Raw genomic sequence first — 55182 nt, forward strand, 5'->3', positions numbered from 1 at the left:
CCGGGCGACTGGCCGTTGTAGCCCCACATGTTGACCTTGAAGCCGGGTGCCATCTCGCGCACGACCGGCTCGGCGATCAGGTGGAATTCCTTGACGTTGCCGTTCATGCGCCAGGGCAGCGTCCAGCCGTTGAGCGTGACGACCGGGTTGTAGGGGCGGCCATCGGGCGGCAATAGCGGGGCGGCGGTGGCGGTCGACGATTGCGTGTGTGCGTCGGGCAAGGCTGCGAGCGCGACGCGGCTGACGCTGGCGGCGGCGACGGCCGTGGCCGCGCCAGTGAAGAAGTGGCGGCGGTCCATCAGTGGGCTCCTGCGGGGGATGTGGTGGCGCTGTCGCCTGTGGTTTGCAGGGCGCTCAGGCCCGCCGGCGAACTGCCGGTGAGCGCGAGTTGCAGGTCGGTGTCGGCCAGCCAGAAGTCGCGTTGGGCGTCCATGGCCGCGCTCACCGCAAGCATGCTGGCGCGCGTCTCGGCGAGCAGTTCCCACACGCTCGACAGCATGCCGTTGTAGCGCAGCAGCATCTCGTCGTTGACCTTCTGGCGCAGCGGCAGCACCTCGGTCTGGTAACGGTGCGCCACGGCCCACGCGCTGCGCCAGCCGCCGTAGGCTTCGCGTGCCTCGCTCGCGGCTTGCAGGCCGGTGGCGCGCACGCGGGCGGCCGATTGGCCGTAGAGCGCCTCGGCGCGGGCGTTGCGCGCCAGTCCCCAGTCGAAGAGCGGGATCGGCAGCGCGAGTTCGACACCCCGCTGCGTGCTGCGGCCACCGTCGGCGTCGTTCGAGAAGGTGGTGTTGCGCACCACGCCGATCTCCAGCGCATCGACGAAACGCGTGGCTTTCGTGAGGCCCAGCGAATCGGCGGTGGCCGAGGCCTGCGCCTGCGCGGCGCGCACGTCGAGCCGGTCGCGCAGCGCGCTGGCCTGCACGTCCGTCAGCGTGGGCATCGACACCGGCAGCGGTGGCAGGCGGTCGGGCAGGCGGTAGGTCGATTGCGCGTCGGCCAGGCCCATCAGGCGGGTGAGCTGTTCGCGGCTGGCGAGCGCGCTCTGCTCGGCGCGCGCAAGCTGGGCCGACGCATCGGCCAGCAATAGCTGTTCGCGCGTGCGTTGCAGCGCACTCCAGTTGCCGACCTGCGCCATGCGCTGCGCCAGATCGGCACCGGCTTCGGCCGCGGCCTTGGCATCGCGCAGGTAGATGACCGCCTGCTGCGCCGCCACCGCGCGCACCCAGGCACGGCGGGTGTCGGCGGCCAGTTGCAGCACGCTCTGCGCGGCCTGCAGCTTGGCGACCTCGTGGCGCTGGCCGGCCCAGCGGGCCTGCCAGGGCAGGGTGAGCAGGCCCAGCACGTTGAAGCTCAGCGCGCGCTCCAGTTCGAGTTCGCGCCCTTCGCGCAGGCGGCCGAAGGCGAACACCGGGTTGGGCAGCGACGCGGCCTGCGCGCGGTCGGCGTCGCTCAGTTGCAGCGTCGCGAAGGCCTCTTGCATGCGCGGACCATTGGCCAGTGCGATGCGCACGGCCGCCTGCGCGTCGAGCGGCTGCAGCAGCAGCGCGTCGACGGCCTGGCGGCTGGCGGCGTCGGGTGCGCGGCGCGGTGCGGCGTCGCCGACGATGGGGTTGCGCGCGACGAGCGCCTGCACGTCGCGCTCGCCGCCATCGGGCGCGACGCTGGCGCAGCCGGCCAGAAGGAGCGCGAGCGCAGCGGTCGCCGCACGCTGCGGATGAGGAAGACGAAGGCCGCCGTCAGAACGGCGCGGCCGGCCCCGGAAGGGGCGATGAACAAGGGTCACGGTGGATCTCCACGAGCGAGGAAGCGGCCGCATGCCACCCGGAAAGGGCGAACTGCGGACGGACTGCGGGCAGGGAGATCAGGAAATGGGCGGCTTGAAGCCTTGGGCGGCTTCGGCGCTGGCGAAACGCATCGCGTCGGCGATCGGCGCGTGGGCCGGCGCTGCGGCCGGCATCGGCACCTCGGGCCAGGCCGTCACCGCGACGGAATGGCAGAACTGGCAGGTGTCGCAGGTGGTGTGCGCGCCATGGCCGCTGTCGGCTGCGTCGTGCGCGGGCGCGCGGTCCATCGCCGCATGGGCGGCATGCCTGTCGTGAGCATCGTCCGACGGCGTCGCGTGCACCGTGTGCGTCGCTACGGCGTCATCGGCCATGGCATGCATCGCGTGCCCGGCCGAGGCCGACTGCACCGGCGCCAGCATCATGGCGTCGCCCAGCCAGCCGCGCGGGGGCAGCAGGACGATGGCGAGGACGAGGACCAGCAGACGCATGGCCCGGATGATAAGCGCCGCGCCGGCCGACCTCAACCGTAGCGACGACGTGCCAGGGCGGCGCCTTCTGCCAATGCCTTCAGCTTGCCAAGCGCCACCTCGCGGCTCATGGGCGCCAGGCCGCAGTTGGTGCAGGGCAGAAGCCGGTCCTTGGGCACGTACTGCAGCGCCTGCCCGATGGTGTCCGCCACCTGCTCGGGCGTCTCGATGTCGTCGCTGGCCACGTCGATCACGCCGACCATGACGTCCTTGCCGTCCAGCAGCTTCATCAGGTGCGGCGGCACATGCGAGTGGAAGCATTCCAGGCTGACCTGGTCGATGCTGCTCTTCGCGAGTGCGGGGAACACGTCCTCGTACTGGCGCCATTCCTCGCCGAGCGAGGCTTTCCAGTCGACGTTGGCCTTGATGCCGTAGCCGTAGCAGATGTGAACGGCCGTGGTGCAGGTCAGGCCCTGGGCGGCGCGCTCCAGCGCCTTCACGCCCCAGTCGGCCGCCTCCTTCATGTAGACGTTGAAGGCAGGTTCGTCGAACTGCACGATGTCCACGCCGTCGGCCTGCAGCGCCAGCGCTTCCTGGTTCAGCAGTTCGGCAAAAGCCATCGCCATCTTCACGCGGTCGCCGTAGTGCTGGTCCGCCACGGTGTCGACGATGGTCATCGGCCCGGGCAGCGTGAACTTGATCTTGCGATCGGTGTGGGCACGCAGCAGGCGCGCCTCGGTCGCGTGAACACGGCCTTTCAGGCGCAAGGGCGCGACCACCTGCGGGACCATCGCGTCATACCGGTTGTTGCGGATGCCCATCTTCACCTTGTGCTCGAAGTCGATGCCCTCGACTTGCTCGAGGAAACCGTGCACGAAGTGCTGACGTGATTGCTCGCCGTCGCCGATCACGTCCAGGCCGGCGTCCTCCTGCGCCTTGATCCACAGCAGCGTGGCGTCGGCCTTGGCCTGCGCCAGGTCGGCGCCTTCGGCCCGCCATTGCGGCCAGAGCTTCTGCGTTTCCGACAGCCAGGCCGGCTTGGGCAGGCTGCCCGCGATGGTGGAAGAGAAAAGGGGTCGTGTCATGGCGTGTCCTGGGTCGGGGAAAGAGGGGCGCTCGCGTTGGCATGCGCCGTGTCAGCGCAGCTTGTCGTAGCCGGGGTTCTGCAGGTGATGGTAATGGTGCTGACGGCGCGCTTCGTCCATGCGCAGGCCGGTACGGATCCCGGCGCGGATGGCGTTCTCCTGTTCGGTGATTTCCTCGGCGTACTGCAGCACCTGCGCCTGCATCGCCTGCGGGATGACGACCACGCCGTCCGCGTCGCCTCGCAGCAGGTCACCGGGGAGCACGTTCACGCCGCCGATCTGCACCGGCACTTGGAGGCCGGCGAGCTGGATGCGGCCCTTGCCGGTGCGCATCCAGTGGCCCCGGCTGAAGATCGGGTAGTTCAGTTCCCGGCACAGTGCGACGTCACGGTTGATGCCGTCGATCACGGTGCCGGCCATGCCGCGGTGGTGCGCCATCTCGGTGAGGATGTTGCCCCAGGTGCCCATCGTGTCCCGGCCGCGGTTGTCGATGGTGATCACGCTCCCGGGCGGCACGTCGTCGATGAAGTCGCCGACGAAGCCGTCTTCGTCGTGGCCGGCCGGCCGGTAGAGCACGGTGTAGGCATGCCCGGCCATCCGGAAGCCGGGGTCGCGCGGGCTGATCTCGTAGCACTGGCCGACGATGCCGGAGCGGTCCAGCGCATCGCTCAGGGCGGCGCAGTCCAGGCGCAGGGCGCGCGCGACGAAGTCGGCGTCGGGTGTCGGTGAGAGGGTATCGGTCATGGTGTCGGTGTCGATGAGAGGGGTGAAAGCGTGAGAAAGCCGCGCGGCGTCAGTCGGCCTTGATGTTGGCGGTCTTGATGACCTTGGACCAGTACTGGATGTCCTTGCGCACGACGGCATCGAGTTGCGCCGGCGGCATGTAGCGGATCTCGACGCCGGCGGCTTCGGCCGATTTCTTGACCTGCGGCGTCTGCAGGGCGGTCTTCGCGGCCTCGGTGAGCTTGGCGATCGCGGCCGGCGGCGTGCCCTTGGGCGCGAACAGGGCGACCCAGGCTTCGAGCTCGAACCCGGGGAAACCCGCTTCGGCCGAGGTCGGCACATCGGGCATCTGCGGCAGGCGTTGCTTGGCCGCCACGGCGAGCGCGCGCACCTTGCCGTTCTGCACGAAGCCCATCACGGAAGGCGGCGTGGCCACCGTCATCTGGACATTGCCGGCGATCACGTCCTGCATGGCGGGCCCGGCGCCCTTGTAGGGCACGTGCACGATGTCGATCTGGTTGAGCTGCTTGAACAGTTCCACGCCGACATGCGGGACCGAACCCGTGCCCGAGGTCGCGTAGTTGAGCTTGCCGGGATTGGCCTTGGCATAGTCGACCAGTTCGCGCAGGTTCTTCACCGGCGTCGACGGGTGCACCGCGACCACGTGCGGCGACACCACCAGCATGCCGACGGGCACGAAGTCGCGCAGCGGGTCCCAGGTGAGGTTCGAATACATCGACGGGTTGCCGACGTGGAACATGGAATAGCCGACCAGCAGCGTGTGGCCATCGGGCGCAGCGCGTGCGACGGCGCTCGCGGCGATGTTGCCGCCCGCACCGGCGCGGTTGTCGATCACCACCGGCTGGCCGAGGCTTTGTCCCATCGACGGCACGACCATGCGCGCCACGGTGTCGAGAATGCCACCCGGAGGGACCGGAACGATCAAGGTGACGGGGCGGTCGGGATAGGCAGGCTGCGCCGCAGCGGGTGCCGCGAGCGCAGCGAGGCACAGGGCGATGGCAGCGAGTTTCGATGGCATGGTGTTGTCTCCTTCGTATGATCGGCAGGGTCGCCGCATTTAAATATCAGTTAGAGAATCTAATATATCCTGAGAGTCGATTGATATGCAAACAGAGGAAACCAGCGCGAGTGACGCCACCAGCCAGCCGGAGCGGATCCGGTCGGCGTTGCTGCAGGCGATCGAAGCCGGCGAATTGCTGCCCGGCGATGCGGTCGACGAGAAAGCACTGGCCGACCGTTTCGGGGTGTCGCGCACGCCGGTGCGCGAGGCGCTGCTCACCCTGGCAGCGCAGCACCTCGTGCGCATCGTTCCGCGCTCGGGCATTTACGTGCACGCGCCTGCGGCTTCGGAACTCGTGAGCATGCTGGAGGCGCTGTCGGAACTCGAAGCCGTGGTGGCGCGCCTGTGCGCGCTGCGCATGGATCCCGGGCAGCGAGACCGGATGCAGCGCCTGACCGAAGCGACGCGCCAAGCCGCGGCGGCGGGCGACCGGCATGGCTACGAGACCGAGAACGGGCACTTTCACGATGCGCTCTACGAGGGCTGCGGCAACCCGGTCGTGGTGGAACAGGTGCGTCAGTTGCGGCTGCGGCTGGCGGCCTTCCGTCGCCGGGTGCGTGACCAACCGGGCCGGTTGCTGTCGGCCGCCGTGGAGCACGACGCGGTGGTGGCGGCCATCGTCGACAGCGACGCGGAGCGTGCCGCGCAGGCCATGCGCGAACACATCATCGCGAAAGGGCGCGCTTTCGCGGACCTGCTGCTGGCGCCGGCGAGCGCGCCGGCCGGGCAGGTGCGCCGCTGAATCCAGGTCGACAGCGTCAAGCGCTGCGCAGCAGCCTCAGACCATTCGCCACCACCAGCAGGCTCGCCCCCATGTCCGCGAACACCGCCATCCACATGGTCGCGTTGCCTGCCACGGCCAGTGCGAAGAACACGACCTTGATGCCCAGTGCGATCGAGATGTTCTGCCACAGCACCGTGTGCGTGCGGCGCGACAGGCGGATGGTCTCGGCAATGCGGCCGAGGTCGTCGTTCATGATGACCACGTCGGCCGCCTCCATGGCGATGTCGGTGCCCGCCGCGCCCATCGCGAAGCCGAGGTCGGCCTGCGCCAGCGCGGGGGCGTCGTTGATGCCGTCGCCGGTCATGCCGGTCATGCCGTAGCGCTGGCGCAGGGCCTGCACGGCTTTCAGCTTGTCGTCGGGCAGCAGGTCGCCGCGCGCGTCGTCGATGGCGGCGGCGTCGGCCACGGCGCGGGCGGTGAGGGCGTTGTCACCGGTCAGCATCACGGGCGTCACGCCCAGGGCCTTCAGGTCGGCCACGGCCTGGCGCGAACCGGGTTTCACGGTGTCGGCAACCGCGAAGAGGCCGAGCACGGCGTGCTCGTCGGCCAGCAGCGTCACGGTGCGGCCTTGCCGTTCGTGTTCAGCCAGGGCCTGCACCAGCGCGTCGGTGCGCAGGCCGCGTTCGTCGATGAGCCGCAGGTTGCCGAGCATCAAGGCGCGGCTGCCGATGCGGCCTTCGGTGCCGCGCCCGGCCAGGGCACGCACGTCCGCCACGTCGTCGCGTAGCAGGTCGATGCCCGCGGCGATCGCTTTCGACACCGGGTGGTCGGAGCGTGCAGCGAGGCTGCCCGCGGCGCGGCGTGCCTGCGCCTCGTCCGCATCGCCCCAGGCCTGGAAGGCGACCAGCACGGGCTTGCCTTCGGTCAGCGTGCCGGTCTTGTCGAGCGCCACCGCGCGCAGCTTGCGTGCGCCTTCGAGGTGCGTGCCGCCCTTGATCAGGATGCCGCGCCGCGCCGCGGCGGTGAGGCCGCTCACGACCGTCACCGGCGTCGAGATCACCAGCGCACACGGGCAGGCGATGACCAGCAGCACCAGCGCCTTGTAGATCGCGTCGAGCCAGGCCCAGTCGAGCAACAGCGGCGGCAGCACGGCCACGGCGATGGCCAGTCCGAACACGGTTGGCGTGTAGACCGCGGCGAAGCGCTCGACGAAGCGCTGCGTCGGCGCGCGCGAGGCCTGCGCCTGCTCGACCGATTCGATGATGCGGTCGAGCGTGGTGTGCCCGGCCGCGGCGGTCACGCGCATTTCGAGCTCGCCGGTCTGGTTGACCGTGGCGGCGAAGACCGCATCGCCGACGGCCTTGTCCACCGGGATGCTCTCGCCGGTGACGCTCGCCTGGTCGACCGCGCTGCTGCCGGCCGTCACCACGCCATCGAGCGGCACGCGCTCGCCGGGGCGGATGCGCACCACCGCGTCGACCGCGACGCTGCGTGCCGCCACGCGTTGCCAGGCGCCGTCGGCACCGCGCATCTCGGCCTCGTCCGGCGCCAGCGCCATCAGGCCGCCGATGGCGTTGCGCGCGCGGTCGGCCGCCTTGTGCTCGATGAACTCGGCCAGGGCGTAGAGCGCCATCACCATCGCCGCCTCGGGCCACTGGCCGATGATGAAGGCGCCGGTGACCGCCACCGCCATGAGCGCGTCGATGCCCAGCTTGCCGCGCAGCAGCGACCTCAGGCCGCTGCGGTAGATGCCCGTGCCGGCCAGCGCGATGGCCAGCGCGGCGAGCACCATGCCGCCGATGCGACCCGCGGTGGTCTCGGGCAGGAGCAGGTGACCCAGCTCGGCCAGCACCGCGACGACCAGCGCGGCGATGATGCGCGGCAGCGCGGGCAGCGGTCCGTGGTCGTGCCCGTCGCCGGCGGCCTCGTTGTGCGCGTGGTCGTGGTCGTGGCCTGCATCGCCATGGGCGGGCGCCACCGGTACGCTGGCCGGTCGCAGGCGCATCGGCGCCCCGCAGCAGCTCTCGCAGCCGCTCATGTCTTCGATGGGGCGCTGTGGCGCCGTCGTGGCGGCGGCGGTGTGATCCTGGGACATTCGGGGCGCGTGCTTTCTGTTTTCTTGGGATGTGCCACGATTGGAAACGTTGAAGTCACTCGAAGGTCAAGCCATGTCTGCTCCCATGCCGCGCGTCGCTCAAGGTTTCCGCATCGGCGAGGCCGCGCACGCCAGCGGCGTGAGCGCCGCCAACATCCGCTACTACGAAAAGCAAGGCCTGATGGCGCCGCAGGGCCGCGGCGACAACAGCTACCGCCTCTACAGCGATGCCGACGTGCACACGCTGCGCTTCATCCGCCTGTGCCGGGCGATGGACATGTCGCTCGACGAGGTGCGCACCCTGCTCGGGCTCGACCTGCGCAGCAAGACCGATTGCGACGCCGCCTGCGTGGCGCTCGACGCGCATCTGGGCCATGTGCGCGAACGGCTGCGCGAACTGCGCGCGCTGGAGAAAGACCTGCTCGCGCTGCGAAACAGCTGCGACGGCAGCGATGCGCAGTGCCACATCATCGAGTCGCTGCACGCACGGGCCGATGCGCAGCCGCTGCGCGGCGAGCGCGGCACGTCGGCCACGCGGCATGTTTGACCCTCTACCGGCGGGTGCGCGTCAATCGGGCGGCGACATGTCGATGACCTGACGGATGGCGGCCAGGAGCTGCCGTGCACCCTCCGTGGGCTCGCCCGCTTGCCGCATCGTCACCCCCACCGGTCCCTCCGTCGAACGGGTATCGACAGCCAGCTGAACCAGTTCGCCACGTCGCATGGCGCTGCTCGCCGCGCCGCGCGGCGCGAACCACACGGCATCCGTGCCCTGCAGGAAGCTAAGCACGAAGGTGGTGTCGGTGGCCTCGATGACCGCGCGCGGCAGGACACTCCCTCGCGCAAAAAGAAACGCGTCCGCCGTGTCCCGGACCAGCGTGCCCTGCACGGGAACGACCATCGGGAATGCCGCCATCTCGGTCAGCGTGGGGCTGCCTGCATCGGCCAACGGATGCCCGGGTCGGACGACCAGAATGAGCGGTTCGCTGAAGAGTTGAAGGAACACCAAGTCGACCATGGCGGAAGGCATTGCCAGCCGACCGACCACCATGTCGATCTCGCCCTGGCGCAACTGCGTCATGAGCTGCGCGTTGGTGCCGCTCACCACCCGAACGCGCAGGTCGTGGTTCGTGCGGCCCATCAGTGCGATCGCGGCCGGCAGCAGGCTGGCAGCCATGTTCGGTAGGGCGCCGACGGCGACACGCAGTTGTTCCGCCTCGGTCTGATCGAGCGCCAGCGACAGGCCTTCGCGCAAGCCGCGCAGCGTGGCGACCGAATGGCGCACCAGCACCTCGCCAGCGGGCGTCAGGTCCACCCCTCGGCGGCGGCGCACCAGAAGTCGGCGCCCGACGATGTCTTCCAGCTCGGCGATGGTCTTGGAGACGGCCGGCTGCGTCAGCGCCAGCGCACGGGCGGCGCGAACCAGGTTCTTTTCCTGGCCCACGATCGCGAGACATCGCAGATGACGCAGTTTCAGTCGATCAAAGTTCATGGCTGATGCCTCTTCGCAAATGAACGAGGGCGAATCAAATATAACCAGATGGAATAGCTGGCAGAACAGCTTTCATTTGTGAGTGCGAGGGGCGCGTCATAGAGTGGCCGCACAAACGGAGACAAGCCATGACTATTTCGCCTCGTGTGCGCCTTGCGGCGGCGCTTTTCGCCTTTGCGCCGTTGGTGGCCGCCATTCCGCACAACGCCTGGGCGCAGGCGGCCGACTTTCCCGACAAGCCGGTGAAGTTGCTGACCAACTTTCCCGCAGGCGGGCCGCTCGACATCCTGGGCCGGGCCTTGGCCATCCCGCTGCAGGCCGAGCTGAAGCAGCCTTTCGTGGTGGACAACCGACCCGGCGCCGGCGGCAACATCGGTGCCGATCTGGTCGCCAAGAGTCCGGCCGATGGCTACACGGTGCTCTTGACGATCGACACGACCCTCACCATCAATCCGCATCTCTACGCGTCGATGCCTTTCGAGTTGAAGGATCTCAAGCCTTTGATGATCGTCAGTTCTTCGGGCCTGACGGTCGGCGTCGTGCCGTCGGTGGCGGCCAGGACGCTGCCCGACTTCATCGCGCAGACGAAGAGGGAGAACATCACTTTCGCCTCGGCGGGCAACGGCAGCCCCGGTCACCTTGCCGCGGAGATCTTCGCGACTGCGACTGGCTCGAAGATCACGCACGTGCCCTATCGCGGCAACGCGCCGGCCGTGACTGCGCTGCTCTCGAACGAGGTGCAGGCGGGCATCCTCGCCACACCTGGTCTTCTTCCCCATCTTCAGGCGGGCAAGGTGCGGCCGCTGGCCGTCACCGGTGGCCGGCGGTCCCCACTGCTTCCCGCGGTGCCGACCGTCGGCGAACTCGGCATGAAGAATCTCCAGTTCGAAGTGCTCTACATGGCGATGGTGCCGGCCGCCACGCCCGAGCCGATCGTCGCCAAGCTGCGCGACGCGTTGCTCAAGACACTGGCCATGCCGGAGATCGAGCGCCGTCTTGCGAGTCTGGACATGGTGGGCCTCGGCGAAACGGGCAAGGTCGCGGCCGATCACCTCGATGCGAACCGTGCGCGCTACGGTGCGGTCGTGAAGTCGACGGGCATGAAAGTGGATTGACGCGCGCGAGACTTCATGAAACGACCCAACTTCATTTTCATCGTGGCCGACGATCTCGGCTATGCCGACCTGGGCTGCTACGGCGGACGCGATGCCGTCTTCGGGCCGGTGTCGCCGGTACTCGACGGCCTCGCCGCGCGCGGCGCGCGTTTCACGCAGGGCTATGCCAATTCGCCGGTGTGTTCGCCGACGCGCTTCGGCATGATCACCGGCCGCTATCAGTACAGGCTGCGCGGCGCAGCCGAAGAGCCCATCAACAGCAAGAGCCGTGGCAGCACGACGCTCGGCTTGTCGCCGTCGCATCCGACCGTTCCTTCGCTGCTGAAAGACGCGGGCTACCGCACCGCCTTGATCGGCAAGTGGCATCTGGGCTCGCTGCCCACCTTCGGCCCGTTGCGCTCGGGGTACGAGGAGTACTTCGGGCCGATGTCGGGCGGTGTCGATTACTTCAGCCACTGCGACTCGACCGGCCAGCACGACCTGTGGGCCGGCGAAGAAGACCAGCAGGCGGAGGGCTACCTGACCGATCTGCTGTCGCGACGTGCGGTCGACTATGTCGAGCGCATGGCCAAGCAGGACGCCCCGTTCTTCCTGAGCCTGCACTACACCGCGCCGCACTGGCCCTGGGAAACGCGCGACGATATCGCCCACTCACCCGCCGTGAAGAACAACCTGTTCGACCTGGCCGGCGGCAACATCCACGTGTACCGCCGCATGATTCATCACATGGACGAGGGCATCGGCTGGTTGATGGCCGCGCTCGACAAGGTCGGACTGGCCGAGAACACCTTGGTCGTCTTCACCAGCGACAACGGCGGCGAGCGCTTCTCCGACAACTGGCCCTTGGTGGGCGGAAAGATGGATCTGACCGAAGGCGGTATACGCGTGCCCTGGATCGCGCACTGGCCCGATGTCATTGCGCCCGATAGCGAAAGCGCACAGCATTGCATGACGATGGACTGGTCGGCCACCATGCTTCACGCGGCTGGTGTGGCGGCCCACCCGGACTATCCCCTCGACGGCGTCTCGCTGATGCCCGTGCTGAGCGACATGACGAAGACTTTCGATCGCCCGCTCCACTGGCGCATGAAGCATCGCGGACAGCGGGCGATGCGGCATGGCGACTGGAAATACCTTTGCGTGGACGGCAACGATTACCTCTTCAACATTCCGAGCGACGAGCGCGAACGTGCCAATCGCGCGAAGCAGGAGCCCGAGCGGCTCGCAGCGATGCGACAGGCATGGCAGGCATGGAACGACACCATGCCTGCAATTCCCGAAGAGGCAACGGTCAGCCTCGGCTATTCCGCCAAGGACATGCCGCAGCGGTGAGGCCTCGCTGCACTCGCGGCGCGCAGCGTCAGTCGACCGCTCCCGCAGGCAGCGGCACACCTTGCGAGCGCACCACGCGGCGCAGGATGTCGGGGTAGTCGGTGATGATCCCGTCGATGCCCATCCGCATCAGGTTGGTCATGTCGACCTGCTTGTTGATGGTCCAGGGAATCACCTGGAAGCCCAGCGCCTGTGCTTCCTTCACCGCCGCGGCGTTCACCGTATTGCCGGCGGGCGACCACACGACCGGGCCTGGCGTGGCGCTGGCCGCGGCCTTCACCAACTGCGGGGTCGAGCCGAAGTCTGCGGCGTTCAACCCCGCCGTCCAGCGGCTGTCCTTGAGCGTGCGTGCCGTCGTGAGGTAGGCCCGCGGCATCTGCGGCGCCAGCTGGCCGACGAGCGCGAGCGAGCGCCAGTCGAAGCTCTGGATCGTCACGCGCTGCGCCATGCCGGCCTTGTCGATCTCGGCCAGCAGCGCACGCACCATCGCTTCGGGCGGCGCGCTGTCGTCCGGCCGCATCGGGTCGAGCTTGGTTTCGATGTTGAAGCGCACCGCGTGGGCACGGCGTTCCTTCACCAGTGCGAACACCGAAGCCAGGGTCGGGATGCGCTCGCCGTCCTTCGGCGTCTGCGTCGCAAACTGCTCGGCGTACGTGCTGCCCGGTCGCAACCGACCCACGTCGTAGACCTGCAGCTGGGCCAGCGTGAGCGAACGGATCAGCGGCCCGGCGGTGGGCAGCCAGGCGCCGGTGGCGTCGCGCGTGTGGTCGGGGTTCAGCGCCATGTCGTGCGACACCACGACCACGTCGTCGGCCGTCAGCGCGATGTCGAGTTCGAGCGTGTTCACGCCGAGCGAGATGGCCTGGTCGAAGGCGTTCAGTGTGTTCTCGGGCCACAGGCCCCGGCCGCCGCGGTGGGCCTGGATGTCGAAGGCGTGGGCAGCCGTGAGCGCGAGCGCCATCAGCGCCGCGACGAAGACGGTGCGTGTGCTTTTCATTTCAACGCGACCTTGATGTCGTCCTGTTGCACTGTGATGTCACCGATCTCGTAGGTCTTGCGGCCGACCGTCAGCTCTTCGGGCTTGAAGGTGCGCAGCGGGTAGTCGCGCAGCAGCTCCTGCGCCACCAGGCCGCCGATCTGCTGCAGCCGTTCGGCATCGCGGCCGTTCAGGCCCTGCAGCTCGATGCGCTCGGCGCGCGGGTCGTGCAGGCGCAGCGTCAGGGCCGGCACGTCGTACTTCAGCGCACTGCTCACCGACACGATGCCCTCGGCGCTCGACGGCTGGATCAGCGGACTGCCGATGGTCATCAGCGCCGTGATCGCCGCTCGGTTGCCGGCCGCATCGAGCACCAGCTTCGGGTCGCGCAGGGCCACCGAGAACAGCTCGGCATAGCGCTGGCGCACTGGAAAACGCTTGGCGATTTGCGCCTGCAGCTCGTCGCGGCCGATGGTGTACTCGCTGGTAAAGAAGTTGAAGCCGGCCAGCGCGGAGAAGGGCGTACCGGCGGCAGCGATGGCGAGCGCGCGCAGCAGGCCACGGCGCGCGGACGAGACGGGAAGAGGGGGATTGCGCATACCGCTGGGAGCTTGCCACAGGCCGAACGTTCCCCGGCGTCTTCAGTCCATTCGCGCGCCGGAGGCCTTCATTGCCTTTTCCCAGCGCGGTGTTTCGGTCGCCAGGAAGCGGCCGAATTCTTCGCTGCCCAGGTAGGCCGGGTCGGCGCCCTGGCTCACCATGCGCTCCCGCACGTCGGCGCTGGTCAGCACCTGCTTGAAGGCGTCGCTCAGCTTGGCCACGACGTCCTTGGGCGTGTCCTTGGGCGCGAGGAAGCCGTAGAAGCCCACCACCTCGAAACCCGGGATGCCGGACTCGATGACCGTGGGGACGTCGGGCAGCGCGGGGTTGCGCGCGCGACTCGTCACGGCCAACGCACGCACCTTGCCCTGCTTGTGGTAGTTGGCCGCTTGCGGGATCGACTCGGCCATGAACTGCACCTGCCCGCCCATCAGATCGGTGAAGGCGGGTGCGCTGCCGCGGTAGGGGATGTGCACCATGAACAGCCCGGTGGCCGACTTGAACATCTCGGGCACCAGGTGGCTGATGCCGCCATTGCCGGCCGAGCCGTAGTTGACCTGGCCTGGCCGCGCCTTGGCGTAGTCGACGAACTGCTTCAGGTTCTGCACGGGCAACTTGGGCGTGACCAGCAGGGCCAGCGGCTGCATGGCGGTGCGTGCGATGGGCACGAAGTCGCGCTGCGTGTTGTACGGCAGCTTGCTGTAGAGCGCGCCGTTGATCACCGCCACACCCGTGTTCGCGAGCATCAGCGTGTAGCCGTCGGCCGGGCTCTTGGCCACCATGTCGGCGCCCACCGACCCGCCCGCGCCGGGCTTGTAGTCGACGATGAGCGGCTGGCCGAGCACGGCCTGCAGCTTGTCGGTCAACAGGCGCGCATGCTGGTCGAGCGGTCCGCCGGCCGGAAAGCCGATGACGACCTTGATCGGCTTGTCGGGGTAGGCCGCGAGCGCGGTCGTGGCCATGCCGAGGGAAATCGCAGCGAAGGCCGCGGCGCGCGTGAGAGGGAATCGCATGGTCTGTCTCCTGATCTTGTGGAGACGATCATAAGCAGCACGCAGGTTGCGTCGGCGTGGTCAGAGTGCCCGTCGACGGGCGTAGCGCACCACCGTCACGCCCGCGCGTGCCTGGCGGGTGGAGGGCATCACCAGCACGCAATCGTCGAAGGGCGTGGCGACCGGCTCGCCGTCGTTCCAGCCGATCACGGTGCCGGCCTGTGCGATGACTTCGAGGCCGGTGAAGGGCTGGGCGAAGCGGAAGTCCGCGCTGCGCGCGACCACCGGGCCGGTCACGTCCAACGCCCACTGGCGCGGGGCGTCCGGCTGCAGCCAGCCGCCCAACTGCTGCGCGATCGCTGCGTCGTCGAGCGTGCCGGCGGCGCGAAGGAAGCGTGCGCACTGGTCCTGCGCCACAGTGCGGCTGGCCAGGGCGCCGTGGAAGCCGCACTCGACCAGCAAGGCTAGCGCATCGCTCGTCGGATCCGCGTCAGGCGCACCGAAGCGGCCGAAATCGCGCATGCGAACCCCGTCCTTGTGGCCCGCATCGATAACGACGTGCTCGGGGCTGCGCAACTGCCGCGCCAGCGCGAGGTTGCGCGGCATGGGGCCGGTGAGCGTCAGCGGCGGGGAGGGCTCGTGCATCGAATGCAGATCGAGCAGCCAGTCGGCCTGTTCGACATGCGACTGCAACGCCGCAGCGCGGCGGCGCTCCCGCGTGCCGCCTTCGGCGATCCGATCGGCCGACCACTGGCGGTTGAGGTCTTCATCGACGAAGCGCGACGCATCGTGGTCGGCGGGGTCGAATCGGTCGAAGGCCTCGAGGTTGCAGAAGGCCAGCGTCAGGCTGCCTCGCTGCGGCCGCACGCCGGCCTCCAGCAGGCCCTTCAAGGCCCAGGCGCCGCAGACCTCGTTGCCGTGGACCAGGGCGGAGATCATCACGTGGCGGCCGGGCGCGTCCGCGTCGAAGCGCCAGACGCCTTCGGTGCCGGTGTTGCCGGCGCGCCAGGCCGTGAGGTCGGGGGCAGGGAGATCGAAGGTCGACAGGGGCACGCTCACTCCTTGATGTTCGCGAACTGGACGATCTTCTGGTACTTCGCCGTCTCCGTGACCAGGAACCGGTCGAGGTCCACCGGCACCGCCGGGACGACCGAGCTGCTGGCTTCCATCTTCTTGCGGAAGTCGGGCGATTGCAGGATCTCGGCCAGCGCCTTCTTGAGGCGGGCCTGCACCGGCTCCGGCAGCTTGGCCGGCCCCAGCAGGGCGAACCAGACGCTGATGTCCAGGCCCTTCAGGGCCGAGCTTTCGCCGAGCGCGGGCACGTCCGGCGTGATGGCCGAGCGCTTGGCCTCGGTCGTGCCCAACGCCACCATCTTGCCGTTGCGGATGTAGGGCAGGGCGCTGGAGAGCACGAACATGCCGAACTCGATGTTGCCGCCCAGCAGGTCGTTGGTGAGCGGGGCCACGCCGCGGTAGGGCACATGCGTCATGAACACGCCGCCCTGCTGCTTGACCATTTCGCCCGCCAGGTGCAGCGAGGTGCCCACGCCCGAACTGCCATAGCTGTACTTGCCCGGGTTCTTCTTGAGCAGCGCCAGCAGGTCGTTGGCGTTCTTCACGCCGGCCGCTGGCGACGCGACGAGGACCAGCGGCTGCGACGCGACCAGGCCGATGGGCGTGAAGTCCTTGAGCTCATAGCGCACGCTGGGGTTGACCAGCCTGCTGATCGCCACCTCGTTGTTGGCGCCGACCAGCAGCGTGTAGCCGTCGGGCGCGGCATTGGCCACCTTCTGCGCGCCGATGGCGCCGCCGGCACCACCCACGTTCTCGATGACGACCGGCACACCGAGCCGCTGCGACAGCTCGAGGCCCACCGCGCGTCCGGTCAGGTCGGTCGAGCCACCCGGCGGGTAACCGATCACCAGGGTGATCGGCTTGCTCGGGTACACGTCGGCCAGGGCGGCGCCGGCCGAACAGGCCAGGCCGCACACGGCCAGGGTGACGCAGGAAAAGAGGGGACGGAACAAACGCATCGCGGTGGCCTCAGGGTGGGTGGAACTGCGCGAATTCTGCGAATGCCGCCCGCCGCCCGTGGTGCTGTTGATGCACGATCTCGTGCTGATTCGGCCCTGGTCAACGTGGCGTCATCGCGTGCCAGACGGCCTCGGCCAGATCGCCCAACCGGCGCTTCGGCCGGTACAGCCGCACCTCGAAGCGGATCTCCATGCGCCGCCCACCGACGGCGATCAGGCGGCCGGCCTTGCAGTCCGCCTGCACCATCGACCACGGCAACCAGGCGACGCCCAGGCCGCGGAGCACGTACTCGTACAGCGCGTCGGCCGAGTCGCATTCGATATGGCGCTTCAGGCGCGGCGCCTGCGCGTTGTTCACGAGCAGGTCTTCCACCATGCGGCCCATCGCCAGGGTGCGCGCATACGACAGGAAGGGCACGTCGCCGAGCATGTCGAACCCGTGCAGCGCGACGCCGTTGGCATCGGTGCGGGACACTGGCACCAGCTTGTCGGAGGCCACCGTCGCATGCGAAAACTGCCGACCGTCGAGCCGGAAGGTGAGCGCGGCGTGATGGAAGATCAGCGAGAAGTCGACCTCGTTGTGTTCGAGCATGCGAACGATCTCGGCCAGCGCGTTGGTCAGCACCCGGACCTCGCCTTGCCGCAGCACGGGTTGCAGCCGCACCAGCGCGTCGGCCAGCACCGTGCGCGCCAGGGTGCGGCCGGTGGCCACCGTCACTGTGCGCGCCTGGCGGCCGGCAACGCTGCGCATTTCCTCGCGCGAGCCTTCGACGCCGCGCACCACCTGCGTGGCGTTCTCCAGAAAGCTCTCGCCCGCAGGCGTCAGCGCGACCGGAGAACTGCCGCGCTCGACCAGTGCCGTTCCGGCCCATGACTCCAGCGCGCGGATGCGGCGGCCGAAGGCCGGGTGCGTGACATGGCGCAGTTCGGCCGCGCGCGTGAAGCTGCGGGTCTGCGCCAGCACGATGAAGTCTTCCATCCACTTGAGTTGCATGGCGTGGATTCTCCGGCCCGCGGCCGGAAGGGGCGCAGCAGGGCGTCAGTCGTGCAGCGACGACAGGAACTGCTTCAACTCCGGCGTCTGCGGATTGCTGAACAGCTCGGCCGGCGGCCCCATCTCGTGGACGCGGCCCTGGTGCATGAAGATCACGCGGTCGCCGACCTTGCGGGCGAAGCTCATCTCGTGGGTGACCATCAGGAGCGTCATGCCTTCGTCGGCCAACGACTCGACCACGCGCAGCACCTCGCCCACCAGTTCGGGGTCGAGCGCGGAGGTGATCTCGTCGCACAGCAGCACGGCCGGCTCCATCGCCAGTGCGCGGGCGATGGCCACGCGCTGCTGCTGGCCGCCGGAGAGCTGGTCAGGCATGGCGTCGAACTTCTCGGCCAGCCCGACGCGCGCGAGCAGCTTGCGCGCCTGTGCCGCGGCCTCGACCTGGCCGCGCTTCTTCACCAGCGTCGGCGCGAGCATCACGTTCTTGCCCACCGTGAGGTGCGGGAAGAGGTTGAAGCCCTGGAAGATCATGCCCACGCGCTGGCGCAGCTCGCGCATGGCCATCGCGCTCTCGTGCAGCAGCGGCTTGTTGTCCACCGAGAGCGAGCCTTCCTGGAACACCTCCAGCCCGTTGATGCAGCGCAGCAGCGTGCTCTTGCCCGAGCCGCTCTTGCCGATGATGGCGATCACCTCGCCGCGCTTGACGGTCAGGTCGATGCCCTTGAGCACCTCGTTGGTTCCGTAGGACTTGCGCAGCGCCGTGATCTGAACGATGGGTGCACCGGCGGCGACGTGGGCACCGCCTGCATCGGAAGCGGCGACGGCGGTGGAAGCAGATGAGTCAAGCACGGCGGACATGGGTCTTCCTCTCGAGATGTTTGGCGAACAGACTGATGGGGAAACACAGCGCGAAGTACATCAGCGCGACGCAGCTGAAGACCACGAAGGGCTGGAAGGTGGCGTTGGAAATCATGCTGCCGGCCTTGGTCAGTTCGACGAAGCCGATCACCGAGGCCAGCGCCGTGCCCTTGACCACCTGCACCAGGAAGCCGACGGTCGGCGCGGTCGCGATCTTCACGGCCTGCGGCAGGATCACGTGGCGCATCTGCTCGCCGAAGGTCAGCGCCAGGCTGCCCGACGCTTCCCATTGCCCCTTGGGGATCGAGGCCACGCAGCCGCGCCAGATCTCGGTGAGGAAGGCGCTGGTGTAGAGCGTGAGCGCCACGGTCGCGGCGGTCCACGCCGACACCTCGACGCCCATCAGTGCGATGCCGAAGTAGGCCAGGAAGAGCTGCATCAGCAGCGGCGTGCCCTGGAACAGCTGGACGTAGGTGCCGATCGCGCGGTCGAGCCACTTGCCCGCACGCAGCCGCAGGAAGAGCAGCAGCCCGCCCACCAGCCCGCCGCCGACGAAGGCGATCAGCGAGAGCACCACCGTCCAGCGCAGGGCCATCAGCAGGTTGCGCAGGATGTCCCAGAGAGAGAAGTCGTTCATGGCGTGCGTCCCCGGGGCTCAGCGGCCGAAGAAGAGTTTTGGACCGGCCCAGTTGAGCAGGCGGCGCAGGCCGACCGACAGCGCCAGGTAGATCAGCGTGGCGATGATGAAGGCCTCGAACGCGCGGAAGTTGCGGCTCTGGATCAGGTTGGCGGCATAGCTCAGGTCTTCCACCGAGATCTGGCTGCACACCGCCGAGCCGAGCATGACGATGATGATCTGGCTCACCATGGCGGGCCAGACCTTCTTGAGCGCGGGCGGCAGCACCACGCGCAGGAACACCTGCATGCGGTTGAGCGCCAGGCTCACGGCGGCTTCGATCTGCCCCTTGGGGGTGGCCTCGATGCCGGCGCGGATGATCTCGGTCGCGTAGGCGCCGAGGTTGGCCACCATCGCGATGATCGAGGCCGTCTCCGGCGTGAGCTTGACGCCCGCAGCCGGCAGCCCGAAGAAGATGAAGAAGAGCTGGACGATGAAGGGCGTGTTGCGGATCAGCTCCACATACGTGCCCACCACCCAGCGCAGCCACGCCGGGCCGCTGGAGCGGGCCCAGGCGCAGGCCACGCCCACCACCATGCCGATGAGCGTGGCGATGGCCGTGAGGCCGATGGTCCACGCCACGCCCTTGGCGAGCAGCCGCCAGTCGATCAGGACGGCGCCAAAGTCGAATTCCATGTGAGCCTTTCAGCAGGTGTTGTGACGCGGCAGCGTTTCAAGTCCCTTCCAGGGACACCGTGGAACCGGCTCCGCCGGGCCACTGGTGTCGCCCCCTTGAGGGGGAGGCGGCTACACGAAGTGAGCCGCTTCGGGGGTGGGGCTCATACGGGCAGGTCGCCCGCGGCCTTGCCCAGCCACTTCATCGACATCTTGTCCAGCGTGCCGTCCTTCTTCGCCGCGGCGATGATCTCGTTGACCTTGGCCTTCAGCGCCGTCTCGTTCTTCGCGATGCCCACGAAGCACGGGCTGTCCTTGAGCAGCAGCTTGTACTCGGCGCTGACCTTGGGGTTCTTGGCGAGCATGTCGGCCGCCACGGCGGCGCTGGTCGCGACGGTCTGCGTCTGGCCGGCCACGAAAGCGGCGATGGTCGCGTTGTTGTCCTCGAAGCGGCGGTAGTCGACGTTCGCGGGCGCCACCTTGTTCAGCTCCTGGTCTTCCATCGCGCCGCGCGTCACGGCCACCGTCTTGCCGGCCATGTCGGCGAAGCTGGTGAGCTTCAGGCTCTTGGCGGCGTACACGGCCTGGAAGAAGGGCGCGTAGGCGGCCGAGAAGTCGATGACCTTTTCGCGCTCGGCGTTCTTGCCCAGCGTGGAGATCACGAGGTCGGCCTTTTTCGTCTGCAGGTACGGGATGCGGTTGGCGCTGGTGACCGGCACCAGTTCGACCTTCACGCCCAGCTTGGCGGCGATGAGTTGCGCCATCTCGATGTCCAACCCGATGGGCGTCATCGTCTTGTCGACCGAGCCGTAGGGCGGGTAGTCGGTGGGCACGGCGACCTTGAGGGTCTTGGACTTCAGGATGTCGTCCAGCGCAGCCTGGGCGTGCGCGCCGCCAGCAGCGAACAACGCGGACGAGGCCAGCGCCAGCAGGGCGAGATGGCGCTTGGACAGGGTCAGAACGGACTTCATAGCAGAGCTCCTAGGTAAGTCGATGAATCGTCGGAAGGGGTGGCGGGTTTGGCGGAGGTCTTGCGGGTCGCCTTGCCTTTCACGGCAATGCTTGTATGCAAGACCTGTGCCTTAGGCTTGTCGCCCGAAGGCGTGCCCTGAAGCGGGGCCAGTGCATCGCGCAGGTGCGCGAGCGGGTCGTTCTGGGTTTGTTGGCGCAGTGCCGAATGCACCGTTCCGATGTGCTCGGCCATCAAGGCTTCGGCCGTTGCGGCGTCGCCCCGGGCCAGTGCATCGACGATGCGCACATGGTCGTCGCACGATTGCGCGGCATCGTGCGTCGACTGGTAGAGCATGGCGATCAAGGTGGTGCGCGCCGTGAAGTCGCGCAGCGTGTCGGCCAGCAGGTTGTTGCCCAGGCATTCGGCCAGGCAGACGTGGAAGTCGCCCAGCAGGTAGCTGCGTGCGCCCACGTCGCTGTCCTTGATGGCGGCCTTCTCGCGCTGCAGATGCTGCTTCAGGCGGCGCAGTGCCGCCTTGTCGATGCTGCCGGCACTGCGGATCAGGCCGACCTCGATCACGCGGCGCGCCTCGAAGGCCTCGCGCGCTTCGTCCTCCGACGGCTCGATGACGAACCAGCCCCGGCGCGCCGACACCGTGACGATGCCGCGCGCCGCCAGACGGGTGAGTGCTTCGCGCACGATGGTGCGGCTGCAGTCGAACAGCATGGCGAGCTGCTGTTCGCCCAGGCGCGAGCCGGGCGCCAGCTTGCGCGCCATCACCGCTTCGACGATGCGGGCACTGATTTCGGATGCGGAGATAGACATGCTCGGGTTGCAGCAGTTTTCGTGCCACTGGTATGCAAGATCGGTGCACCAAGCCGGTGAGCAGCACTGCGGTGCGTCGGCTTCCTTTGCGTGCGCCCGGCGCACCGCGCCAGGGAATGAATCCGCCAGGGGCTCGGCACCGTGGACCGGTTTCTGAAGGGGTGTTTGCTCGGTTCTCGCGTCCACGCATGCGGCCTACCATCGTGCGCAAGGCGCCCGACGCGGTGGCCTGGAGCGATAGCGATGCAGTTCAGTTTCTTCAAGCGGCACGAGCCCGAGGCCGCCCCGGCCCCGGCCGCGTCATCGACCGCAGCGGCTGCGGATGTCCCGCCCGTGGCGACGGCACCGGAACCGGTCGAGGGCTTTCTCACCTATGCGTTGCAGCTGGATGCGCAACGGCACATCAAGGGCTACAAGTTCGAATGGCATGAGGCGTCGGGCGGCGTCAACGCGTCCGACGACTTTCGCGCGCTTCTGCGCACGGTCGCGTCGAACCTCAACAGCGGCAAGGCGGGCTGGCGGCTCGGCAAGCTGGTGGTCTACCTCGACGCGACCGCCGAGGGCCTGGCGTTCGAGGAACTGCAGGCGCTGCCGCCCAAGAGCGTCGTGCTGTGCCTGCGGCTGGACGAACTGGCGGACAAGAAGATCTGGCCCACGGTCGAAGCACTGCGCGAGCGCGGCTTCGGCATCATGCTGTGCGACGTGAAGGTCTTGCCCGAAGCCCCGCCGGTAGTGGCCGCACCCGCACCCGCGCCCGCGGCACCCGCAGCCGACGGGGCCGAGTCCGTCGAAGAAGCGGAAGCGCCGGACCCCTTCGGCGCACTCGCCCTCATCACGCATCTGGATGTGGGCGACGGGCCCAGGGACATGGTCGACCGCGCGCGGCAGCTGCGCGGGCCGGGCAAGCCGGCCATCCACCCGATCGCGACGCGCATCGGCAGCTGGGCCGAGTTCGACGCCTGCGCCGCCCGCCGGCTCGACGCTTTCGTGCGCGGCAAGGAGGCGATCATGGCCGAGACGAAGCCGGGCACGGCGCTGCAGCCCGAATCGGTACTGATCATCCGCGTGATGCAGATGATCCAGCGCAACGAGGACGTGCGCGCCATCGAGGCGGCGCTCGCGCACGACCAGGCACTCACGGCCCGCCTGCTGCACCACATCAACACGCTGACTATGGGCCACAACGTCGAGGTGCATTCGCTGCACCACGCGGTGGCGCTGCTCGGCTTCGGGCCACTGTTCCGCTGGCTGTCGCTGCTGCTGGCGACCAGCACCAAGGCCAGCGCCATGGCGTACATGACGAAGAAGGCCATCATGCGCGGCCGCTTCGTCGAGCTGATGGGACAAGGCACGCTGCCGGCGGACGAGTCCAACAACCTGTTCGTGTCGGGCATGTTCTCGCTGATCGACCGGGTGCTGGGCGTCCCCATGGAAGAGGTGCTGGCCAAGGTGCAATTGCCCGAAGCAGTGCAGGACGCCGTGCGCACCCGCGGCGGCATCTACGGCCCGTTCGTCGCGCTGGCCGAATCCTGCGAGATCGACGCCGCAGAGGCTGCCGCGCTGGCGGCATCAATCGGACTGAGCACCGAGAAGGTCAATGCATCGCACCTGGCGGCGATGGCCTGGGCGCTGGACGTGAACCCCGCCGAGGTGACGTACTGAGTCGCTTGTGCCAGACGTTCATCATCTGCGTGAGCACTGCGCCTAGGCGCGATGCGAACGCGTTCGCGGAGCAGAAACCGCCCGCTGTGCTGCACGGGCCGTGTCGAGCGCGTCGGCCAGTTTCGCCGGCACCGGCAGCGGTTCGACATGCCAGCGCGCTACCAGCAGTTCGGCGCACAGCACCGCGAAGCTGAGGCCGCGCGAGCCGAGCGCGCTGCACAGCCAGGGGCCGTGCGGCATCTGCGGATCGCAGGGGCCGACGAGCGGGCGACGGTCGTGCGATGCGCAGCGCACGCCGGCCCAGGCCTGCACTTTGCCTTGCGAGAACGCATCGCCCAGCATCGCCGCCGCGCCGGGGTGCAGCCGTGCAAGACGTCCACGGTTGGCCGCGGTGTCGACGTCGTGCGTCGATGCGTCGCAGCTGTCGCGGTCGAAGGTGGCGCCGGTCAGCCAGAAGGCGCCGTCGGCATCGGGCACATGGGCGATGAAGTGGCCGTCGCCGTTGAGCGGTGTCGGGGGCAGTTCGGGCGCCAAGTTCATGCTGCCCCACGCGACCTGGCCGCGCACGGGTTGCAGGGTCAGGTGTGGGGCCAATGCGGTGCTCTCGAAGCCCGCGGCGATCACGACGCGGTCGGCTTCGACGAGCAACCGGCCTTCAGCGTCGAAAAGCTGCAAGCCGGTTGAGTCCGTACTGGCCTCGATGCGCGCCACACGCGCGCCGCAGCGCACCGTCACACCCGGCTGCGCGAGCCAGGCCGCCACGAGACGCGCCGGCTTGGCCCAGCCGCCGCCAGCATGCCAGAGCGCTGTGGTCTCGTTGGGCAGTCCGGCCGATTGCAGTCGCCCCGCATCGGCGCGCCACGATTCGTTCGGCCCTTCCGCCGACCAACCGATCGGCAGCCGCTCATCAACCGGCGCGCGCCGCTCGATCACGCCGCTGGCGCGCCAGTCGACGCCTTCCTCGAGCCTGTCGTGCAACGCTTGCAATGTCAGCCGCAGGCCCGCGCGCGTGAGCCGCGAGAGCAGGGCGTCGTCAGGCGAGACATGCGGCGCGAACACGGCGGCCGGTACGCCGGAGGCACCGGCGGCGGGTTGCTCGGCAGCGTCGAGCACCGTCACGCGCCAACCGCGGCGGGCCAGGCTGGCCGCCACGGCCGCACCAGCCAGGCCGGCCCCGATCACGGCGCAGTGGCCGGGCGTCGCCACCTCGGCCACCGGTGCGCGCCGCCGCACGGTCCACGTCGGTGCGAACTCGGCTTCGAGGCCGTCGCGACCTGTCGACCTATGCACGGTGAAGCCGTTGTGCGCCAGCGTGTCGCGCACCTGTTGCGCGCTGCTCGACGTGGCGATGCGGGTGCCGACCCGCGCGAAGCGGGACACGGCTTTGAGCGTGTCGGGCGTCCACAAAGCCGGGTTCGACTCCAGGCTGGAGCCGTCGAGAACGATGGCGTCGGCCTCGAAGCGCTGCGCGCGCAACATCGTCGGCACGTCGCCGATGCACAGCGTGAGCAGCACATGGCCACCATCGAACGACAAGCGATGGAAGCCGCGCAGCAGCCCGTGCCATTGCGCTGCGAGCAACGTGGCGAGTTCGGAAAATTGTGGGTCGGCGCCCGCCGCGCGCAGCAACTCGTCGCTCGACACCGGATGCGCCTCGATGGCCACGACATGCAGCATGCGTGGCCGCTGCGGGTCGTCGCGCCACGCCTGCCACGTCGCCAAAAAGTTCAGACCGACCCCGAAGCCGACCTGAAGAACGCTCCACTGCGGCCGACCGGCCCATGCCCCGGCCACGCTCTCGGCGCGCCAGGCGACCGGCTCGGCCATCGTGTCAGGCCGTGGGCGGGACGTAGCCTTGCGCCACGTCGGCGCCTTCGCCGAAGAAGTGCTTCTCCATCTGGCGCTTGAGGTATTCGCGGGCGCGCTGGTCGGCCAGGTTCAGGCGGTTCTCGTTCACCAACATCGTCTGTTGCTTGAGCCAGGCGGCCCATGCTTCCTTGCTGACGTTTTCCCACAGGCGTTTGCCGAGGTCGCCAGGGTAGGGCGGAAAGTCGAGCCCCTCTGCCTCTTTGCCGAGCTTGATGCACTGGACCATGCGTGCCATTTTGTTTTGCCTTCGTGTGTGGGTTGTCGGGCGTGCCGCTGTGCGGCGCCCGCTTAGTTGATTTCGCTATTTAGAACTGAGAACTCGGTCGTTCCCTGTTCCTTATGCCGTATCCAGAATCGGCGACTTCATCGATATGCCCCTTGCGCAGAACAGAGAGCAGACCCCCATGAGCCATCGCCGCGACTTTATCAAGCTTTCCCTCGGCGCCGCCTTCGCAAGCGCCATGGCCCTTTCGGCCGTGCCCGCCTTCGCCCAGATGGTGACCCTGCTCAACGTGTCGTACGACCCGACGCGCGAGCTGTACGTCGACTACAACAAGGCCTTCGCCACCTACTGGAAGGGCAAGACCGGGCAGGACGTGGTGATCAAGCAGTCGCACGGCGGCTCGGGCAAGCAGGCGCGCTCGATCATCGACGGCATTGACGCCGACGTCGCCACGCTGGCGCTGGCCGGCGACACCGACGCGCTGGTCAAGCACGGCGGCTTGGTCAAGGCCGACTGGCAGAAGCGCCTGCCGCACAACTCGGCGCCGTACACGTCGACCATCGTGTTCCTGGTGAAGAAGGGCAACCCCAAGGGCCTGAAGGACTGGGACGACCTCATCAAGCCCGGCGTTCAGGTGATCACCCCCAACCCGAAGACCTCGGGCGGCGCCCGCTGGAACTACCTGGCCGCCTGGGAATTCGCCAAGCGCAAATACGGCGGTCCAGACGGTGGTGACAGCAAGGCCAAGGACTTCGTCGCCAAGCTCTACAAGAACGTGCCGGTGCTCGACACCGGCGCCCGCGGCTCGACCATCACCTTCGTCCAGCGTGGCGTCGGCGACGTGCTGCTGGCCTGGGAGAACGAGGCCTACCTGGCGCTCAAGGAATTCGGCCCCGACAAGTTCGACATCGTCGCGCCCTCGATCAGCATCCTGGCGGAGCCCACCGTGACGTTCGTCGACAAGGTGGTCGACAAGAAGGGCACGCGTGCCGTCGCCGAGGAATACCTGAAGTACCTCTACTCGGACGAAGGCCAGGACATCGCCGGGCGCAACTACTACCGCCCGACCTCCGACAAGGCCAAGGCGAAATACGACAAGCAGTTCCCCAAGCTGACGCTGTTCACCATCGACCAGGCCTTCGGGGGCTGGGAGAAGGCCGACAAGGCGCACTTCGCGGACAACGCGTCGTTCGACCAGATCTACACCAACAAGTGACCCCACCCGGAAGCATGGTGTGGCTGTTCTCCTGATGGCCGGCAGCCGACCATCGGCGCGTAGTGGCCTCATGGCAAGGGGTGCCGGGCGCAGCCGCCATGCCTTCTGCAGCGCTGTGCACGCGGCGCCGTCCTACCTTCGACAGGCGTGATGCACGCCGGCCATTGGCCCGGTTCATCGCTTGAATGATGGCTTGTGTAGATCGCCCGCTCTCGCTGCCGTGAGTCGGCCCTCACCGTCGAAGGAGAAACCATGTCTTACCCGCTCAAGCACGCCCGAACTGCGCGCATGGCACTTGCGTTTGTGACCGGCCTGACTGTCGCCTTGGGCGCGCAGTCGCAGTCGACTGGTAACCCCAAAGGGACCGTTTCGCCATCCGACACCACGGCACCTAAAGCTGGCGCGGCCATCCGGCCCGGTCAACCGAACATGAGCGGCGCCGATGGCGGAAAGCTGGTGGGCGACGAAGCGCAAGCGCGGGCGCGAATGCAAAGCGGCAAGACGCCGGGCAGCGGCACCGAAGGCGGCCTGTCGACGGGTCAGGGCTCGGCGACCGGTGAGCCAGCGTCTCGCTCGAACAAGGGATCGGCGCCCGCCCGCCCGGTGCCGCCAGCGCGCTGAGCTGAGGCGTTGCGTCGCGATGGCACGTCGGGCGCTTCGTGGACCCTGAAACGGTATCGCAACTTAACCTGTGTTAATGCACGCCCGGGCGTGAGGATGCACTCTCGGCGTCGGGAATGCCATGCTGACTCAAAACGTCCTTCGCAACAACGCTTCAGAAATCTCGCACGCGGAGCGCGCGCTGCTGGAAAGCGCGATCGAGCGCACGCAGACCTACGACCCAGGGCACGTGGTCGTCCGCCAAGGGGTGAAGGTTGACATCAGTCTGCTGCTCGTCGATGGGCTGATGAGCCGACATATCGACGCCCCGGATGGGCGACGGCATTTGGTGGGCTTGCACGTGCCCGGGGACTTCGTTGATCTGCACGCCTATCCCCTGGAAAAGTTGGACCATGACGTCGCGGCACTTACCCAGGTCCGGGTCGCCGTCTTCCCCCATGCGTCGCTGGAAGCGATCCAGGCCTCCGATAACCGGCTCACACGGCGGCTCTGGTTTCTGACGCTGCTCGATGCAGCCCAGCACCGCCAGTGGATCTACCGGCTGGCCAGCCTCAATGCCTCGCAACGCGTCGCGCACTTCTTGTGTGAGATGAATGCTCGTCTGTTGGCGATTGCCGCCTCGGAGGGAGACGCTTTCACACTGCCTATGACGCAAACCGATATTGGCGAGGCGTGCGGTCTCACCAACGTGCATGTCAGTCGGGTGCTGCGTCAGCTTCGGGATTCGAACATGTGCAGCGTGCGTGGGTCGCGGGTCGACATCATCGACCTCAAGGCCCTGGTTGCGCATGCCTTTTTCGACCCCGCCTTTCTTTTCCTCAACGATCGAACAGCTGCCCGAGCGATCGGCGCGAAGGAGGGTTGCAATGACTCGAAGCCACGCGGATAAGCCGCGCGAAGATGCCGGTCATGCCTCGGCCGAGGATGGTCTGGTGATTCTGGATGGACCCGACGGGGTCGCCGTCACGATGACGCCCGACGCCGCGACGCAGACGGCCCAGAGTCTCCAAGCCGCTGCGCAGCTTGCGCGCACCCAGGTGAGGAGAGACCTTTGATGGCGCCGGACACACCTCAGTGGAGAAGCAACCTTCTCCAAAAGATCGGCGGATACGGATTCTCGGATCCACTGCTTCTGGCGGTGGCTGGCGCGATTTGCGCCAAACGTGCCCTGACCGACGAACAACGGCGATATGCCGGCGAGTTCGAAGCGCGGCTTGGCCATGAGGGCCACGCCGCAGCCCTGCGGATCCAAGGATTCGACAACCCGGAGCGCAACGGCTCGATGCGGTGCCATGCTGCACCTGCTCGCGCCTGCGCAAACTGAAACGGTGGCGTGAGCAGTGAAGGTCCTGGTCGTCGACGACAACGAAGCGGCGGCGGACCTTCTCGCAGAGCTGCTGGCGGATGAGCACGCCGTGCGGGTCGTGTATTCCTCGGCACAGGCATGCAATGCGGTCCTCGAGGAGACCTTCGATGTCGCCCTGGTAGATATCAAACCGCGAAACGCGCCGGGAAACATGTTGGCGGGTCAGCTGCGTGATGCCTTGCCTGCGCTCGTCCTGGTCGCCGTCACCGCCAGCTCGGTTCAGGACATCCAGGACGACCCCGCTTTTGCGATGGCCTTTTCATGCATTCTTCAAAAGCCCATTCATTTCGAGGAATTGGCGATCTATCTGCGCACGCTCGGTGGGCGACAGGAAGCGTTCCGCTCCACGGATGCAAACGGTCTCGCTTTAACGCGCGCCTCCTGACATCGATGCCATAGAACGGGCCGCCCCGCGCATTGAATGGCGCCGGAACTGTTCGTCACTTTCGAATCATCGCGCGGGCTGGATCACACGGGCGGTGTGGGTCTGGCCAGCATGCCGGCCCTTGCTCGCAGGGGCGGGGCTCACCGCGCGATCGGGTTAGCGGGCACGTCACAAGGGCGCGCGCTGTGTATCGACGCCTTTCATCTGCTTACGCTGCTATTTAATCTGCGTTAATGCGAGTCGCTCGATTTCGTGAGAGTGGAATTGAATTAAACGGGGTGAATTGTGCCGTTCGCTTTTGAAAAGAAGCGTCGAGTCCTAAAAATACCGGCGTGGCTTATGGCGAATGGCTTACATGCTGCTCAAAATCTGCCTGCATCCTAATTGCATGGGCGCGGTTCTGCGCTCCATTCACCAATTGAAGGATTCCACCATGTTTTCTCACAACAAGCGCCTGCAATACACGCTGCGCGTCAGCGAGACCAATCCGGGCCTTGCGAATCTCATGCTCGAACAGTTCGGCGGCGCGCAAGGCGAGCTGGCGGCGGCCTGTCGTTACTTCACTCAGGCGATCGGCGAAGACGATCCGGGTCGCAAGGACATGCTGTTCGATATCGCGACCGAAGAACTCAGTCATCTCGAAGTCATCGGAACCATGGTGGCCATGCTGAACAAGGGCGCCAAGGGCAGGCTGGCGGAAGGTGTGGACACCGAGGCTGAGATGTATCGCAGCCTCACCGGCGCGGGCAATGACAGCCACGTAACCCAGGTGCTCTATGGCGGCGGTCCGGCCTTGGTGAACTCCGCTGGCGTGCCGTGGACCGCGGCGTACGTGGACAGCATCGGCGAGCCGACCGCGGATCTGCGCTCCAACATCGCGGCCGAGGCTCGCGCAAAGATCGTCTACGAACGGCTCATCAATCTGACGGACGATCCTGGTGTGAAGGACGCACTCGGCTTTCTGATGACGCGAGAGATCGCCCATCAAAAGTCTTTCGAGAAGGCGCTCTATTCGATCTCGCCCAACTTCCCGCCGGGCAAGCTGCCCGGCAAGCCCGAATTCGCCAGCGTCTACTTCGACATGTCCAAGGGCGACGACGTGCAGGGATCCTGGAACAGTGGCCCCCTCTGGGAGGTGCGGAGCGAACCGGACGAGCAGATGGCCGTCGATGGGGGCAGTGGCGAGCCGACGGTCGAACTCACGCCCGAAGAGGAGGCCGTCGTCATGCAGATGGCGCAGCGTACCGCCTCGGATCCCACCAGTGACCCGCAGACCGGCGCGGAACTGGGCATGTCCGAGGACGCGGCGTTGGACCAGCTCGACAGCCAACTGAACAAGGTCTGAAAGGGAAGGGCCTCGAGGCGTCGGCGCGAGGGACGCGCACGACGACGTCGCCGCTGCGCCAACAACTCGACTCGATCCCCGTTCCCAAATTTCCGTCAACTCGCTTCAACCTTAGGAGGTTCTATGCCTATCAAGACCGTTTCCGAACTTTTCATTCACGAGATCTCCGACACCTACAGCGCGGAGAAGCAGATGACCCGGTCTCTGCCGAAGATGGCCAAGGCTGCGACGGATCCGCAGCTGGCTGCTGCCTTCGAAACGCACCTCGAAGAAACCCGCGGCCAGGTCGAACGTATCGAACAGGTCGCCGAACTCTGCGGCTTCAAGCTCAAGCGCATCAAGTGCGATGGCATGGAAGGTTTGATCGAAGAGGCCACGTCGATGATCGACCAGGTCGAAGAGGGGCCAGTCCTCGACGCCGCGCTGATCGGGTCGGCGCAGAAGGCAGAACACTATGAGATTGCCAGCTACACATCGCTGTGCCTGATGGCCAAGAAGCTCGGCTTTGCGGACGCGGTGAAACTGCTGACGGCAACGCTCCAGGAAGAGCAGGCCACGGACCAGAAGCTGAGCGTGCTGGCACAGGCAACCCAGATCGAAGAGGCCGTGAAGAAATGACCGCGGCCACTTTCGGGTCGACCTTGGGACCCGTGCGGCCGAGGCGCATGCTGGGCCTGGCGCTGGTTTGTTCAGGCGGCGCCTTGCTGGTCGCACAGTGGCTTGGACTGATCGCCTGAGCGAGGAGCAACCATGAGCAATCCCAAAGGCAGTGGCGACGGTACCCGTCCCACCACGGATGGCGGAACCGACAACATCGGTGCCGGTGAGAAGTTCGCTGCGACGAAGAACGCCGTTGGCGAGGACGTGTCCGGTCCGGCACCGAAAGAACGCATGCTGGACAAGAAGTCGAACGCCGAGGCCGCGCGGCACGACGAGTCGGCCGCATTCGGCCTTCACGAAGATCTCACCCCCGCTTCCAGCAAGGATGACAACAGGCGTTGAAGGCCGGGGTTGTCTGGCCGTCAGGGGCCTGGATCAACTGCCCAAGCGCAGCTCTGCCGCTGCCACCAGGCGCACGCGCGGCCCGAAACTGCCGATGTTGCTCAACGTGAGGTTGTGGTGCGCGATCACCTGCGGCGCCGACAGCGCCGCATTGCCGGCCGAGGTGTGCGCGTCTTGCACCAGCGTCACGGGATAGCCCAGCGCGAGGGCACGTCGCGTCGTCGTGTCTACACAGAACTCCGTGTGCATGCCGCAGATCACCAGCTCGTCGATGCCGTGCGCCTGCAGCACGTCCTGCAGCGTTGTGCGGTGGAAGGCATCGGCGGCGGTCTTGCGCACGCGCAGGTCGGTCGGCAGCGCGTCGAGGCCGTTCGCCAGTTGCCAGTCGGCGCTGCCGTGTTCGAGGTAGCCGCCACCCGACTCGTGCTGGATAAAGATCACCGGGCGACAGGCCGCGCGGGCCGTGGCCGTCACCCGGTTGATGCGCTCGATGGTCTGCGCTGCCTGAAAGGCGGCGCCGTCGCCCTCGCACAGGCCCTGTTGGACATCGATGACGAGGACGGCGGTATTCATGCGAGCGAGTATGGCAAAGACCGGGCCGATCAGGTCTTCCAACGGCCCGGCGCGGCGCCTCGTCTCACTGCGCCGGGCAGGTGGCGCCGCTGGCGGCGATCAGCCCGCGCAACTGCTGCGTGCTGGACGAGTCGTCCGGCCCGAAGGTGTTGCGGGTGAAGGCGCAGCCATAGCTCGGCTGCGCCACAGTGGTCGGCGTCACCACGTCGTCGCCCGCCGGCTTCACGCCGTCACGCTCCCAGCGGATCATCGCGTCGAAGGCATCGGTCTGCTCGGCGACCGTGAAGTCGCAGTGCGTGGCGCCGCGGATGGCGCGCTGCACCAGCCACTGGCTGTTGCCCTTGGCGGCCACGCGCTTCTGGTAGATCTGCTCCATGCTGAAGGGCACGTAGAGGTCGCCCAGCGTGTGGAGCGTGACCACCGGGATGCGGATGTTGCCGCTCGTCACCGGAACCCAGCGCAGCCCGTCGCGCCGCAGCCGGTTCGCCTCCGGGTCGGCCGTGAGCTTCTGGGCCGTGGCGTTGAGCGTGGCAGTCGCGGCGGCGTCGTTGTCGACGATGTAGGTGAAGCGGTTGGTGTCGATCACCGGCTTGTTGAGGATGCCGTTGATCGTGCCGTCCCCGCCGAAGACGCCCCACACCGCCGAGAACGAGCCGCCGTAGGCCAGACTCAGGTCGAACAGGGGCCGCTCGCCACCGGTCAAATTCTCGAGCACCGACTTGTAGCGGTTGCCCAGCGTGGTGGTCGTCACCGGTGCGGTCGGGAACTGGGTGAACAGCGCCGCCGTCACCTGTGCCTGGATGTCGGCCCACTGCGTGAACGGATGGTTCGGCACGCCAGCCAAGGATTGCGCGGTGACCTGGGCACCGGCGAAGTAGTCGAACAGCTCCGTGTCGCCTAGCACGCCGCACATCGGCACGGCGCCGTTGTAGCGGACCTTGTTGTTCGCGGTGGCGAAGGCCTCGTCCTCGATGGCGGCCGCCGTGATGTGGCCGCCCATCGACACGCCTGTGATGTAGATGCGGCTGGGTGCCGTCAGCGGGCGGCCGTTGTCGGCCGCGATTTTGTTGAAGGCGAGCGCCAGCGCGTTGGTGTCTTCGACGCCGACGCGCACGTCATAGTAGTTCTTCGTGTAGCTCGACGCCGCCCAGGCATAGCCGTTGGCGATCAGGTGGCGACGTATCTGCGGGTTGCTCACGACCAGCGTGTTGCCGGTGCCGGCGTAGCCGTGGGCGTACATCACCAGCTTGCCGTTCCAGTTGGGCGGCACCTCGATGCGATAGGCCGCGCCGCCCAGCACGCCGGCCCAGCGGCTGGTGGAGGCGGGGGCCACTGTGTCGCCCGCCGCAGGCGCCAGCGCCGCGAACGTGGTGGCCGTCGGGTCGGCGGGGACGTAGGACTTGCGGCTGTCCTGCACGCGCGTTTCCTCGGGCGCGGGCGGCGGCACGGACGAGCCGCCGTCGCCCCCGCCGCCACAGGCAGCGAGGGCGGCGGTGGCCACGAGGGTGAGCAGGAACGAACGGGTGCGCATGGTTTCCATGGTGTCTCCGATGGGTGGGCGTCTTTTGGGGGGCGTGAGGGCGCTTCGGCACGATCGTGCTTTTGCGCGCCCAGACTAGAGGCGGACGAGCCGGGCGCCCCAAGGACTTACCCCAGCCCCGTATCGCGTGCGCGACAAGGCGGCGGTACAGTGACGCCATGTTTCGCGCCCTTTCCTTCGCCGCCTCGATGGCTGCTTCGTTCCTCCTGTTCGCATCGCCTGCCGACGCACAGGTCGTGCGTTGCGTCGACGCGGCCGGCAAGGTGCGCTACACCGACAGCGGCTGCGCGAAGGGCGAGCGCCAGTCCGAGGTGGTGCTGAACACCGAGGCGTCGCCGCCGTCGACCGTGCAGGAGAACCACCGCCGTCAGGAACAGCTCGACAGCGTCGAGCGGGCCCGGCAGCTTCAGCGCGAGTCGGTCGAGACGGTGCAGCGCCAGTCGGCGCCGACAGGTGGCAGCGGCTTGGTGGTGATCGACCCGCGTGGCGAGCAGCGCGCACAGGCCGAGCGCGACCAGGCCGAGCGCCAGCAGCGCGAAGCCCAGCTTGCCGCCGACGAGGCGTGGCGGCAGGGCTACGGCGCACCCGGCTACGGCGGCGGCTACTACCCCCGGCCCGCACCGCCGCCGCGCGACATGCGCCCGCGCCTGCGCAATTGCGACGCCTCGGGTTGCCGCGACAACATGGGCAACCACTACGACCCGAAGGGCAGGGTCGACCGCTATGTGCAGCCCGACGGCCGCACCTGTCGGCCGGTCAACAGCACCGTGGTCTGCCAGTAGCGCGCTTTTGCGCTACAACCACCCACCGTTCCCTATCGCCGTGCCTCGAGCACGGAGCCGACCATGCATTCCTTCGACGTCGACGAGATCGTCCATGCCCTGCGCGATGTGCGCAACGAATGGCGCGATTCGCAGAAGCGCTCGCGCGAGCCTGTGGGCCGCGAATTCCCGTCCCGCGAGGGGCTCGCCGAGATCGTCGAGGCGCTCAAGGGCGCGTTGTTCCCGATGCGCCTGGGCCCGCCCGACCTGCGTCACGAGAGCGAAGACTTCTATGTCGGCCACACGCTCGACGCCGCGCTGCTCGGCCTGCTGACGCAGGCCAAGCTCGAACTGCGCTACGTCGCCCGCCAGCAGATCATCGACGAAGCGGCGATCGACGCGCGCGCCACCGACGCGATGCGGGCCTTCGGCGCCTCGCTGCCGCAGATCCGCCGCATGCTCGACAGCGACGTGCTCGCCGCCTACCAGGGCGACCCGGCCGCGCGCAGCGTCGACGAGGTGCTGCTGTGCTACCCCGGCGTGCTGGCGATGATCCACCACCGCCTGGCTCATCGCCTGTACCAGCTCGACCTGCCGCTGCTGGCGCGCATCGTGGCCGAACTGGCGCACGGCCAGACCGGCATCGACATCCACCCGGGCGCGACCATCGGCGCGGGTTTCTTCATGGACCACGGGACCGGCGTGGTGATCGGCGAAACCGCGGTGATCGGCGAGCGCGTGCGGGTGTACCAAGCCGTGACCCTGGGCGCGAAGCGTTTCCCGCTCGGTGCGGACGGCCACCTGCAAAAGGGCCTGCCGCGCCATCCCATCGTGGAAGACGACGTGGTGATCTACGCCGGTGCCACCATCCTGGGCCGCGTCACGCTCGGGGCGGGCGCCACCATCGGCGGCAACGTATGGGTCACCGACGACGTGCCGCCCGGTGCCAGCGTGACGCAGGCCAGCCTGCAGAACCGGCCGTGTCCCTGACCGCGGCAGGTTTCATCTGTCACACACAGGCGATCGCGCGGTATCGCCAACGACATCGACGCAGCCCATACTGCGTGACGTCGCCTCTCGCAGGGGCTTTCAAAGGACATCGCCATGAACGCCTCCGTGAACCGTCTTCTCGTGCCGGACCCGGCCACCGACCACATCCTCGGGCCGTCCGATGCGCGCGTCACGCTCATCGAATACGGGGACTTCGAATGCCCGTCGTGCGGCCAGGCGGCGCCGGCCGTGAAGATGCTGCACGACCATTTCGGCCGGCAGTTGCGCTTCGTCTTCCGCCACTTCCCGCTGCGCGAGGTGCATCCGAACGCCGAACTGGCAGCTGAAGCCGCGGAGGCGGCGGGTGCGCAGGGCAAATTCTGGCCTTTCCACGACCTGCTCTTCGCGCACCAGCACAAGCTGGGCGAGACGCACCTGCGCGACCATGCGCAGCAGGTCGGCCTGGACATGGCGCGCTACGAAAACGAGATGCGCGACCATGTGTACCTGCAGCGCGTGCAGGAGCAGATGCAGGTCGCCGATCAATTGCGCGTGCGCGCGACGCCCAGCTTCTACCTCGAAGGCACCTTCGTCGACGTCTCCTTCGGGCTGGCGCATCTGCAGCAGGCCGTCGAACAGGCATTGGCGCGGGCCTGAGCCTTCGTTTCTTTTTTCCACCTTCCCATCGTCTGGAGATTTCATGAGCCACTACAAGATCGCCGTCGTCATCGGCAGCCTGCGCAAGGATTCCTTCAACCGCAAGCTCGCGCTCGCGCTCGCCCACCTGGCGCCGTCGGATTTCACCTTCGAACATGTCGAGATCGGCGACCTGCCGCTGTACAACCAGGACGACGACGGCAACCAGGCGCCGGCCGTCAAGCGGCTCAAGTCCGAGATCGCCGCAGCCCAGGGCCTGCTCTTCATCACGCCGGAATACAACCGCTCGTTCCCCGGCGTTCTCAAGAACGCCATCGACCATGCCTCTCGCCCCTATGGCCAGAGCGTCTGGGGCGGCAAGCCGGCGGGCGTGATCGGCGTGTCGGTCGGCGCCATCGGCACCGCCCTGGCGCAGCAGCATCTGCGCAACGTGCTGGCCTACCTCGACGTGCCGACGCTCGGCCAGCCCGAGGCCTTCATCCAGAACAAGGAAGGCCTGTTCGACGACAAGGGCCATGTGTCGGAGGCCAGCCGGCAGTTCCTGCAGAGCTGGGTCGACAAGTACGTGGCCTGGGTGAAGACGCACACCGCCGCCTGAGCATCGGGTGGCGTACCGGGCCTTCGCTGACACGCCCCTTCGCTCGATCACGACAGCCGCAGTCCGGGTGACAGCAGGACACTACGCCGTCTTTCATTCCGGAGCTGCCCGATGACCCAGGTCCAGACCGATGCGCCGTCTCTCACGCACGAGGGCGAGGTGGAGCCAGCGCTGCACCGCGTCATGGGGCCTTGGCTGCTGTTGCTCTTCATCGTCGGCGACATCCTCGGGACCGGCATTTACGCCCTGACGGGACAGGTGGCCAAGCAGGTGGGCGGCGTCGTGTGGTTGCCCTTTCTGGTGGCCTTCGCCGTCGCGCTGGTCACCGCGTTCAGCTACCTCGAGCTCGTGACCAAGTACCCACGTGCCGCTGGTGCGGCGCTGTACACGCACAAGGCCTTCGGCATCCACTTCATCACCTTCATCGTGGCCTTCGCGGTGATGTGCTCGGGCATCACCTCGGCGTCCACCGCATCGCGCGCCTTCGCCGCCAACTTCTCCGGTGCTTTCGGGCTGGACCTGGGCACCGGCGGCTGGGGCATCACCGGCATTGCCTTGCTCTTCATGGCGGTGGTCGCGCTCGTCAACTTCCGCGGTGTGGGTGAGAGCGTCAAGGCCAACGTGGTGCTGACCTGCGTGGAGTTGACCGGCCTGCTGATCATCATCTGTATCGGCGCCTGGGCCATCGGCTCGGGTCAGGGCGATGTGTCGCGCATCACGCAGTTCAAGGCGCCGACGGATGGCGGCGCTTTCTGGTCGGTCATCGCGGCGACCACGCTGGCCTTCTTCGCCATGGTCGGTTTCGAGGACTCGGTCAACATGGCCGAGGAGTGCAAGGACCCCTCGCGCATCTTCCCGAAGGTGCTGCTCGCCGGCTTGGCCATCACCGGCGTGATCTACGTGCTGGTGTCGATCTCGGCGATCACGCTGGTGTCGCCCGAGGACCTGGGCGAAGGCGAGACGCCCTTGCTGAAGGTGGTGCAGGCGGGTGCGCCGAACTTCCCCCTGTGGATCTTCGGTTTCATCACGATGTTCGCGGTGGCCAACAGCGCGCTCATCAACATGCTGATGGCGAGCCGGCTGGTTTACGGCATGAGCCGCGAGAAGGTGCTGCCCGACGCGCTGGGCAAGGTGCATGCGAAGCGGCGCACGCCCTACGTCGCGATCGGCTTCACGACCTTGCTGGCCTTTGGCCTGATCGGCTTCGTGGGCGGGGTGCCGGCGCTGGGCGGTACGACGGCATTGCTGCTGTTGTGCGTGTTCACGGTGGTGAATGTCGCGGTGCTGGTGCTGCGGCGCGATCCGGTCGACCACAAGCACTTCCGCACCCCGACCTTCCTGCCCGTGGTGGGCGCGTTGTCGTGCGCGTTCCTGGTGGGGCCGTGGACCGGCCGCGCGGTGGTGCAGTACCAGATCGCGGCCGTCCTGCTGGCCATCGGCGTCGTGCTGTGGGGGCTGACCGTGCTGGTCAACCGCCGCAGCCGACGGCCGGGCGATCAGGCCGCGAGCGTGGCGACGCCTTGATTCGCGGCCTCGGCGGTCACAGCGCGGATGTCCGCGCGGGCCGATTCGATGGCTGAGGCCTTCGCCGCATCGCCCATCGCCAGGCCCTCGGCACGCACGATGCGCACGTCGGTGATGCCGAAGAAGCCGAAGATCGCCTTCAGGTAGCTCTCCTGGTGCTCGAGGGCGCGGCCACCCTCGCTGGTCGAATACACGCCGCCGCGGGTGGACGCCACGATCACGGTCTTGCTGCCGGCCAGGCCGACCGGGCCCTTTTCGGTGTACTTGAAGGTGCGACCGACCTGGGCGAGGCGATCGATCCAGGCCTTCAGTTGGCTGGGCACCGAGAAGTTGTAGAGCGGGGCGCCGACCACGACCACGTCAGCCGCCAGGAACTGGCTCACGAGCTTCTCGGACACGGCGTTCTCGCGCTTTTGCGCCTCGGTGGGCTCGGCCACGGCGACCTTGATGCCGAGGGCGTTGGCGTCGAAGTGGTTGGGCGTGTCGACGGCGAGGTCGAGGCGCTCGACGGTGGTGTCCGGGTGCACGCGACGCCATTCGGCCACGATCTCGGTGGTCAGTTGACGGGAGACGGAGTTGGCGCCCAGCACGCTGGAGTCGACTTGCAGCAATTTCATGATCGTTCGCTCACTTTCGGTTGGAGTCGTCGGCGCGGTGGCCGGCATAAGGAAAATTCTATTTTTGAGGTGAGTCGGCGATAAGTAGCCAGTTTTGCGCTACATCGTTCTTGATTTGGGACAATCCACGCCATGCAGGATCTCAACGACATGGTGTTCTTCGCCGAAGTGGCGGAGCGGGGCGGCTTCACCGCGGCCAGTAAGGCGCTCGGCGTCCCCAAGTCGCGCTTGTCGCGACGGGTCGCCGATCTGGAATCCGTGCTCGGCGTGCAGCTGCTGCAGCGCAGCACCCGCCGGCTGTCGCTCACGCCGGCCGGCGAGGTGTACCTGCGGCATTGCGTCGAGATGCGCGACGCCGCGCAGGCCGCAGCCGAAGCGGTGTCGCACGTGCAGACCGAGCCGCGCGGCACGGTGCGCATCAGCTGCCCGGTCACCCTCGCGCAGGCCAGCGTCGGCCCGCTGTTGCCGGTCTTCATGCGGCGCTACCCGCTGGTGCGGGTCGAGATGCGGGTGATCAACCGGCCGGTCGACCCGGTGGAGGACGGCGTCGACCTCGCCCTGCGCGTGCGCACGGCGATCGAGGACAGCGCCACGCTGTCGGCGCGCCGCTTCGGCATCAGCCGCGGCCTGCTGGTGATCAGCCCGCAGCGCATGGCGCACCAGGGGCAGCTCAAGGGGCTGGAAGACCTGCTTCGTATCGACACCGTGGCCATGGCGGCCGGCGACGGGCGGGCGATGCTGCCGCTCCACGGGCCGGACGGCACGCTGCACCAGGTGCCGCACCAGCCGCGCTTCGTGGCCGACGACCTGCTGGCCTTGAAGTCGGCGATCGTCGGTGGCATCGGGGCCGGGATGCTTCCGGACTACATGTGTCGGCACGAGATCAAGAGCGGCGAGCTGGTGGAACTGCTGCCCGGTTGGACGCCCCCGGCCGGCATCGTGCACGCGATGTTCGCGCCACGCCGTGCCCAGGTCCCTGCCGTGCGTCACCTCATCGACTTCCTGGCGGATCACCTCGATGGGGACGAGCCGCACGCGCTGGCGCCCTGCAAGGAAATGAACGAGCGAGCAAGCCTTATTCCCAAACCGGGATAAACAAACAAGCAGATATTCGTTTGTTATCCGAGCGAGGCTTCCCACAATCGGGGTTCCAACCCAGGAGCATCGACCATGGCCACCCTCCGACTCGGCGACATCGCCCCCGATTTCCAGCAGGATTCCAGCGACGGCCCCATCAGCTTTCATGCGTGGGCCGGCGATTCGTGGGTGGTGCTGTTCTCGCATCCGGCGGACTTCACGCCGGTCTGCACCACCGAACTGGGCAAGACGGCCGCGCTGGCCACCGAATTCGCCAAGCGGGGCGTGAAGCCGATCGCGGTCAGTGTCGACCCGGTGGGCAAGCACAAGGAATGGATCGCCGACATCAACGAAACGCAGGCCACCACGGTCAACTTCCCGATCCTGGCCGATGCCGACCGCAAGGTCGCCGACCTGTACGACATGATCCATCCGAACGCGTCGGCCACCGCCACCGTGCGCAGCGTGTTCATCATCGACCCGAAGCACGTCATCCGCACCACGCTGACCTACCCGGCGAGCACCGGCCGCAACTTCGACGAGATCCTGCGCGTCATCGATTCGCTGCAGCTCACCGACAGCCACAAGGTCGCGACCCCTGCCAACTGGAAGGACGGCGACGACGTGGTCATCATCCCGAGCATCCAGGACCCGGCCGAACTGGCGGCGCGCTTCCCCAAGGGCTTCAAGGCCGTGCGGCCTTACCTGCGCGTCACGCCGCAACCGAACAAGTGATCTTCGTCGTCCTCATCGGTCACGTGCAGAATGCGGGCCGACGCCGGACGAGGTCACGCCCGGGAGCCTGACGCCCTTCCAGCCGCTGACCCAATGCCGACCCGCCTGCGGGTCACACCCTCTTCAGACAAACTGGCCCCCTATGACTTCCAGAATCAAGACGATCTTCACCGCCGTGGTGTTTGCCGCGGCAGCTTCCGGCGCGCTCGCGCAGACCACGACGCTGCTCAACGCGTCGTACGACGTGGCCCGCGAGTTCTACAAGGACATCAACCCGGCCTTCATCGCCAGCTACAAGAAGGCGACCGGCAAGGACGTGAAGATCGACCAGGCCCATGGCGGCTCCAGCGCACAGGCGCGCGCGGTGGCCGATGGCCTCGACGCCGACGTGGTGACGATGAACACCACCACCGACGTCGACTTCCTCGCCGGCATCGGCGTGGTCGCGAAGGACTGGCAGAAGCGCTTTCCGAACGATGCGTCGCCGACCACGTCGACCATGCTGATGCTGGTGCGCAAAGGCAACCCGAAGGGCATCAAGGACTGGGACGACCTCACCAAGCCCGGCGTGCAGGTCATCGTCGTCAACCCCAAGACCGGCGGCAACGGCCGCTACGCCTACCTGGCGGCCTGGGGCTACGTGAAGAAGAAGGGCGGCACCGACGCCCAGGCGGCGGAGTTCGTCGGCAAGCTGTTCAAGAACGTGCCGGTGCTCGGCAAGGGCGGCCGTGACGCGACCACCATCTTCCTGCAACGCAACATCGGCGACGTGCTGATCACCTTCGAATCGGAAGTGCTGTCGATCAACCGCGAATTCGGCGCCGGCAAGGTCGACACGGTGTACCCGTCGATCAGCGTGCTGGCCGAGAACCCGGTCGCCATCGTCGAGCGCACCGTCGCCAAGAAGGGCACCGCCGACGTGGCCAAGGCCTACCTCGACTTCCTGTATTCGGAAGAAGGCCAGGAAATCGCCGCCAAGCATGCGCTGCGTCCGCGCTCGCCGGCCGTGCTGAAGAAGCACGCCGCCACCTTCAAGCCGGTGCAGCTGTTCACCGTGGCCGAACTCTTCGGCAGCCTGGGCGAAGCGCAGAAGGTGCACTTCAACGACGGCGGCCAGTTCGACAAGCTCTACACACCCGGCCGATGAGGTACTCCCCCAGTCTTCGCGCACTGCGTGTCGCTTCGCCAACCCCCTCGCCGGGGGGCAACACCTGCGGCCAGGCAGAGCCGGTTCCTCGGTGTTTCACGAATGAGCCGGGCCCTGTCGTGAGTGGCGCTCCTTCTTCGGCGCTGTCGTCCGCGGCAGCGCCGGTTTCGCGTTCGGGTGGCACGCGGCGCGTGCTGCCGGGTTTCAACCTGACGCTCGGTTACACCCTGTTCTACCTCTGCCTGATCGTGCTGATCCCGCTGTCGGCGCTGGTCTTCAAGACCTTCACGCTCACCTGGGACCAGTTCTGGGTGGCCGTCACCGCGCCGCGCGTGATGGCGTCGTACCGGCTGACCTTCGGCGCTTCGTTGATCGCGGCGCTGGTCAACCTCGTCTTCGGCCTGCTGGTGGCCTGGGTGCTGGTGCGCTACAAGTTTTCGGGCAAGAAGATCGTCGACGCGCTGGTCGACCTGCCTTTCGCGCTGCCGACGGCCGTGGCCGGCATTTCGCTGACCGCGCTGCTGGCCGGCAATGGCTGGATCGGTCAGTACCTCGAGCCGCTCGGCATCAAGCTGGCCTTCACGCCGGCGGGCATCGTGATCGCGCTGATCTTCATCGGCCTGCCTTTCGTGGTGCGCACGGTGCAGCCGGTGCTCGAAGACACCGAGAAGGAACTGGAAGAAGCCGCCACCTCGCTCGGCGCGACCCGGCTGCAGACCTTCATGCGCGTGATCCTGCCTTCGATCCTTCCTGCCCTGCTCACGGGCTTCGCCATGGCCTTTGCGCGCGCGGTGGGCGAGTACGGCTCGGTCATCTTCATCGCCGGCAACATGCCGATGGTCTCGGAGATCACGCCGCTCATCATCATCGGCAAGCTGGAGCAGTACGACTACGCCGGCGCGACTGCGGTGGCGCTGGTGATGCTGGTCATCTCGTTCATGCTGCTATTGGTTATCAACGCCCTTCAAGGCTGGCAGCGCCGCCGTTCGGCAACCTGACATGAGTGCTCCCCAAAAAGTCATCCGCCGCGCACGCGCTGGCACCACCGAGGCGCCCTGGGTCCGCTGGACGCTGATCGGGCTCGCGCTGCTCTTCATGTTCCTGTTCCTCGTGCTGCCGCTCGCCGCGGTGGCGACGGAGGCGCTGCGCAAGGGCTGGGGCGCGTACGTCGACGCGCTGAAGGAGCCCGACGCCTGGAGCGCGATCCGCCTGACGCTGATCACCGCCGCCATCACCGTGCCGCTGAACCTGGTGTTCGGCGTCGCGGCCGCCTGGGCCATCGCCAAGTACGAATTTCGCGGCAAGGCCGTGCTCACCACGCTGGTCGACCTGCCGTTCGCGGTGTCGCCGGTGGTGGCCGGCCTGATCTACGTGCTGGTGTTCGGCGCGCAGGGCTGGCTGGGCCCGTGGCTCGCGGAACACGACATCAAGATCATCTTCGCGGTGCCGGGCATCGTGCTGGCCACCGTGTTCGTGACCTTCCCCTTCATCGCGCGCGAACTCATTCCGCTGATGCAGTCGCAGGGCACCGACGAGGAGCAGGCGGCCATCGTGCTCGGCGCGACCGGCTGGCAGACCTTCTGGCGCGTGACGCTGCCCAACATCAAGTGGGGCCTGCTGTACGGCGTGATCCTCTGCAACGCGCGCGCCATGGGCGAGTTCGGTGCGGTGTCCGTCGTCTCCGGCCACATCCGCGGGCAGACCAACACCATGCCGCTGCACGTCGAGGTGCTCTACAACGAATACCAGTCGGTCGCGGCCTTCGCCGTGGCGTCGCTGCTGGCCATCCTGGCGCTGGTCACGCTGGTCATCAAGACGGTGATCGAGTGGCGCCACGAGCGCGAGATGAAGGCTATCGCGGAACTGCCCCCCGAGCGCCCGCAGGCCGCCTGAAAGAGAACACCATGAGCATCGAAATCCGCAACGTCAGCAAGCAGTTCGGCGAATTCCGCGCGTTGAACGACGTCAACCTCGACATCGCCTCCGGCGAGCTGGTCGCATTGCTCGGACCCTCGGGCTGCGGCAAGACCACACTGCTGCGCATCATCGCGGGGCTGGAGACGGCCGACGCCGGCAGCATCCTGTTCTCGGGCGAGGACACGACCGACGTGCACGTGCGTGAGCGCCAGGTCGGCTTCGTGTTCCAGCACTACGCGCTGTTCCGCCACATGACCGTGTTCGAGAACGTCGCCTTCGGCCTGCGCGTGAAGCCGCGCCGCGAGCGCCCGTCGGACGCGCAGATCAAGCGGAAGGTGACCGACCTGCTCAAGCTGGTGCAGCTCGACTGGCTGGCCGACCGCTACCCGTCGCAGCTCTCCGGTGGCCAGCGCCAGCGCATCGCCCTGGCCCGTGCGCTGGCGGTCGAGCCCAAGGTGCTGCTGCTCGACGAGCCCTTCGGCGCGCTCGACGCCAAGGTGCGCAAGGAGCTGCGCCGCTGGCTGCGCCGGCTGCACGACGAACTGCACGTCACCTCGATCTTCGTCACGCACGACCAGGAAGAAGCGCTCGAGGTGGCCGACCGCGTGGTCGTCATCAACAAGGGTGAGATCGAACAGGTCGGCTCGCCGCAGGAGGTGTGGGACCACCCGGCCAGCCCCTTCGTCTACGGCTTCCTGGGCGACGTGAACCTGTTCCACGGCCGCGCGCACGAGGGCGAGGTGCAGCTCGACGGCATCCGCCTGCAGGCACCGGAACACAGCGGCGTGCAGGACAGCAAGGCGCTGGCCTATGTGCGGCCGCACGACATCGAGATCCAGCCCTATGTCGCGGGCGCCCGGACGGGCGATGCCTCGCGCGGCCTGGTCGCGAAGATTTCTCGCGCGATCGTGGTTGGGCCCATCGCGCGGCTGGAACTCGAACCCGTCGAAACGAATCCTGATAATCCTGCCTCCGGAACCATCATCGAAGCGCAACTCCCTGCGCAACAGTTCCGGGACCTGGGCCTCGCCGAGGGTGACACCGTCGTCGCCACACCGCGCAAGGCCCGTGTGTTCGTAGAAGATTGGGTGTCCCCTTGATCGACTGGTTTTTCGGCGCACCGCGCCGCGCCTTCGCGCTGATCTGCCTGGCCTGCGTGGCCATGCTGGCCTTCGGCATGTACCTTCAGCACGTGGTCGGCCTCGAGCCGTGCCCGATGTGCATCGTGCAGCGCTATGCGCTCATCCTGGTGGCGGTGATCACCGGGCTGACCGCCCTGGCGCGCGGGCGGGGCCTGCAGGCGACCGGTGCCACGCTGGCGCTGATCGTCTCGGTCGGCGGCGCCTACACCGCCGCCCGCCAAAGCTGGCTGCAGTGGTACCCGCCGGAATTCGGCTCCTGCGGGCGCGACATCTACGGGATGATCGAAACCTTCCCGCTGCAGCGCGCGATCCCGATGATCTTCCGCGGCAGCGGCGACTGCACCAAGATCGACTGGACCTTCCTGGGCCTGTCGATCGCGAACTGGTCCTTCGTGTGCTTCGTGGGGTTCGCGGTGCTGCTGCTGGTGCTGCTGGTCAAGCGCCCGCGCCGCGCCTGACATCCGGTGGCGCTCAGGCGCCGATGAATTCCGGAACCAGCGCCGCGACCGCGGCCAGCGCGGCATCCCGTTGTGCGAGCGGCGCCTTCGTCTGGGTAAGGTAGGCTGTCACCAACACGGGTGGTCGGCCCGGCGGCCAGACGATGGCGACGTCATTGTTGGTGCCGAACGCGCCGCCGCCCGTCTTGTCGCCCACGGGCCATCCGGCCGGAAGACCCGCGCGGATCTTCTGGCCTCCCGTCTTGTTGGCGATCAGCCAATCCCGCAGCTGTGCGCGCGACGCCGGTTTCAGCGCGTTGCCGAGCACCAGCGCTTGCATCGACTTCAGCATGGCCGCCGGCGTGGTCGTGTCGCGCGGATCGCCGGCGATGGCCTCGTTGAGCGATGGCTCGTTGCGGTCGAGCCGTGTCGTCGTGTCGCCCAAAGTGCGCACATAGGCGGTGAGGGCGGTCGGCCCGCCGAAGCTGGCGAGCATGAGGTTGGCGGCGGCGTTGTCGCTCTGCGTGAGGGTCGCTTCGCACAGCGCGCCCATCGTCATCGTGCCGCCGACATTCGGCTCGGTCAGCGGCGAGTGCGCGAGGATCATCGAGCGCTCGATGGCGATCGGCCGATCGAGTTGTTCCTGCCCGTCGTCGACCCGCTTGAGCACCATCGCCGCGGCCAGCAGCTTGAAGGTGCTGCACATCGGGAAGCGCTCGTCGGCGCGGTGCACCAGGCGACGCTCGGTGGCAGTGTCGAGGATGCAGACGCCCAGGCGCCCGCCGCTGTCCGCCTCGATGCGGTTGAGCTTCGCGTGCGCGATCTTCGTGCGGAAGGGTTTGGTGGCCGGATCGGGCGTGGCGAGGGCCGGGGCGCCGATGACGGCAGCGGCCGACCCCACCAAAAGCAGTGTTCGCCGCTGCATCCTCAGAGCGGCAGCGTATTGAAGGCCGCGTAGGCCGTGCCCAGCCACGTCTTCACGCGCTGGCGCTCCAGCAGACCGAGGGCGTGCGGGCCTTCGCGGTCGTTGACAGCCTTCCAGAAGCTGCTGTTCTGCGAATCGATCTTGCGCATGCTGGCGTCGTGCAGTCGTGGCAGCGCGATCACGCGCGCGCCGTGGGCGACGGCCTTCTGCAGCGACTGCGATCCGAGCAGCATGCCGAAGTCGCTGCCGCGCCCGTAGTTCTGCACCACGATGTAGTTGGGGCGGTCGCCGAAGGTGTCGATCAGCGTGCCCAGCAGGTCGGTCGAGTCCTTGCCGTCGTCGAGCACGTGCCAGAAGTTGACGGCCACGCCGAGTTCGGTGAACACGTCGAACAGGTCCGACTCCTTGATCCAGCGCGACAGCGGTGCCAGCGTCTGCGCCGCCAGGTCGACGATCACGCTCTGCTGCGGGTTGTGCTCGAAGCCGTTGACGACCTTGTCGAGGCCCTCGAAGCTGTCGACCACCACCGGCGAGGCGAAGCCTTCGTAGAAGCGCGTGAAGGAACTGTGCGAGCGGTCGGTGTCGAAGCCGGTGAAGGGCTTGCTGTGGTCGATGAAGTACTGCGCCAGCACCCGCGACGTGACCGACTTGCCGACGCCACCTTTTTCGCCGCCGATGAAATTGATCGAGCTCATGAGTTGTGCCTGGATAGAAGGGAGTGGAGGGGAAGCCGAAGGCTGCAAAGCATTTTAGGTGCCACGTCGCGGCGCACGGTGCCGCCGCTCAGGGCTTCGCCAGCGACAGGAAGGGCCCGAGGCTGCCCATGATCCAGCCCTGTGCGAAGTCGAGCGCGGCGCGGCGGTACTTCTCGTCGGCCTGCGCGGCGAGCAGGTCGAGCCGCGCCACGATCTTCGAGAGCTCGCGGTCGACCACCAGGTTGCGCCCGCGCTCGCTGATCTCGGTGGCCAGCAGCAGCGGTTGGCCGTCGGCACCGGTCTTCGAGCCGATCAGCCACAGGGAAATTTCGATGTTGCGCGCCGCCCGGTAGCTGTTCTCGGCGTTCACGCCGTCGAGCATCGACTGCTCCCAGGTGTTGCCGTTGGCCTCCTTGAGCATCGTGGCCCAACCGTAGACCAGCGCGGCGATGCGGTCGCCGGCATAGCCGGGTTCGAACGCGAGACGCACCGCATCGATGCCGCTCTTGCCGCCGAGCGCGGGCATCGGGGCGGGCTGCATCACGCCGTCCCAGGTGCGCTGGACGGCGTCGTCCGCGCTGGGCGCGCTCTTGCGCCATTCGCGCGGGTTGCGACGGTACAGCGACAGCTGCACGCGGCGGATCGACTGCAGGTTGTCGCGCAGCGCCAGGTTCGCGATGCGGTTGGCGCTGGACTGCATCCATTCGCGACTGTCGTAGTCCTCGGCACGCTGGGTGGAGCGGGTGGCGACGCAGCCAGCCAGGCCGAGCGTTGCGGCGGCCATCGAGGCCATCACCGCACGGCGACCCGTGAAAAATGAGCGGCCATCGCAGCGTGGCCAGGGTGATTCGCGCATGGCCCGCACGTTATCATCCAGGCCTCGGGCGGCAGCCGGCGGGCTGTGCAAAATTCCTTACAAATCAATACCTTGGCCTCAGCGTCAAGACGGAACGACCCCTCGTGCGTCTCAATTCCATCAAGCTTTCGGGCTTCAAGTCGTTCGCCGAACCCACCAACTTCCTGCTGCCGGGCCAGCTCGTCGGCGTGGTGGGGCCCAACGGCTGCGGCAAGTCGAACATCATGGATGCGGTGCGCTGGGTACTGGGCGAATCCCGTGCGTCGGAGCTGCGCGGCGAGTCGATGCAGGACGTGATCTTCAACGGCACGACCACGCGCAAGCAGGCCAGCCGGTCGAGCGTCGAACTGGTGTTCGACAACGCCGACCACCGCGCCGGCGGCCAATGGTCGCAGTTCACCGAGATCGCGGTGCGCCGCGTGCTCACGCGCGACGGCACCAGCAGCTACTACATCAACAACCAGCCGGTGCGCCGCCGCGACGTGCAGGACGTGTTCCTGGGCACGGGCCTCGGCCCGCGCGCCTACGCCATCATCGGCCAGGGCACGATCAGCCGGATCATCGAATCGAAGCCCGAAGAGCTGCGCCTGTTCCTCGAGGAAGCCGCCGGTGTCTCCAAGTACAAGGAGCGCCGCCGCGAAACCGAGAACCGCCTGGGCGACACGCGCGAGAACCTCACGCGTGTGGAAGACATCCTGCGCGAACTCAACGCCAACCTCGAGCGCCTGGAGAAGCAGGCCGAGGTGGCCAAGCGCTACAACACGCTCACGGCCGACGCCACGCGCAAGCAGCATCAGCTGTGGTTCTTGAAGCGCAGCGAGAGCGAGGCCGATCAGGCCAAGATCCAGGCCGACGCCGGCAAGGCGCTCAACGACCTCGAGTCGCGCACTGCCGACCTGCGCCGCATCGAATCCGAACTGGAAACGGTGCGTCAGGCGCACTACGCGGCCGGCGACCAGGTCAACCAGGCCCAGGGCAAGTTGTACGAGGCCAGCGCCGAAGTCGGCCGGCTCGAAGGTGAGATCCGCTTCGTGGTCGAAGGCCGCCAGCGCGTCGAGCAGCGCCTGATCCAGCTGCGGGAGCAGATCGGGCAGTGGAGCGGGCGCAAGGAGGATGCCGAAGCCGAGCTCGAGACGCTGGCCGGGCAGGGCGTCGATGCCGAGGAGCAAGCTGAGTTGCTGGCTGCGCAGCTGGAAGAACACGACGCACGCCTGCCCGAACTGGAAGACGCGCAGCAGCGCGCGCAGAACGAAGCCAATGCGCAGCGCGCGAGCGTGTCGCAGGTGCAGCAGCAGATCCAGGTGCTGGCCGCCGACCAGCGCAACATCGAAGAGCAGAGCCGCCAGCTGACGATGCGCAGCGAACGCCTGCGCGCCGACAAGCAGGCGCTGGCTGCACCCGATGAAGCGAAGCTGCAAGACCTTCAGTTCCAGTTCTCCGCCGCGCAGGAGGCCGCCGCCGAGGCCGACGCCCGACTGCAGGACCTGCAGGAATCCGTGCCGCAACTCGACGACGACCGCCGCGCGAAGCAGCAGGCCGTCAACACCGAGGGTGCGCGACATGCCGAGCTGTCGGCCAAGCTGGAAGCCCTGAAGGCACTGCAGGAGAAGGTCAAGACCGACGGCAAGCTCGCACCCTGGTTGGCCAAGCACGGCCTCGATGGCCTGCAAGGCCTGTGGAGCCGCATCCACATCGAGCAGGGCTGGGAGAACGCACTCGAATCGGCGCTGCGCGAACGCCTGGGCGCGCTCGAGGTGTCGCGCCTCGACATGGTCCGCGCCTTCGGCAACGACGTGCCGCCGGCCAAGCTGGCCTTCTACAACCCGCCGTCGGCCGGGGTGCCCTCGGGCAGCGCGACGCTGCCGCGCCTGTCGGACCTGCTGCGTCTGAACGACGCCGGCCTGCAGGCGCTGCTGGTCGACTGGCTGCACGGCTGCTACACCGCGTCGAGCTTCGAAGAGGCGCTGGCGCAGCGCGACAAGCTGCAGCCCGGCGAAGCCATCTTCGTGCAGAGCGGCCATGCCGTGACCACGCACAGCGTGAGCTTCTACGCGCAGGATTCGGAGCAGGCCGGTCTGCTCGCGCGCCAGCAGGAGATCGAAAACCTGGAGCGCCAGTTGCGCGCCCAGACCTTGATCGCCGACGAGGCGCGGACGGCGCTGGTGCGCGCCGAAGCGGCCTATGCCGACGCGGCGCAGCGCCTGGTCAGCGTGCGTCGCGAGGCCGCCGACACCCAGTCGCGCTCGCACGAGCTGCAAGTCGAGACGCTGCGCCTGACGCAGCTGGCCGAGCAGACGCGCGCACGCAGCGAGCAGCTGGCCGCCGACCTCGGCGAGGTCGACGCGCAGCTCGAAGACCTGCAGGAACGCCGCATCGCCGCCGAAGGCCGCTTCGAAGAACTCGACATGCAGCTGGCCGATGCGCAGGAGCGCCACGCGCAGCTGGACGAACGCGTGATCGAGGCCGGTCGCGCATTGGCCGCCAGCCGCGACCAGCACCGCAGCCTCGAACGCCAGGCGCAGGAAGCGACCTTTACCCGCCGCAGCGTCGAAGCCCGTCGCGGGGAATTGAGCCGCGCGATCGAGACGGCGGCGCAGCAGACGGTGTCGCTGGCCGACGAACAGGAGCGCGCGCAGGCCGAGCTCGGTCGCCTGTCCGACGCGGCCGCGCAGGCCGGCCTGCAGGACGCGCTGTCGCTCAAGCTCGAGCGCGAGACCGCGCTGGGCGCCGCGCGCAGCCAGTACGACGACCTCACGATGAAGCTGCGCGCGAGCGACGAGCGCCGCCTGCAGCTCGAGCGCGAGCTCGACCCACTGCGCCAGCGCATCACCGAATTCCAACTGAAGGAGCAGGCCGCGCGCCTGGGCGTGGAGCAGTACGCCACGCTGCTGGCCGACGCGCAGGCCGACCTCGAAGCGGTCGCCGCGTCGATCGAGACCGACAAAGTCCGGCTGGTCGGCTTGCAAAGCGAGATCGAGCGCATCCACCGCGAGGTCGCCGCGTTGGGCGCGGTCAACCTGGCCGCGCTGGAAGAACTGGCGACCGCCAGCGAGCGCAAGATCTTCCTCGACGCGCAGTCGGCCGATCTGAACGAAGCCATCACCACACTGGAAGACGCCATCCGCAAGATCGACGGCGAGACCCGCGAGCTGCTCGGCGGCACCTTCAAGATCGTCAACGAGCACTTCAGCCGCATGTTCCCCGAGCTGTTCGGTGGCGGCAACGCGCGCCTGGTGATGACGGGCGACGAGATCCTCGATGCCGGCGTGCAGGTGCTGGCGCAGCCGCCCGGCAAGAAGAACCAGACGATCCACCTGCTGTCGGGCGGTGAGAAGGCACTGACCGCGATCGCGCTGGTCTTCGCGATCTTCCAGCTCAACCCTGCGCCCTTCTGCCTGCTGGACGAAGTGGACGCGCCGCTGGACGACGCCAACACCGAGCGATATGCGAAGCTGGTCACCGCCATGAGCCGAAGCACGCAGTTTCTTTTCATCAGCCACAACAAGATCGCGATGGAGATGGCCGAGCAGCTCATCGGCGTGACCATGCAGGAGCAGGGCGTCTCGCGCATCGTGGCGGTGGACATGGAATCTGCCGTGTCGATGGTCGAAGCATGAGCAGCCTCACCATCGCCCTGGCCGTTCTCGGCGGCCTCTTCCTCGCCGCCGTGGTCGGCTACGACACCTGGATGTCGCGTCGCAATGCGCCGCGCCAGCCCGACGCACCGCCGCCCACCGGCTTCGACGAGCTCCCGCCGACACGGTCGGACGAAGAGCCGGTGCTGCATGTTGACCCGCACCCCACGCCCGGCAACGAGCGGCACGAGCCGCTGTTCGACCCCGACCTGCCGGCGCCCAGTGCGCTGCCGATCCCGATGGCGGACCGCCGCGGCGGGCTGGACCCGCTGATCGACGTCATCGCGCCGGTGTCGCTCGATGGGCTGGTGTCCGGCGACGCCGCCATCGCCGCCATGCCCGCCACCCGGCGCGCCGGCAGCAAGCCGGTGGCCATCGAAGGCCTGAACGAGCACAACGGCGAATGGGAGCCTCCGGTGGCGGGCCAGCGCTACGGCGCCTTCCAGGTGGGCGTGCAGTTGGCCAACCGCACCGGCGCCCTCAATGAGATCGAGTACTCGGAGTTCGTGGTGAAGGCGCAGGCCTTCGCCGATGCAGTCGGCGGCGCGCCGGAGTTTCCCGAGATGCTCGACGAGGTGGCGCGTGCGCGCGAGCTCGACCAGTTCGCGAGCGCGCACGACGCGCAGCTCGCCTTCGTGCTGCGCGCACGGCACGCGGCCTGGAGTCCCGGCTATGTGCAGCAGAACGCGGCGCGGCTGGGCTTCGTCGCCGGGATGATCCCGGGTCGGATGGTGCTGCCGGCGGCCGAAGCCGGACTGCCGCCGATCACCGGCCTGTCCTTCGACACCCAGGCGGCGCTGGCGGATGACCCGGCGCAGTCGGCCATCCGCGAGCTGACCCTGAGCCTCGACGTGCCGCAGGTCGACCGCGGCGAGCGGCCCTTCGCACGCATGCGCGACGCCGCCGCCACGCTCGCGCGCGAGATGGATGGCGTGGTGACCGACAGCGACGGCCAGCTGCTGCGCGAGGAGACGATGGACGCCATCGGCGCCGACCTGGAGCAGCTCTACGACACGCTGGATTCGCGCGATTTGGCGGCCGGGTCGCACCTGGCGCGGCGCCTTTTCAGCTGAATGATGGTGAGTGAGCCTGATCTTTTTGGCTTCGCAGATTCTTCGAATGCCGAAGCTGATGCGAAGCGCATGCAGGAGCTCAGAGAGGAGCTCCAAGCACACGCGCATAGCTACTATGTTCTCGATGCTCCGACTATTTCTGACGCCGCGTATGACGCACTCTTCAAAGAGCTGCAACGTCTAGAGAGCAAATACCCGAATCTGATTGCGCCGGACTCGCCGACGCAACGAGTCGGAGGACAAGCTCGCGCGAGAGCCATCAAGGTTCGCCATCGTGTTCCGATGCTGAGCATCAGAACGGAGACCGACAATGAGGCATCGGGGGCCATTGCTTTCGACTCCCGGGTTCGCAAGGAGCTATCCGACGCCCCTACCTTGGTTTACGTTGCTGAATTGAAGTTCGATGGTCTTGCTATCAACCTAAGGTACGAGAACGCTGTTCTCGTGCTTGCCGCCACCAGGGGTGATGGTGAGGTGGGCGAAGATGTCACGTTAAACGTCAGGACGATAAGGCAGATCCCCCTGAGTTTGCGGCCATCAACGGTCGATGGAAAACTGGTGCCAGTTCCGTCGGTATTAGAGGTCCGTGGTGAGGTCTACATGCGTCGCGATGACTTCATGAATATGAACGCGTCCCAGCAGTCGCTTATTGATCAGGGAGCAAAGAACGAGAAGCTCTTTGTTAATCCAAGAAATGCGGCGGCTGGCGCACTTAGACAACTAGATCCGAGCATCACGAGCCGGCGAGCGCTTTCGTTCTTTACGTACGGAGTCGGCGAAGTAACGCCTGCCGAGAAGGGTGGCATAACGTTCAGTAGCCAGTTCGAGGTACTGCGAACGCTCGAGGCGTTTGGATTTCCTGTTGCAAAGCAAACTCGCCTTGCTCATTGCGCTCAAGAGCTTGCCGTTTTCCACCAAACCGTTGGCGAGTCTCGTCTTAGCTTGCCTTATGACATTGATGGAGTGGTCTATAAGGTAGATAGCTTCGCACTGCAAGAACGATTGGGATTCGTGAGTCGGGAACCTCGTTGGGCTGTCGCTCACAAGTTTCCCGCTGAAGAGCGGATCACACAAGTACTTGCGATTGACGTACAGGTTGGCCGGACAGGGCGATTGACGCCAGTGGCGCGACTTGATCCGGTGTTGGTTGGGGGCGCGACGGTTTCTAACGCAACATTGAACAATCTATTTGATTTGCGTCGGCGTGGGGTACGCGTCGGGGATGCGGTGCTCGTTCGCCGCGCAGGAGATGTGATCCCTGAGGTGGTGCGTCGCGTCTCCGACGAAGTGTACGCAGCAAGTCGACTGACTGGAGATTATGGTGTAGCAGCACTCAAACAGGCCTTTGAGAATGAGGCACGTTGTAAGCCATCTCCGCGTATTCCCTACATTGCGAATTTTCGTATGCCCTCGCGCTGCCCAATTTGCGGAAGCCACGTGCTGCGCGAGAAGGGCGAGGTCAACCACTATTGCACAGGAGGACTGTTCTGCCCCGCACAGCGTAAAGAGGCCATCCTGCATTACGCGGCTAGGCGAGCGTTAGATATTGATGGTTTGGGTGGGAAGTTGGTTGACCAACTTGTCGATGCGCATTTGATCCAAACTTTGCCTGATCTCTACAAGGTTGGATTTACTACGCTTGCTGGGTTGGAGCGCATGGGGGAGAAATCGGCTGCTAAGTTGGTGGATGCGATCGAAGCTTCAAAGGCGACTACGTTGCCACGCTTTCTGTTCGGATTGGGAATTCGCAATATCGGCGAGAGCACGGCGAAGGATCTGGCGAAGCACTTCGGCAAGCTCGATGCCATCATGGATGCGAACGAGGAAGCGCTGCTCGAGGTGAACGACGTCGGGCCGGTGGTCGCGACCAGCCTGCGCACCTTCTTCGATCAGCCGCACAACCGCGAAGTGGTCGAACAACTTCGCGCCAGCGGCGTGACCTGGGAAGAGGGCGAGCCCGCCGCGCGGACACCGCGCCCGCTCGCGGGCAAGACTTTCGTCATCACCGGTACTCTGCCTACGCTGAGCAGGGACCAAGCAAAGGACAAGTTGGAGGATGCCGGTGCGAAGGTGGCAGGCTCGGTCAGCAAGAAGACCGACTGCGTGGTGGCCGGCGCCGAAGCGGGCAGCAAGCTCGAGAAGGCTCAATCGCTCGGCGTCATGGTCATTGACGAGGCCGGTCTTCTCCGGATCTTGGCCGACGGGTGGCCAACGGCGTGAAGCATTCACGCCGACGCCAGTCGTTACTGCACCGTTACCCAACTTCACCGGGGCGACGTCAACAGTGCGACATGCAGAGCGTTTACTTGGGAGCAGACAAGGAGTCAGTCATGAAGAATATTCGATGGATCCCAGTCAGCGTGGTCGCCGGTGGCGTGCTGTTGCTGAGCGGCTGTGTGGCGGTGCCCGGTTCGTATGGGTACGACGACGGCTACTACTCGCAGCCTTCTTACTACGATCCGGCGCCCGTGGTGGCGCCTTCTGTGTACATTCAGGGCGGCAACTACTATGACCGCGGTTACTACAACCGCGGCTACTACGACGGGCGGCCTCGAGGCTATGGCGGAGGACCCAGGTACGACGGCAGAGGTCCCGATCGCGGTCCACGTCCTGGCGTGGGTCCGAGGCCGGACCATGACGGGCCTGGCGCGGGACCACGCCCAGGTGGGAATCCGGGGCGGCCAGGCGTGGCGCCTCCGAGCGGCGGACGACCCCCTGTTTTAGGTCCCGCCCGGAGTCAGCCTGAGGCGGACCGTCGCGCGCGCGAGCAGCAAGAGTCTCAGCGCAACTGATGTCACCGCCTGATTCGTCGGTCACGATAATGGGCCGATGACCGTTCGCGAAATCCTCGAAATGGGCGACCCGAGGCTGCTGCGCATAGCGCAGCCGGTGGCCGCTTTCGACACCGATGAATTGCACCTGCTGGTACGCGACATGTTCGACACCATGCAGGCTGTCGACGGTGCGGGGCTTGCCGCCCCGCAGATCGGCGTCGATCTGCAGCTGGTGATCTTCGGCACCGACCGCATCAACCCACGCTACCCGGATGCGCCGCTCGTCCCGAGGATGGTGCTGCTCAATCCCGTGATCACGCCGTTGGGCGACGCCGAGGAAGAGGGTTGGGAAGGCTGTCTGTCGGTGCCCGGCCTGCGTGGCGTGGTGCCACGCTTTTCGA

57 protein-coding genes (2 of these 57 only partly in view) are annotated in these 55182 nt (G+C 67.2%); 30 read left to right on the forward strand and 27 right to left on the reverse strand.

Features of this window, described 5'->3' with window-relative positions; translation table 11 throughout:
- The 6 genes from ACSFA0_RS18290 to ACSFA0_RS18315 form a co-directional block, all read right to left on the reverse strand.
- Positions 1-299, reverse strand: partial view of a multicopper oxidase family protein gene (locus ACSFA0_RS18290; RefSeq protein WP_435451679.1) — the 5' portion only. Its footprint begins 1084 nt before the window's first position; only the first 299 of its 1383 coding nucleotides appear in the window; it begins with the start codon at positions 297-299; its stop codon lies beyond the left edge, outside the window.
- Positions 299-1783 carry a TolC family protein gene (locus ACSFA0_RS18295; RefSeq protein WP_435451680.1) on the reverse strand — a complete coding sequence of 495 codons (1485 nt, stop codon included), beginning with the start codon at positions 1781-1783 and terminating at the stop codon, positions 299-301. The genes ACSFA0_RS18290 and ACSFA0_RS18295 overlap by 1 nt, the downstream gene beginning before the upstream one ends.
- Before the next feature lie 78 nt (positions 1784-1861).
- Positions 1862-2272 carry a hypothetical protein gene (locus ACSFA0_RS18300; RefSeq protein ID WP_435451681.1) on the reverse strand — a complete coding sequence of 137 codons (411 nt, stop codon included), beginning with the start codon at positions 2270-2272 and terminating at the stop codon, positions 1862-1864.
- Between the two features lie 32 nt (positions 2273-2304).
- Entirely contained in the window at positions 2305-3336 is a 1032-nt protein-coding gene (locus ACSFA0_RS18305; RefSeq protein ID WP_435451682.1) for a methionine synthase, read from the reverse strand.
- Between the two features lie 51 nt (positions 3337-3387).
- Complete coding sequence (locus ACSFA0_RS18310; protein ID WP_435451683.1) at positions 3388-4080, reverse strand: RraA family protein; 693 nt, start codon at positions 4078-4080, stop codon at positions 3388-3390.
- 49 nt (positions 4081-4129) lie between these two features.
- Positions 4130-5098, reverse strand: a complete 969-nt coding sequence (locus ACSFA0_RS18315) for a Bug family tripartite tricarboxylate transporter substrate binding protein (protein WP_435451684.1) — start codon at positions 5096-5098, stop codon at positions 4130-4132.
- An 85-nt stretch (positions 5099-5183) separates the two neighbouring features.
- Between ACSFA0_RS18315 and ACSFA0_RS18320 the strand changes: the two genes are divergently transcribed.
- A complete protein-coding gene (locus tag ACSFA0_RS18320; protein WP_435451685.1) occupies positions 5184-5882 on the forward strand; it encodes a GntR family transcriptional regulator in 699 nt (232 codons plus the stop codon).
- Between the two features lie 16 nt (positions 5883-5898).
- Here ACSFA0_RS18320 and ACSFA0_RS18325 read toward each other — a convergent pair whose 3' ends face one another.
- Positions 5899-7959, reverse strand: a complete 2061-nt coding sequence (locus ACSFA0_RS18325) for a heavy metal translocating P-type ATPase (protein ID WP_435451686.1) — start codon at positions 7957-7959, stop codon at positions 5899-5901.
- Positions 7960-8032: 73 nt separating this feature from the next.
- Here ACSFA0_RS18325 and ACSFA0_RS18330 point away from each other — a divergent pair, with 73 nt between their 5' ends.
- Positions 8033-8506 carry a Cd(II)/Pb(II)-responsive transcriptional regulator gene (locus ACSFA0_RS18330; protein WP_435451687.1) on the forward strand — a complete coding sequence of 158 codons (474 nt, stop codon included), beginning with the start codon at positions 8033-8035 and terminating at the stop codon, positions 8504-8506.
- A 21-nt stretch (positions 8507-8527) separates the two neighbouring features.
- Here ACSFA0_RS18330 and ACSFA0_RS18335 read toward each other — a convergent pair whose 3' ends face one another.
- Positions 8528-9451 carry a LysR substrate-binding domain-containing protein gene (locus tag ACSFA0_RS18335; RefSeq protein WP_435451688.1) on the reverse strand — a complete coding sequence of 308 codons (924 nt, stop codon included), beginning with the start codon at positions 9449-9451 and terminating at the stop codon, positions 8528-8530.
- Between the two features lie 128 nt (positions 9452-9579).
- On the opposite strand from ACSFA0_RS18335, the gene ACSFA0_RS18340 reads away from it, so the two are divergent.
- Together ACSFA0_RS18340 and ACSFA0_RS18345 are read left to right on the forward strand one after the other, a co-directional pair.
- A complete protein-coding gene (locus ACSFA0_RS18340) occupies positions 9580-10566 on the forward strand; it encodes a Bug family tripartite tricarboxylate transporter substrate binding protein (RefSeq protein WP_435451689.1) in 987 nt (328 codons plus the stop codon).
- 15 nt (positions 10567-10581) lie between these two features.
- Positions 10582-11898: a sulfatase family protein gene (locus ACSFA0_RS18345; protein WP_435451690.1), complete on the forward strand. Its 1317-nt coding sequence runs from the start codon at positions 10582-10584 to the stop codon at positions 11896-11898.
- A 28-nt stretch (positions 11899-11926) separates the two neighbouring features.
- Here ACSFA0_RS18345 and ACSFA0_RS18350 read toward each other — a convergent pair whose 3' ends face one another.
- The 11 genes from ACSFA0_RS18350 to ACSFA0_RS18400 form a co-directional block, all read right to left on the reverse strand.
- Positions 11927-12895 (reverse strand): glycerophosphodiester phosphodiesterase, encoded by a 969-nt coding sequence (locus ACSFA0_RS18350; RefSeq protein WP_435451691.1) that lies wholly within the window; start codon positions 12893-12895, stop codon positions 11927-11929.
- Positions 12892-13473 carry a DUF1439 domain-containing protein gene (locus ACSFA0_RS18355; protein WP_435451692.1) on the reverse strand — a complete coding sequence of 194 codons (582 nt, stop codon included), beginning with the start codon at positions 13471-13473 and terminating at the stop codon, positions 12892-12894. The genes ACSFA0_RS18350 and ACSFA0_RS18355 overlap by 4 nt, the downstream gene beginning before the upstream one ends.
- Positions 13474-13515: 42 nt before the next feature.
- A complete protein-coding gene (locus ACSFA0_RS18360; RefSeq protein ID WP_435451693.1) occupies positions 13516-14487 on the reverse strand; it encodes a Bug family tripartite tricarboxylate transporter substrate binding protein in 972 nt (323 codons plus the stop codon).
- 60 nt (positions 14488-14547) lie between these two features.
- Positions 14548-15525, reverse strand: coding sequence for a M14 family metallopeptidase (locus ACSFA0_RS18365; protein ID WP_435451694.1), 978 nt, complete (start codon positions 15523-15525; stop codon positions 14548-14550).
- Positions 15522-16499 carry a Bug family tripartite tricarboxylate transporter substrate binding protein gene (locus tag ACSFA0_RS18370; RefSeq protein WP_435451695.1) on the reverse strand — a complete coding sequence of 326 codons (978 nt, stop codon included), beginning with the start codon at positions 16497-16499 and terminating at the stop codon, positions 15522-15524. The genes ACSFA0_RS18365 and ACSFA0_RS18370 overlap by 4 nt, the downstream gene beginning before the upstream one ends.
- A gap of 100 nt (positions 16500-16599) precedes the next feature.
- Positions 16600-17493 carry a LysR family transcriptional regulator gene (locus ACSFA0_RS18375; protein ID WP_435451696.1) on the reverse strand — a complete coding sequence of 298 codons (894 nt, stop codon included), beginning with the start codon at positions 17491-17493 and terminating at the stop codon, positions 16600-16602.
- A 45-nt stretch (positions 17494-17538) separates the two neighbouring features.
- Positions 17539-18351: an amino acid ABC transporter ATP-binding protein gene (locus ACSFA0_RS18380; protein WP_435451697.1), complete on the reverse strand. Its 813-nt coding sequence runs from the start codon at positions 18349-18351 to the stop codon at positions 17539-17541.
- A complete protein-coding gene (locus ACSFA0_RS18385; RefSeq protein ID WP_435451698.1) occupies positions 18335-18988 on the reverse strand; it encodes an amino acid ABC transporter permease in 654 nt (217 codons plus the stop codon). The genes ACSFA0_RS18380 and ACSFA0_RS18385 overlap by 17 nt, the downstream gene beginning before the upstream one ends.
- An 18-nt stretch (positions 18989-19006) precedes the next feature.
- Positions 19007-19663: an amino acid ABC transporter permease gene (locus tag ACSFA0_RS18390; RefSeq protein ID WP_435451699.1), complete on the reverse strand. Its 657-nt coding sequence runs from the start codon at positions 19661-19663 to the stop codon at positions 19007-19009.
- A gap of 143 nt (positions 19664-19806) precedes the next feature.
- The gene (locus tag ACSFA0_RS18395; RefSeq protein WP_435451700.1) at positions 19807-20613 is read right to left on the reverse strand and encodes a transporter substrate-binding domain-containing protein; all 807 of its coding nucleotides are present in this window, start codon (positions 20611-20613) and stop codon (positions 19807-19809) included.
- Positions 20610-21419 carry a GntR family transcriptional regulator gene (locus tag ACSFA0_RS18400; protein WP_435451701.1) on the reverse strand — a complete coding sequence of 270 codons (810 nt, stop codon included), beginning with the start codon at positions 21417-21419 and terminating at the stop codon, positions 20610-20612. The genes ACSFA0_RS18395 and ACSFA0_RS18400 overlap by 4 nt, the downstream gene beginning before the upstream one ends.
- Positions 21420-21662: 243 nt before the next feature.
- Between ACSFA0_RS18400 and ACSFA0_RS18405 the strand changes: the two genes are divergently transcribed.
- Positions 21663-23081: an EAL and HDOD domain-containing protein gene (locus ACSFA0_RS18405; RefSeq protein ID WP_435451702.1), complete on the forward strand. Its 1419-nt coding sequence runs from the start codon at positions 21663-21665 to the stop codon at positions 23079-23081.
- Positions 23082-23123: 42 nt separating this feature from the next.
- On the opposite strand, the gene mnmC1 is transcribed toward ACSFA0_RS18405, so the two are convergent.
- Together mnmC1 and ACSFA0_RS18415 are read right to left on the reverse strand one after the other, a co-directional pair.
- Positions 23124-24908, reverse strand: coding sequence for an FAD-dependent 5-carboxymethylaminomethyl-2-thiouridine(34) oxidoreductase MnmC1 (gene mnmC1 / locus ACSFA0_RS18410; protein ID WP_435451703.1), 1785 nt, complete (start codon positions 24906-24908; stop codon positions 23124-23126).
- A gap of 4 nt (positions 24909-24912) precedes the next feature.
- Positions 24913-25185 (reverse strand): oxidative damage protection protein, encoded by a 273-nt coding sequence (locus ACSFA0_RS18415; protein ID WP_435451704.1) that lies wholly within the window; start codon positions 25183-25185, stop codon positions 24913-24915.
- 169 nt (positions 25186-25354) lie between these two features.
- On the opposite strand from ACSFA0_RS18415, the gene ACSFA0_RS18420 reads away from it, so the two are divergent.
- From ACSFA0_RS18420 to ACSFA0_RS18460, 9 genes are all read left to right on the forward strand, one after another.
- On the forward strand, positions 25355-26389 hold the full coding sequence (locus ACSFA0_RS18420; RefSeq protein WP_435451705.1) for a sulfate ABC transporter substrate-binding protein: 1035 nt from the start codon (positions 25355-25357) through the stop codon (positions 26387-26389).
- Between the two features lie 252 nt (positions 26390-26641).
- Positions 26642-27010 (forward strand): hypothetical protein, encoded by a 369-nt coding sequence (locus tag ACSFA0_RS18425; protein WP_435451706.1) that lies wholly within the window; start codon positions 26642-26644, stop codon positions 27008-27010.
- 121 nt (positions 27011-27131) lie between these two features.
- Complete coding sequence (locus ACSFA0_RS18430; protein WP_435451707.1) at positions 27132-27899, forward strand: Crp/Fnr family transcriptional regulator; 768 nt, start codon at positions 27132-27134, stop codon at positions 27897-27899.
- Positions 27877-28065 carry a hypothetical protein gene (locus tag ACSFA0_RS18435; protein ID WP_435451708.1) on the forward strand — a complete coding sequence of 63 codons (189 nt, stop codon included), beginning with the start codon at positions 27877-27879 and terminating at the stop codon, positions 28063-28065. Before ACSFA0_RS18430 ends, ACSFA0_RS18435 begins: the two co-directional genes overlap by 23 nt.
- Positions 28065-28334: a hypothetical protein gene (locus tag ACSFA0_RS18440; RefSeq protein ID WP_435451709.1), complete on the forward strand. Its 270-nt coding sequence runs from the start codon at positions 28065-28067 to the stop codon at positions 28332-28334. Before ACSFA0_RS18435 ends, ACSFA0_RS18440 begins: the two co-directional genes overlap by 1 nt.
- Before the next feature lie 16 nt (positions 28335-28350).
- Positions 28351-28761, forward strand: a complete 411-nt coding sequence (locus tag ACSFA0_RS18445) for a response regulator (RefSeq protein WP_435451710.1) — start codon at positions 28351-28353, stop codon at positions 28759-28761.
- Between the two features lie 433 nt (positions 28762-29194).
- Positions 29195-30106 carry a manganese catalase family protein gene (locus tag ACSFA0_RS18450; protein ID WP_435451928.1) on the forward strand — a complete coding sequence of 304 codons (912 nt, stop codon included), beginning with the start codon at positions 29195-29197 and terminating at the stop codon, positions 30104-30106.
- 123 nt (positions 30107-30229) lie between these two features.
- Complete coding sequence (locus ACSFA0_RS18455; protein WP_435451711.1) at positions 30230-30724, forward strand: YciE/YciF ferroxidase family protein; 495 nt, start codon at positions 30230-30232, stop codon at positions 30722-30724.
- A 132-nt stretch (positions 30725-30856) separates the two neighbouring features.
- Positions 30857-31108 carry a hypothetical protein gene (locus tag ACSFA0_RS18460; protein WP_435451712.1) on the forward strand — a complete coding sequence of 84 codons (252 nt, stop codon included), beginning with the start codon at positions 30857-30859 and terminating at the stop codon, positions 31106-31108.
- A gap of 33 nt (positions 31109-31141) precedes the next feature.
- Here the strand turns inward: ACSFA0_RS18460 and ACSFA0_RS18465 are convergent, their stop codons facing one another.
- Together ACSFA0_RS18465 and ACSFA0_RS18470 are read right to left on the reverse strand one after the other, a co-directional pair.
- The gene (locus tag ACSFA0_RS18465) at positions 31142-31681 is read right to left on the reverse strand and encodes a cysteine hydrolase family protein (protein ID WP_435451713.1); all 540 of its coding nucleotides are present in this window, start codon (positions 31679-31681) and stop codon (positions 31142-31144) included.
- Between the two features lie 64 nt (positions 31682-31745).
- Positions 31746-33221 carry an alpha/beta hydrolase gene (locus tag ACSFA0_RS18470; protein WP_435451714.1) on the reverse strand — a complete coding sequence of 492 codons (1476 nt, stop codon included), beginning with the start codon at positions 33219-33221 and terminating at the stop codon, positions 31746-31748.
- Between the two features lie 158 nt (positions 33222-33379).
- Here ACSFA0_RS18470 and ACSFA0_RS18475 point away from each other — a divergent pair, with 158 nt between their 5' ends.
- The 5 genes from ACSFA0_RS18475 (at position 33380) to ACSFA0_RS18495 (ending at position 37751) form a co-directional block, all read left to right on the forward strand.
- Positions 33380-34003 carry a DUF4124 domain-containing protein gene (locus ACSFA0_RS18475; RefSeq protein ID WP_435451715.1) on the forward strand — a complete coding sequence of 208 codons (624 nt, stop codon included), beginning with the start codon at positions 33380-33382 and terminating at the stop codon, positions 34001-34003.
- A 63-nt stretch (positions 34004-34066) separates the two neighbouring features.
- The gene (gene epsC / locus ACSFA0_RS18480; protein WP_435451716.1) at positions 34067-34972 is read left to right on the forward strand and encodes a serine O-acetyltransferase EpsC; all 906 of its coding nucleotides are present in this window, start codon (positions 34067-34069) and stop codon (positions 34970-34972) included.
- Between the two features lie 114 nt (positions 34973-35086).
- Positions 35087-35629 carry a DsbA family protein gene (locus ACSFA0_RS18485; RefSeq protein WP_435451717.1) on the forward strand — a complete coding sequence of 181 codons (543 nt, stop codon included), beginning with the start codon at positions 35087-35089 and terminating at the stop codon, positions 35627-35629.
- Between the two features lie 43 nt (positions 35630-35672).
- The gene (locus ACSFA0_RS18490; protein ID WP_435451718.1) at positions 35673-36227 is read left to right on the forward strand and encodes an NADPH-dependent FMN reductase; all 555 of its coding nucleotides are present in this window, start codon (positions 35673-35675) and stop codon (positions 36225-36227) included.
- A gap of 111 nt (positions 36228-36338) precedes the next feature.
- On the forward strand, positions 36339-37751 hold the full coding sequence (locus ACSFA0_RS18495; RefSeq protein WP_435451719.1) for an APC family permease: 1413 nt from the start codon (positions 36339-36341) through the stop codon (positions 37749-37751).
- On the opposite strand, the gene ACSFA0_RS18500 is transcribed toward ACSFA0_RS18495, so the two are convergent.
- Complete coding sequence (locus ACSFA0_RS18500; RefSeq protein ID WP_435451720.1) at positions 37724-38368, reverse strand: FMN-dependent NADH-azoreductase; 645 nt, start codon at positions 38366-38368, stop codon at positions 37724-37726. The genes ACSFA0_RS18495 and ACSFA0_RS18500 overlap by 28 nt on opposite strands.
- Positions 38369-38500: 132 nt before the next feature.
- Here ACSFA0_RS18500 and ACSFA0_RS18505 point away from each other — a divergent pair, with 132 nt between their 5' ends.
- The 7 genes from ACSFA0_RS18505 (at position 38501) to ACSFA0_RS18535 (ending at position 44844) form a co-directional block, all read left to right on the forward strand.
- Positions 38501-39463, forward strand: a complete 963-nt coding sequence (locus tag ACSFA0_RS18505) for a LysR family transcriptional regulator (protein WP_435451721.1) — start codon at positions 38501-38503, stop codon at positions 39461-39463.
- A 75-nt stretch (positions 39464-39538) separates the two neighbouring features.
- Positions 39539-40180, forward strand: coding sequence for a peroxiredoxin (locus tag ACSFA0_RS18510; RefSeq protein WP_435451722.1), 642 nt, complete (start codon positions 39539-39541; stop codon positions 40178-40180).
- Between the two features lie 142 nt (positions 40181-40322).
- A complete protein-coding gene (locus ACSFA0_RS18515; protein ID WP_435451723.1) occupies positions 40323-41327 on the forward strand; it encodes a sulfate ABC transporter substrate-binding protein in 1005 nt (334 codons plus the stop codon).
- A 119-nt stretch (positions 41328-41446) separates the two neighbouring features.
- Positions 41447-42325 (forward strand): sulfate ABC transporter permease subunit CysT, encoded by an 879-nt coding sequence (cysT, locus tag ACSFA0_RS18520; RefSeq protein WP_435451724.1) that lies wholly within the window; start codon positions 41447-41449, stop codon positions 42323-42325.
- A gap of 1 nt (position 42326) precedes the next feature.
- A complete protein-coding gene (gene cysW / locus ACSFA0_RS18525) occupies positions 42327-43220 on the forward strand; it encodes a sulfate ABC transporter permease subunit CysW (RefSeq protein WP_435451725.1) in 894 nt (297 codons plus the stop codon).
- 11 nt (positions 43221-43231) lie between these two features.
- On the forward strand, positions 43232-44344 hold the full coding sequence (locus ACSFA0_RS18530; protein ID WP_435451726.1) for a sulfate/molybdate ABC transporter ATP-binding protein: 1113 nt from the start codon (positions 43232-43234) through the stop codon (positions 44342-44344).
- The gene (locus ACSFA0_RS18535; RefSeq protein ID WP_435451727.1) at positions 44341-44844 is read left to right on the forward strand and encodes a disulfide bond formation protein B; all 504 of its coding nucleotides are present in this window, start codon (positions 44341-44343) and stop codon (positions 44842-44844) included. Before ACSFA0_RS18530 ends, ACSFA0_RS18535 begins: the two co-directional genes overlap by 4 nt.
- A gap of 13 nt (positions 44845-44857) precedes the next feature.
- On the opposite strand, the gene bla is transcribed toward ACSFA0_RS18535, so the two are convergent.
- The 3 genes from bla to ACSFA0_RS18550 form a co-directional block, all read right to left on the reverse strand.
- Complete coding sequence (gene bla / locus ACSFA0_RS18540) at positions 44858-45748, reverse strand: class A beta-lactamase (protein ID WP_435451728.1); 891 nt, start codon at positions 45746-45748, stop codon at positions 44858-44860.
- A gap of 2 nt (positions 45749-45750) precedes the next feature.
- Complete coding sequence (locus ACSFA0_RS18545; protein WP_435451729.1) at positions 45751-46443, reverse strand: P-loop NTPase family protein; 693 nt, start codon at positions 46441-46443, stop codon at positions 45751-45753.
- Between the two features lie 88 nt (positions 46444-46531).
- Entirely contained in the window at positions 46532-47299 is a 768-nt protein-coding gene (locus ACSFA0_RS18550; protein WP_435451730.1) for a hypothetical protein, read from the reverse strand.
- A 104-nt stretch (positions 47300-47403) separates the two neighbouring features.
- Between ACSFA0_RS18550 and smc the strand changes: the two genes are divergently transcribed.
- From smc to def, 4 genes are all read left to right on the forward strand, one after another.
- The gene (gene smc / locus ACSFA0_RS18555; protein WP_435451731.1) at positions 47404-50916 is read left to right on the forward strand and encodes a chromosome segregation protein SMC; all 3513 of its coding nucleotides are present in this window, start codon (positions 47404-47406) and stop codon (positions 50914-50916) included.
- Entirely contained in the window at positions 50913-52007 is a 1095-nt protein-coding gene (locus ACSFA0_RS18560) for a cell division protein ZipA C-terminal FtsZ-binding domain-containing protein (protein WP_435451732.1), read from the forward strand. Before smc ends, ACSFA0_RS18560 begins: the two co-directional genes overlap by 4 nt.
- Before the next feature lie 3 nt (positions 52008-52010).
- On the forward strand, positions 52011-54227 hold the full coding sequence (ligA, locus tag ACSFA0_RS18565) for an NAD-dependent DNA ligase LigA (protein WP_435451929.1): 2217 nt from the start codon (positions 52011-52013) through the stop codon (positions 54225-54227).
- Positions 54228-54836: 609 nt separating this feature from the next.
- Positions 54837-55182 carry the 5' portion of a peptide deformylase gene (gene def, locus ACSFA0_RS18570; RefSeq protein WP_435451733.1) on the forward strand. 191 nt of this gene lie beyond the right edge of the window, so the window shows 346 of its 537 coding nt (coding positions 1-346); its start codon is at positions 54837-54839; its stop codon lies off the right edge, out of view.

The sequence above is a fragment of the Variovorax restrictus genome, assembly GCF_051216715.1.
In the GTDB taxonomy this organism is placed as follows: Bacteria; Pseudomonadota; Gammaproteobacteria; order Burkholderiales; family Burkholderiaceae_C; genus Variovorax.

Coding starts and splice junctions, on each gene's coding strand:
- bla (WP_435451728.1), bottom strand. CDS start 45,748: ATGCAGCGGCGAACACTGCTTTTGGTGGGGTCGGCCGCTGCCGTCATC.
- ACSFA0_RS18380 (WP_435451697.1), bottom strand. CDS start 18,351: ATGTCCGCCGTGCTTGACTCATCTGCTTCCACCGCCGTCGCCGCTTCC.
- ACSFA0_RS18310 (WP_435451683.1), bottom strand. CDS start 4,080: ATGACCGATACCCTCTCACCGACACCCGACGCCGACTTCGTCGCGCGC.
- ACSFA0_RS18490 (WP_435451718.1), top strand. CDS start 35,673: ATGAGCCACTACAAGATCGCCGTCGTCATCGGCAGCCTGCGCAAGGAT.
- ACSFA0_RS18430 (WP_435451707.1), top strand. CDS start 27,132: ATGCTGACTCAAAACGTCCTTCGCAACAACGCTTCAGAAATCTCGCAC.
- ACSFA0_RS18550 (WP_435451730.1), bottom strand. CDS start 47,299: ATGCGCGAATCACCCTGGCCACGCTGCGATGGCCGCTCATTTTTCACG.
- ACSFA0_RS18455 (WP_435451711.1), top strand. CDS start 30,230: ATGCCTATCAAGACCGTTTCCGAACTTTTCATTCACGAGATCTCCGAC.
- ACSFA0_RS18415 (WP_435451704.1), bottom strand. CDS start 25,185: ATGGCACGCATGGTCCAGTGCATCAAGCTCGGCAAAGAGGCAGAGGGG.
- ACSFA0_RS18375 (WP_435451696.1), bottom strand. CDS start 17,493: ATGCAACTCAAGTGGATGGAAGACTTCATCGTGCTGGCGCAGACCCGC.
- ACSFA0_RS18450 (WP_435451928.1), top strand. CDS start 29,195: ATGTTTTCTCACAACAAGCGCCTGCAATACACGCTGCGCGTCAGCGAG.
- ACSFA0_RS18330 (WP_435451687.1), top strand. CDS start 8,033: ATGTCTGCTCCCATGCCGCGCGTCGCTCAAGGTTTCCGCATCGGCGAG.
- epsC (WP_435451716.1), top strand. CDS start 34,067: ATGCATTCCTTCGACGTCGACGAGATCGTCCATGCCCTGCGCGATGTG.
- ACSFA0_RS18435 (WP_435451708.1), top strand. CDS start 27,877: ATGACTCGAAGCCACGCGGATAAGCCGCGCGAAGATGCCGGTCATGCC.
- ACSFA0_RS18400 (WP_435451701.1), bottom strand. CDS start 21,419: ATGTCTATCTCCGCATCCGAAATCAGTGCCCGCATCGTCGAAGCGGTG.
- ACSFA0_RS18515 (WP_435451723.1), top strand. CDS start 40,323: ATGACTTCCAGAATCAAGACGATCTTCACCGCCGTGGTGTTTGCCGCG.
- ACSFA0_RS18465 (WP_435451713.1), bottom strand. CDS start 31,681: ATGAATACCGCCGTCCTCGTCATCGATGTCCAACAGGGCCTGTGCGAG.
- ligA (WP_435451929.1), top strand. CDS start 52,011: ATGGTGAGTGAGCCTGATCTTTTTGGCTTCGCAGATTCTTCGAATGCC.
- cysW (WP_435451725.1), top strand. CDS start 42,327: ATGAGTGCTCCCCAAAAAGTCATCCGCCGCGCACGCGCTGGCACCACC.
- ACSFA0_RS18395 (WP_435451700.1), bottom strand. CDS start 20,613: ATGAAGTCCGTTCTGACCCTGTCCAAGCGCCATCTCGCCCTGCTGGCG.
- ACSFA0_RS18470 (WP_435451714.1), bottom strand. CDS start 33,221: ATGGAAACCATGCGCACCCGTTCGTTCCTGCTCACCCTCGTGGCCACC.
- ACSFA0_RS18475 (WP_435451715.1), top strand. CDS start 33,380: ATGTTTCGCGCCCTTTCCTTCGCCGCCTCGATGGCTGCTTCGTTCCTC.
- ACSFA0_RS18390 (WP_435451699.1), bottom strand. CDS start 19,663: ATGGAATTCGACTTTGGCGCCGTCCTGATCGACTGGCGGCTGCTCGCC.
- ACSFA0_RS18340 (WP_435451689.1), top strand. CDS start 9,580: ATGACTATTTCGCCTCGTGTGCGCCTTGCGGCGGCGCTTTTCGCCTTT.
- ACSFA0_RS18360 (WP_435451693.1), bottom strand. CDS start 14,487: ATGCGATTCCCTCTCACGCGCGCCGCGGCCTTCGCTGCGATTTCCCTC.
- ACSFA0_RS18505 (WP_435451721.1), top strand. CDS start 38,501: ATGCAGGATCTCAACGACATGGTGTTCTTCGCCGAAGTGGCGGAGCGG.
- ACSFA0_RS18425 (WP_435451706.1), top strand. CDS start 26,642: ATGTCTTACCCGCTCAAGCACGCCCGAACTGCGCGCATGGCACTTGCG.
- ACSFA0_RS18510 (WP_435451722.1), top strand. CDS start 39,539: ATGGCCACCCTCCGACTCGGCGACATCGCCCCCGATTTCCAGCAGGAT.
- mnmC1 (WP_435451703.1), bottom strand. CDS start 24,908: ATGGCCGAGCCGGTCGCCTGGCGCGCCGAGAGCGTGGCCGGGGCATGG.
- ACSFA0_RS18545 (WP_435451729.1), bottom strand. CDS start 46,443: ATGAGCTCGATCAATTTCATCGGCGGCGAAAAAGGTGGCGTCGGCAAG.
- ACSFA0_RS18385 (WP_435451698.1), bottom strand. CDS start 18,988: ATGAACGACTTCTCTCTCTGGGACATCCTGCGCAACCTGCTGATGGCC.
- ACSFA0_RS18500 (WP_435451720.1), bottom strand. CDS start 38,368: ATGAAATTGCTGCAAGTCGACTCCAGCGTGCTGGGCGCCAACTCCGTC.
- ACSFA0_RS18300 (WP_435451681.1), bottom strand. CDS start 2,272: ATGCGTCTGCTGGTCCTCGTCCTCGCCATCGTCCTGCTGCCCCCGCGC.
- ACSFA0_RS18420 (WP_435451705.1), top strand. CDS start 25,355: ATGAGCCATCGCCGCGACTTTATCAAGCTTTCCCTCGGCGCCGCCTTC.
- ACSFA0_RS18370 (WP_435451695.1), bottom strand. CDS start 16,499: ATGCGTTTGTTCCGTCCCCTCTTTTCCTGCGTCACCCTGGCCGTGTGC.
- ACSFA0_RS18530 (WP_435451726.1), top strand. CDS start 43,232: ATGAGCATCGAAATCCGCAACGTCAGCAAGCAGTTCGGCGAATTCCGC.
- ACSFA0_RS18460 (WP_435451712.1), top strand. CDS start 30,857: ATGAGCAATCCCAAAGGCAGTGGCGACGGTACCCGTCCCACCACGGAT.
- ACSFA0_RS18305 (WP_435451682.1), bottom strand. CDS start 3,336: ATGACACGACCCCTTTTCTCTTCCACCATCGCGGGCAGCCTGCCCAAG.
- ACSFA0_RS18325 (WP_435451686.1), bottom strand. CDS start 7,959: ATGTCCCAGGATCACACCGCCGCCGCCACGACGGCGCCACAGCGCCCC.
- ACSFA0_RS18560 (WP_435451732.1), top strand. CDS start 50,913: ATGAGCAGCCTCACCATCGCCCTGGCCGTTCTCGGCGGCCTCTTCCTC.
- ACSFA0_RS18495 (WP_435451719.1), top strand. CDS start 36,339: ATGACCCAGGTCCAGACCGATGCGCCGTCTCTCACGCACGAGGGCGAG.
- ACSFA0_RS18485 (WP_435451717.1), top strand. CDS start 35,087: ATGAACGCCTCCGTGAACCGTCTTCTCGTGCCGGACCCGGCCACCGAC.
- ACSFA0_RS18405 (WP_435451702.1), top strand. CDS start 21,663: ATGCAGTTCAGTTTCTTCAAGCGGCACGAGCCCGAGGCCGCCCCGGCC.
- ACSFA0_RS18345 (WP_435451690.1), top strand. CDS start 10,582: ATGAAACGACCCAACTTCATTTTCATCGTGGCCGACGATCTCGGCTAT.
- ACSFA0_RS18320 (WP_435451685.1), top strand. CDS start 5,184: ATGCAAACAGAGGAAACCAGCGCGAGTGACGCCACCAGCCAGCCGGAG.
- ACSFA0_RS18355 (WP_435451692.1), bottom strand. CDS start 13,473: ATGCGCAATCCCCCTCTTCCCGTCTCGTCCGCGCGCCGTGGCCTGCTG.
- ACSFA0_RS18440 (WP_435451709.1), top strand. CDS start 28,065: ATGGCGCCGGACACACCTCAGTGGAGAAGCAACCTTCTCCAAAAGATC.
- ACSFA0_RS18350 (WP_435451691.1), bottom strand. CDS start 12,895: ATGAAAAGCACACGCACCGTCTTCGTCGCGGCGCTGATGGCGCTCGCG.
- ACSFA0_RS18315 (WP_435451684.1), bottom strand. CDS start 5,098: ATGCCATCGAAACTCGCTGCCATCGCCCTGTGCCTCGCTGCGCTCGCG.
- ACSFA0_RS18335 (WP_435451688.1), bottom strand. CDS start 9,451: ATGAACTTTGATCGACTGAAACTGCGTCATCTGCGATGTCTCGCGATC.